General features: G+C 61.7%; 61 protein-coding genes (2 of these 61 cut by a window edge). 37 read left to right on the top strand and 24 right to left on the bottom strand.

Annotated features, from left to right (window positions below; translation table 11 throughout):
- Nucleotides 1-2,682, bottom strand: the 5' portion of a protein-coding gene (locus J5J10_RS13590; protein ID WP_349252069.1) for an EAL domain-containing protein. Its footprint begins 474 nt before the window's first position; only the first 2,682 of its 3,156 coding nucleotides appear in the window; the start codon lies at nt 2,680-2,682; its stop codon lies beyond the left edge, outside the window.
- A 279-nt stretch (nt 2,683-2,961) separates the two neighbouring features.
- Here J5J10_RS13590 and J5J10_RS13585 point away from each other — a divergent pair, with 279 nt between their 5' ends.
- Complete coding sequence (locus tag J5J10_RS13585; RefSeq protein ID WP_208548621.1) at nt 2,962-3,222, top strand: DUF1344 domain-containing protein; 261 nt, start codon at nt 2,962-2,964, stop codon at nt 3,220-3,222.
- A gap of 20 nt (nt 3,223-3,242) precedes the next feature.
- Here the strand turns inward: J5J10_RS13585 and J5J10_RS13580 are convergent, their stop codons facing one another.
- From J5J10_RS13580 to J5J10_RS13565, 4 genes are all read right to left on the bottom strand, one after another.
- Nucleotides 3,243-3,833 carry a histidine phosphatase family protein gene (locus J5J10_RS13580; RefSeq protein WP_211930285.1) on the bottom strand — a complete coding sequence of 197 codons (591 nt, stop codon included), beginning with the start codon at nt 3,831-3,833 and terminating at the stop codon, nt 3,243-3,245.
- A gap of 16 nt (nt 3,834-3,849) precedes the next feature.
- Complete coding sequence (gene fabI / locus J5J10_RS13575) at nt 3,850-4,668, bottom strand: enoyl-ACP reductase FabI (RefSeq protein ID WP_208548623.1); 819 nt, start codon at nt 4,666-4,668, stop codon at nt 3,850-3,852.
- A gap of 121 nt (nt 4,669-4,789) precedes the next feature.
- Nucleotides 4,790-5,998 carry a DnaJ C-terminal domain-containing protein gene (locus tag J5J10_RS13570; protein ID WP_211930284.1) on the bottom strand — a complete coding sequence of 403 codons (1,209 nt, stop codon included), beginning with the start codon at nt 5,996-5,998 and terminating at the stop codon, nt 4,790-4,792.
- Nucleotides 5,999-6,187: 189 nt separating this feature from the next.
- A complete protein-coding gene (locus J5J10_RS13565; protein WP_208548625.1) occupies nt 6,188-6,640 on the bottom strand; it encodes an RT0821/Lpp0805 family surface protein in 453 nt (150 codons plus the stop codon).
- 64 nt (nt 6,641-6,704) lie between these two features.
- On the opposite strand from J5J10_RS13565, the gene pdxH reads away from it, so the two are divergent.
- Nucleotides 6,705-7,325: a pyridoxamine 5'-phosphate oxidase gene (pdxH, locus tag J5J10_RS13560; RefSeq protein WP_211930283.1), complete on the top strand. Its 621-nt coding sequence runs from the start codon at nt 6,705-6,707 to the stop codon at nt 7,323-7,325.
- 9 nt (nt 7,326-7,334) lie between these two features.
- On the opposite strand, the gene J5J10_RS13555 is transcribed toward pdxH, so the two are convergent.
- Nucleotides 7,335-8,372: a polysaccharide deacetylase family protein gene (locus J5J10_RS13555; protein WP_211930282.1), complete on the bottom strand. Its 1,038-nt coding sequence runs from the start codon at nt 8,370-8,372 to the stop codon at nt 7,335-7,337.
- Nucleotides 8,373-8,485: 113 nt separating this feature from the next.
- Entirely contained in the window at nt 8,486-9,934 is a 1,449-nt protein-coding gene (locus tag J5J10_RS13550) for an MFS transporter (protein ID WP_211930281.1), read from the bottom strand.
- 337 nt (nt 9,935-10,271) lie between these two features.
- On the opposite strand from J5J10_RS13550, the gene J5J10_RS13545 reads away from it, so the two are divergent.
- Nucleotides 10,272-11,546 carry a D-alanyl-D-alanine carboxypeptidase gene (locus J5J10_RS13545; RefSeq protein WP_211930280.1) on the top strand — a complete coding sequence of 425 codons (1,275 nt, stop codon included), beginning with the start codon at nt 10,272-10,274 and terminating at the stop codon, nt 11,544-11,546.
- Between the two features lie 47 nt (nt 11,547-11,593).
- Here the strand turns inward: J5J10_RS13545 and J5J10_RS13540 are convergent, their stop codons facing one another.
- The 3 genes from J5J10_RS13540 to J5J10_RS13530 are packed head-to-tail and all read right to left on the bottom strand — an operon-like array spanning nt 11,594 to nt 14,020.
- Nucleotides 11,594-12,028 (bottom strand): VOC family protein, encoded by a 435-nt coding sequence (locus tag J5J10_RS13540; RefSeq protein ID WP_211930279.1) that lies wholly within the window; start codon nt 12,026-12,028, stop codon nt 11,594-11,596.
- Nucleotides 12,025-13,440 (bottom strand): metalloprotease TldD, encoded by a 1,416-nt coding sequence (gene tldD, locus J5J10_RS13535; protein WP_211930278.1) that lies wholly within the window; start codon nt 13,438-13,440, stop codon nt 12,025-12,027. The genes J5J10_RS13540 and tldD overlap by 4 nt, the downstream gene beginning before the upstream one ends.
- Nucleotides 13,441-13,498: 58 nt before the next feature.
- Nucleotides 13,499-14,020 carry an invasion associated locus B family protein gene (locus J5J10_RS13530; RefSeq protein WP_211930277.1) on the bottom strand — a complete coding sequence of 174 codons (522 nt, stop codon included), beginning with the start codon at nt 14,018-14,020 and terminating at the stop codon, nt 13,499-13,501.
- Nucleotides 14,021-14,337: 317 nt separating this feature from the next.
- Here J5J10_RS13530 and coxB point away from each other — a divergent pair, with 317 nt between their 5' ends.
- The 15 genes from coxB (at nt 14,338) to J5J10_RS13455 (ending at nt 24,983) form a co-directional block, all read left to right on the top strand.
- Entirely contained in the window at nt 14,338-15,225 is an 888-nt protein-coding gene (gene coxB / locus J5J10_RS13525; protein WP_211930276.1) for a cytochrome c oxidase subunit II, read from the top strand.
- A gap of 13 nt (nt 15,226-15,238) precedes the next feature.
- Nucleotides 15,239-16,915, top strand: coding sequence for a cytochrome c oxidase subunit I (gene ctaD / locus J5J10_RS13520; protein ID WP_211930275.1), 1,677 nt, complete (start codon nt 15,239-15,241; stop codon nt 16,913-16,915).
- A gap of 73 nt (nt 16,916-16,988) precedes the next feature.
- A complete protein-coding gene (locus J5J10_RS13515; RefSeq protein WP_208548635.1) occupies nt 16,989-17,942 on the top strand; it encodes a heme o synthase in 954 nt (317 codons plus the stop codon).
- Nucleotides 17,942-18,079 (top strand): hypothetical protein, encoded by a 138-nt coding sequence (locus J5J10_RS13510; RefSeq protein ID WP_208548636.1) that lies wholly within the window; start codon nt 17,942-17,944, stop codon nt 18,077-18,079. Before J5J10_RS13515 ends, J5J10_RS13510 begins: the two co-directional genes overlap by 1 nt.
- A gap of 8 nt (nt 18,080-18,087) precedes the next feature.
- Nucleotides 18,088-18,696: a cytochrome c oxidase assembly protein gene (locus tag J5J10_RS13505; RefSeq protein ID WP_211930274.1), complete on the top strand. Its 609-nt coding sequence runs from the start codon at nt 18,088-18,090 to the stop codon at nt 18,694-18,696.
- Nucleotides 18,697-18,752: 56 nt separating this feature from the next.
- A complete protein-coding gene (locus J5J10_RS13500) occupies nt 18,753-19,628 on the top strand; it encodes a cytochrome c oxidase subunit 3 (protein WP_211930273.1) in 876 nt (291 codons plus the stop codon).
- Nucleotides 19,629-19,793: 165 nt separating this feature from the next.
- Entirely contained in the window at nt 19,794-20,177 is a 384-nt protein-coding gene (locus tag J5J10_RS13495) for a DUF983 domain-containing protein (RefSeq protein ID WP_211930272.1), read from the top strand.
- Nucleotides 20,170-20,928, top strand: coding sequence for an SURF1 family protein (locus J5J10_RS13490; RefSeq protein WP_349252068.1), 759 nt, complete (start codon nt 20,170-20,172; stop codon nt 20,926-20,928). Before J5J10_RS13495 ends, J5J10_RS13490 begins: the two co-directional genes overlap by 8 nt.
- Nucleotides 20,929-20,951: 23 nt before the next feature.
- Nucleotides 20,952-21,320, top strand: coding sequence for a DUF1304 domain-containing protein (locus J5J10_RS13485; RefSeq protein ID WP_211930271.1), 369 nt, complete (start codon nt 20,952-20,954; stop codon nt 21,318-21,320).
- Complete coding sequence (gene ispH / locus J5J10_RS13480; protein ID WP_211930270.1) at nt 21,320-22,324, top strand: 4-hydroxy-3-methylbut-2-enyl diphosphate reductase; 1,005 nt, start codon at nt 21,320-21,322, stop codon at nt 22,322-22,324. Before J5J10_RS13485 ends, ispH begins: the two co-directional genes overlap by 1 nt.
- A gap of 58 nt (nt 22,325-22,382) precedes the next feature.
- Complete coding sequence (locus tag J5J10_RS13475; RefSeq protein WP_211930269.1) at nt 22,383-22,571, top strand: type II toxin-antitoxin system HicA family toxin; 189 nt, start codon at nt 22,383-22,385, stop codon at nt 22,569-22,571.
- Nucleotides 22,572-22,575: 4 nt separating this feature from the next.
- A complete protein-coding gene (locus J5J10_RS13470; protein WP_211930268.1) occupies nt 22,576-23,010 on the top strand; it encodes a type II toxin-antitoxin system HicB family antitoxin in 435 nt (144 codons plus the stop codon).
- 143 nt (nt 23,011-23,153) lie between these two features.
- Nucleotides 23,154-24,119: a homoserine kinase gene (locus J5J10_RS13465; RefSeq protein WP_211930267.1), complete on the top strand. Its 966-nt coding sequence runs from the start codon at nt 23,154-23,156 to the stop codon at nt 24,117-24,119.
- On the top strand, nt 24,116-24,586 hold the full coding sequence (gene rnhA / locus J5J10_RS13460) for a ribonuclease HI (protein WP_208548645.1): 471 nt from the start codon (nt 24,116-24,118) through the stop codon (nt 24,584-24,586). The genes J5J10_RS13465 and rnhA overlap by 4 nt, the downstream gene beginning before the upstream one ends.
- Before the next feature lie 88 nt (nt 24,587-24,674).
- A complete protein-coding gene (locus J5J10_RS13455) occupies nt 24,675-24,983 on the top strand; it encodes a Dabb family protein (RefSeq protein ID WP_211930266.1) in 309 nt (102 codons plus the stop codon).
- A 48-nt stretch (nt 24,984-25,031) separates the two neighbouring features.
- Here J5J10_RS13455 and J5J10_RS13450 read toward each other — a convergent pair whose 3' ends face one another.
- Nucleotides 25,032-25,523 (bottom strand): peroxiredoxin, encoded by a 492-nt coding sequence (locus tag J5J10_RS13450; RefSeq protein ID WP_208548647.1) that lies wholly within the window; start codon nt 25,521-25,523, stop codon nt 25,032-25,034.
- A 61-nt stretch (nt 25,524-25,584) separates the two neighbouring features.
- A complete protein-coding gene (locus J5J10_RS13445) occupies nt 25,585-26,385 on the bottom strand; it encodes a protein-disulfide reductase DsbD domain-containing protein (protein WP_211930265.1) in 801 nt (266 codons plus the stop codon).
- A gap of 185 nt (nt 26,386-26,570) precedes the next feature.
- Between J5J10_RS13445 and J5J10_RS13440 the strand changes: the two genes are divergently transcribed.
- Nucleotides 26,571-27,176 carry a YqgE/AlgH family protein gene (locus tag J5J10_RS13440; RefSeq protein ID WP_208553117.1) on the top strand — a complete coding sequence of 202 codons (606 nt, stop codon included), beginning with the start codon at nt 26,571-26,573 and terminating at the stop codon, nt 27,174-27,176.
- Nucleotides 27,177-27,193: 17 nt separating this feature from the next.
- On the opposite strand, the gene J5J10_RS13435 is transcribed toward J5J10_RS13440, so the two are convergent.
- The 4 genes from J5J10_RS13435 to thrC all read right to left on the bottom strand — a co-directional run bounded on the left by J5J10_RS13435 (nt 27,194) and on the right by thrC (nt 33,498).
- Nucleotides 27,194-30,055: an EAL domain-containing protein gene (locus J5J10_RS13435; RefSeq protein ID WP_249116904.1), complete on the bottom strand. Its 2,862-nt coding sequence runs from the start codon at nt 30,053-30,055 to the stop codon at nt 27,194-27,196.
- A gap of 50 nt (nt 30,056-30,105) precedes the next feature.
- Nucleotides 30,106-30,714, bottom strand: coding sequence for a GNAT family protein (locus tag J5J10_RS13430; RefSeq protein WP_208548650.1), 609 nt, complete (start codon nt 30,712-30,714; stop codon nt 30,106-30,108).
- Nucleotides 30,715-30,778: 64 nt separating this feature from the next.
- Nucleotides 30,779-32,080, bottom strand: a complete 1,302-nt coding sequence (locus J5J10_RS13425; RefSeq protein ID WP_211930263.1) for a pitrilysin family protein — start codon at nt 32,078-32,080, stop codon at nt 30,779-30,781.
- Between the two features lie 20 nt (nt 32,081-32,100).
- On the bottom strand, nt 32,101-33,498 hold the full coding sequence (gene thrC / locus J5J10_RS13420) for a threonine synthase (protein ID WP_211930262.1): 1,398 nt from the start codon (nt 33,496-33,498) through the stop codon (nt 32,101-32,103).
- A 321-nt stretch (nt 33,499-33,819) separates the two neighbouring features.
- Here thrC and J5J10_RS13415 point away from each other — a divergent pair, with 321 nt between their 5' ends.
- Together J5J10_RS13415 and J5J10_RS22705 are read left to right on the top strand one after the other, a co-directional pair.
- Nucleotides 33,820-34,371, top strand: coding sequence for a hypothetical protein (locus tag J5J10_RS13415; RefSeq protein WP_208548653.1), 552 nt, complete (start codon nt 33,820-33,822; stop codon nt 34,369-34,371).
- Nucleotides 34,372-34,431: 60 nt separating this feature from the next.
- A complete protein-coding gene (locus tag J5J10_RS22705) occupies nt 34,432-35,340 on the top strand; it encodes a diacylglycerol kinase family protein (RefSeq protein ID WP_208548654.1) in 909 nt (302 codons plus the stop codon).
- 3 nt (nt 35,341-35,343) lie between these two features.
- On the opposite strand, the gene J5J10_RS13405 is transcribed toward J5J10_RS22705, so the two are convergent.
- Together J5J10_RS13405 and J5J10_RS13400 are read right to left on the bottom strand one after the other, a co-directional pair.
- Nucleotides 35,344-36,033, bottom strand: coding sequence for an HAD family hydrolase (locus J5J10_RS13405; protein ID WP_208548655.1), 690 nt, complete (start codon nt 36,031-36,033; stop codon nt 35,344-35,346).
- 87 nt (nt 36,034-36,120) lie between these two features.
- The gene (locus J5J10_RS13400; RefSeq protein WP_211930261.1) at nt 36,121-36,807 is read right to left on the bottom strand and encodes a winged helix-turn-helix domain-containing protein; all 687 of its coding nucleotides are present in this window, start codon (nt 36,805-36,807) and stop codon (nt 36,121-36,123) included.
- Nucleotides 36,808-36,939: 132 nt separating this feature from the next.
- Between J5J10_RS13400 and J5J10_RS13395 the strand changes: the two genes are divergently transcribed.
- The 10 genes from J5J10_RS13395 to J5J10_RS13350 all read left to right on the top strand — a co-directional run bounded on the left by J5J10_RS13395 (nt 36,940) and on the right by J5J10_RS13350 (nt 42,480).
- Entirely contained in the window at nt 36,940-37,269 is a 330-nt protein-coding gene (locus J5J10_RS13395; protein ID WP_211930260.1) for an NIPSNAP family protein, read from the top strand.
- A complete protein-coding gene (locus J5J10_RS13390) occupies nt 37,266-37,610 on the top strand; it encodes an antibiotic biosynthesis monooxygenase (RefSeq protein WP_208548658.1) in 345 nt (114 codons plus the stop codon). Before J5J10_RS13395 ends, J5J10_RS13390 begins: the two co-directional genes overlap by 4 nt.
- Nucleotides 37,611-37,698: 88 nt before the next feature.
- Complete coding sequence (locus J5J10_RS13385) at nt 37,699-38,367, top strand: GntR family transcriptional regulator (protein ID WP_208548659.1); 669 nt, start codon at nt 37,699-37,701, stop codon at nt 38,365-38,367.
- A gap of 187 nt (nt 38,368-38,554) precedes the next feature.
- A complete protein-coding gene (locus tag J5J10_RS13380) occupies nt 38,555-39,133 on the top strand; it encodes a biotin transporter BioY (RefSeq protein WP_208548660.1) in 579 nt (192 codons plus the stop codon).
- The gene (locus tag J5J10_RS13375) at nt 39,130-39,561 is read left to right on the top strand and encodes a DUF1284 domain-containing protein (protein WP_211930259.1); all 432 of its coding nucleotides are present in this window, start codon (nt 39,130-39,132) and stop codon (nt 39,559-39,561) included. The genes J5J10_RS13380 and J5J10_RS13375 overlap by 4 nt, the downstream gene beginning before the upstream one ends.
- A 97-nt stretch (nt 39,562-39,658) precedes the next feature.
- On the top strand, nt 39,659-40,060 hold the full coding sequence (locus tag J5J10_RS13370) for an MAPEG family protein (RefSeq protein WP_208548662.1): 402 nt from the start codon (nt 39,659-39,661) through the stop codon (nt 40,058-40,060).
- A gap of 17 nt (nt 40,061-40,077) precedes the next feature.
- The gene (locus J5J10_RS13365) at nt 40,078-40,428 is read left to right on the top strand and encodes a YciI family protein (protein WP_208553119.1); all 351 of its coding nucleotides are present in this window, start codon (nt 40,078-40,080) and stop codon (nt 40,426-40,428) included.
- A 9-nt stretch (nt 40,429-40,437) separates the two neighbouring features.
- A complete protein-coding gene (locus J5J10_RS13360; RefSeq protein WP_208548663.1) occupies nt 40,438-40,803 on the top strand; it encodes a YciI family protein in 366 nt (121 codons plus the stop codon).
- Nucleotides 40,800-42,071, top strand: coding sequence for a DUF6596 domain-containing protein (locus J5J10_RS13355; protein WP_208548664.1), 1,272 nt, complete (start codon nt 40,800-40,802; stop codon nt 42,069-42,071). The genes J5J10_RS13360 and J5J10_RS13355 overlap by 4 nt, the downstream gene beginning before the upstream one ends.
- A 40-nt stretch (nt 42,072-42,111) precedes the next feature.
- The gene (locus J5J10_RS13350) at nt 42,112-42,480 is read left to right on the top strand and encodes an MmcQ/YjbR family DNA-binding protein (RefSeq protein ID WP_211930258.1); all 369 of its coding nucleotides are present in this window, start codon (nt 42,112-42,114) and stop codon (nt 42,478-42,480) included.
- Here J5J10_RS13350 and J5J10_RS13345 read toward each other — a convergent pair.
- Nucleotides 42,474-42,770 carry a type II toxin-antitoxin system RelE/ParE family toxin gene (locus J5J10_RS13345; protein ID WP_211930257.1) on the bottom strand — a complete coding sequence of 99 codons (297 nt, stop codon included), beginning with the start codon at nt 42,768-42,770 and terminating at the stop codon, nt 42,474-42,476. The genes J5J10_RS13350 and J5J10_RS13345 overlap by 7 nt on opposite strands.
- A complete protein-coding gene (locus tag J5J10_RS13340; protein ID WP_208548666.1) occupies nt 42,767-43,015 on the bottom strand; it encodes a type II toxin-antitoxin system ParD family antitoxin in 249 nt (82 codons plus the stop codon). Before J5J10_RS13340 ends, J5J10_RS13345 begins: the two co-directional genes overlap by 4 nt.
- A 204-nt stretch (nt 43,016-43,219) precedes the next feature.
- Here J5J10_RS13340 and J5J10_RS13335 point away from each other — a divergent pair, with 204 nt between their 5' ends.
- Entirely contained in the window at nt 43,220-44,350 is a 1,131-nt protein-coding gene (locus J5J10_RS13335; protein ID WP_208548667.1) for a site-specific DNA-methyltransferase, read from the top strand.
- A gap of 203 nt (nt 44,351-44,553) precedes the next feature.
- Nucleotides 44,554-46,392 carry a hypothetical protein gene (locus J5J10_RS13330; RefSeq protein WP_211930256.1) on the top strand — a complete coding sequence of 613 codons (1,839 nt, stop codon included), beginning with the start codon at nt 44,554-44,556 and terminating at the stop codon, nt 46,390-46,392.
- 21 nt (nt 46,393-46,413) lie between these two features.
- On the opposite strand, the gene J5J10_RS13325 is transcribed toward J5J10_RS13330, so the two are convergent.
- The gene (locus tag J5J10_RS13325; RefSeq protein WP_211930255.1) at nt 46,414-47,028 is read right to left on the bottom strand and encodes an HAD family phosphatase; all 615 of its coding nucleotides are present in this window, start codon (nt 47,026-47,028) and stop codon (nt 46,414-46,416) included.
- 3 nt (nt 47,029-47,031) lie between these two features.
- Entirely contained in the window at nt 47,032-48,120 is a 1,089-nt protein-coding gene (mutY, locus tag J5J10_RS13320) for an A/G-specific adenine glycosylase (RefSeq protein WP_211930254.1), read from the bottom strand.
- 87 nt (nt 48,121-48,207) lie between these two features.
- On the opposite strand from mutY, the gene J5J10_RS13315 reads away from it, so the two are divergent.
- Nucleotides 48,208-48,699, top strand: a complete 492-nt coding sequence (locus J5J10_RS13315) for a DUF721 domain-containing protein (protein ID WP_211930253.1) — start codon at nt 48,208-48,210, stop codon at nt 48,697-48,699.
- Nucleotides 48,700-48,705: 6 nt separating this feature from the next.
- Here J5J10_RS13315 and J5J10_RS13310 read toward each other — a convergent pair whose 3' ends face one another.
- Nucleotides 48,706-49,527 carry a hypothetical protein gene (locus J5J10_RS13310; RefSeq protein WP_211930252.1) on the bottom strand — a complete coding sequence of 274 codons (822 nt, stop codon included), beginning with the start codon at nt 49,525-49,527 and terminating at the stop codon, nt 48,706-48,708.
- Nucleotides 49,528-49,754: 227 nt separating this feature from the next.
- Here J5J10_RS13310 and J5J10_RS13305 point away from each other — a divergent pair, with 227 nt between their 5' ends.
- Nucleotides 49,755-50,531 carry a DsbA family protein gene (locus J5J10_RS13305; protein ID WP_211930251.1) on the top strand — a complete coding sequence of 259 codons (777 nt, stop codon included), beginning with the start codon at nt 49,755-49,757 and terminating at the stop codon, nt 50,529-50,531.
- A gap of 81 nt (nt 50,532-50,612) precedes the next feature.
- Nucleotides 50,613-54,080 (top strand): chromosome segregation SMC family protein, encoded by a 3,468-nt coding sequence (locus tag J5J10_RS13300; protein WP_211930250.1) that lies wholly within the window; start codon nt 50,613-50,615, stop codon nt 54,078-54,080.
- A gap of 20 nt (nt 54,081-54,100) precedes the next feature.
- Here the strand turns inward: J5J10_RS13300 and J5J10_RS13295 are convergent, their stop codons facing one another.
- Nucleotides 54,101-55,006 (bottom strand): sensor domain-containing diguanylate cyclase, encoded by a 906-nt coding sequence (locus J5J10_RS13295; protein ID WP_211930249.1) that lies wholly within the window; start codon nt 55,004-55,006, stop codon nt 54,101-54,103.
- A gap of 142 nt (nt 55,007-55,148) precedes the next feature.
- Between J5J10_RS13295 and J5J10_RS13290 the strand changes: the two genes are divergently transcribed.
- Nucleotides 55,149-55,358, top strand: partial view of an Ivy family c-type lysozyme inhibitor gene (locus J5J10_RS13290; RefSeq protein WP_211930248.1) — the 5' portion only. 195 nt of this gene lie beyond the right edge of the window; only the first 210 of its 405 coding nucleotides appear in the window; its start codon is at nt 55,149-55,151; its stop codon lies off the right edge, out of view.

Here is a 55,358-nt window from a genome sequence, read left to right as displayed (position 1 = left end):
GCGCTTGGATGACACGTTGACGGAGATCTTCGGTAGCATGATGCCGCGTGCTGTCAGACGCATCTTGTCCCGGAGGGCAAGTTCCAGCACGAGCTGATCGATGCGTGCCATGACGTTGAGTTCTTCGGCCGTCTTCAGGAACGCGCCAGAGGGCAGCACACCGCGTTCCGGGTGATTCCACCGAACCAAAGCCTCCGCTCCGGTCATATGCATCGTGCTGGCGTCATATTGCGGCTGATACCAGACGGTGAATTCGTCGCGCTCCAGTCCCGCCAGCATTTCATCGGCCATGCGCTTGCTGTTGACGATGTTCGCTTGCAGTTCGTGGGTGAAGAACTGGAAGCCGTTTCGGCCCTTTTCCTTTGCCTGGTAAAGCGCGATGTCGGCGTTCACGAGGATCTTTCGCGCGTCGATATGCGTGCCGTGAGCCTGGGCGATGCCGATCGAGACGCCGCAGCGGCATTGGAAACCCTCGAAATCGATCGGGCGGCTCATTTCCTCGATGATGCGCGAAGAGAGTGCGGCAAGCGCGTCCGGGCCTGATGTCTCCGTCGCCAGGATGACGAATTCGTCGCCGCCGATCCGCGCGACGATGTCTCCCCGCCTGACGTGGCGCATTAGAACTTGCGACGCGTGCACCAGCATCGCATCGCCTGCGGCATGTCCCAGGGTGTCGTTGATCGTCTTGAACCGGTCGAGGTCGAGATGCAGGATCGCGAACTTGATGCGGCGCGATTGGCTTTCTCGTGACAGGGCATCAAGCTCCATGTCGATCTTGCGGCGATTGCCAAGTGAGGTCAGAGGGTCGTGCAGCGAGTTGTACTCGATGCGCGCCTTCGTCAGCTCCAGTTCAATATTGCGGGCGTCGGCCTCCTCCTTGGCAACCTTCAATTCCTCCGTCAGGAGCACGTCGGCAGTCACATCGAAGGCTATCCCGATGATTTTCTGGTTTCCGTCGCGACCCGTGTGCACCTGGCCGACGGACCGGACGTAGCGGAAATCCCCATCGGGCAGCAGGATGCGCTGGATGCTCTGCAGGGTGGTATGGCGGCGGATCGCCTGGTTGGTCGTATCAAGCACGGATCGGCGGTCGTCCGGATGGATGCAGCCCAGCCACTGCTCTTCCGTCACGCGCTCGGCGCTGAAGGGGAGACCGTACAACTGATGCATGCGCTCGTCCCAGATGGCACCGCCATTGGTCAGGTCCGCTTCCCAGATGCCGCAATTATAGGAGGCGAGGGCGAGATCGAACTTGTGCGACAGCTCGGCCAGCTCATGTTCCCGGCTCGACAGTTCGTCCAGCGCCAGCTCAAGCTCGGCGTTCTTGATGTCGCTGGTTTCCTTGGCGTTCTGCAGGTCACGGTTCATCAGCACGTCTGATGTCACGTCCCAGACGATGCCGGTAAACTTCGTCTTGAAATCGGGGGTGGTCGAGCAGGAACTGACGAGCCGGAGATGGCGGATCGAGCCGTCTTCCAGCCTCACCCGGTAGATGATGTCCAGAATCTGGTTCTCTCCGGCCTTGCGGAGAAAGCGGAAGGAATCGTCGACGAATTTCATGTCGTCCGGATGGACTGCCTGTTGCCAGTCCGAGATACGGTTGACACTTTCCTTGTCACAAGGAGCGCAGCCGTGAAGTTGCGAGCTGCGGTCGTCCCAGTATAGTCTGTGTTCCGGCTCCCACGCTTCCCAGACGCCGATACTTGCGGCGTTCATGGCGAGGTCGAACCGCTGCGACAGCTCGACCAGCTTCTCTTCGCGCGTGCGCAGCGTGGCGATGTTGCGGTTCCGCTCTCCGAGAAGCAGCGTTGCGAAGAAGATCGGCACGATCAGCATCAGCGAGGTTGCCGCTACAAAAACGCGGAAGGATATTTTTGCCGGATTTTGGACGTCCCAGCCGCCGGCGGGGACGGCAATGATCTGCCATTTACCCCCCGGAACAGGAATCTCGCGAACCACCGGCGCGAGGGATTGAGGCACATCCGGACCATGGATCATCGTCACCTTGCCATCGTCGGCGATCTGCCGGATCGTCAGCACGAGATCGACACCATCCGCCGCCGACCGCTCTGCAAGGGAAGTCAGGCCAACGGCCTTCATCAAATCATCCTTGTGCAGCGTCAGAGCGAGCGCGCCCCAGTCCTGCTTGGACGTGCTGTCGCCCACGGTCATGGGGACGGCAAGAGAGAGAAAGCCGGTCGGATCATACTTCATCGATGCTGAGGTCGATCCGTTGTCGCGAGCCGCTTTCAGTTCATCGATGTGTTGGCGGGTCAGCGCGCGGGTGTCGCCCTTGAGATCGGGAGCCGGTCTCACCGAGTGCAACCCGTACCCGGGCGCAAGTCCCACCGAGGCGATGTGATCGTGCCGCTCCATCAGCCGGTCGGCCATTTCGCTCAGGTCATCGAGGCTCGTGTCCGCGCGTGTGCGCAAGGTGTCTCTCAGCTGTTCGGCGGCTGCAAGGTCGGCCGACAATCGATGTTCGACCGCCGCGGCAACCATGGTCACATCCTTGCCGATCATATCGATAAGCGTGGCGCGGTTCGCATCGCTGTTTTTCTGATCGAGATGAAAGGCCGCGCCGATGATGGCAAGCGCGGCAAGAACGGCGCCGGTGAACATCACCAGCGAACGGGCGCGCGTGCCCGGAGCTTGATCTTTTCCCGATAGTGTCAGTCTCACTCGTGATCGCCCCCGATGCCCTTGTATTTCAGAGGTAATTCTTCGCGGTTAATTTATGATTGAATGGACTGGCAACGGGTCAGGCAGCGCCTCCAAAAAGGCATTATCCGGGGAAAAACAGCCGTGCCCTGCTGCCCGTCTTCGCGTCCGGCTTGATTGCGAGGCGTAATCCGGTCATCAATCTCGGAACTGTCATGTTTGCGAGCAACTTTCGCCGTATTTGGGAGGATAGTTTTGTTGAGCCGTTCATTTCTCTCGATAACTGCCAGGGTTGTTCACATGCGACTGATGATTTCCGTGCTTCTGGCAATTGCCGGTCTTCTTTCCCCGCTGCACGCCAACGCCGAAAGCGCGGACGTGGAGGCCCGGATCAGGAATGTCGACGTCAATGGCCTCAGCCTGACGCTTGAAGATGGCAAGACCTACGCTGTCCCCGAAGAATTCAACTTCGAAGGCCTGGAAGCCGGTGTGAACGTCATCGTGTTCTATACCGAGGTCGACGGAAAGCGCGTGGTCGATGATCTGGAGATCATCCAGTAACGACAGTGTCTACCGGCCTGTCACAGCCAGCTGGTGATGCCGTCGTCGCGGTCTATTTTCAGAATACGATCCTGCGGAATATTCATCTCGCAGGCGTCGTCGGCGGGTCGACCATCGACGAGTTTCATGACGGTGCGCATGACCCCGCCATGGGCAACGCAGATGGTCGGCTGGGACACCTCGCCAAGCCAAGCGCCTACGCGCCATGACAGGATTTCGTAGCTCTCCGCGTCCGTTCCAGGCGGAATGAAGTCCCATTTACCTGCGGCCCGCGCAGCGATCTTGTCTGGAAACTCCAGTGCCAGCTCGTGGAAGGTATGGCCTTCCCAGTCGCCAAAGCTGATTTCCTTCAGCCGGCCGTCGGTTCGGTAGGCAAGGGGACGCAGGCCCATTGCCGACCGTAACAATTCCATGGTCTCGCGTGTCCGCGACAGAGGCGATGCCACGAAATCATAGTCGGCTGCCGCGTCCCCGATCAGCGACGCGAGCATTTCACCATTGCCGGTCGCCTGACCGCGACCGGTGTCGTTGAGCGGGATGTCGTGCTGCCCTTGGAAGCGCCCCTCGGCGTTCCAGTCGGTTTGCCCGTGGCGGATCATATAGATGAGCACGGGACCTCCGGGCCACTCACTCCTTGACGACGGAGATGTCAGGCGCGTCCACCGCCTTCATGCCGACCGTGTGATAGCCGGAATCGACATGGTGCACTTCGCCGGTGACCCCGGTGGAAAGATCGGACAAAAGATAGACGCCCGACTTGCCGACTTCCTCGATCGACACCGTGCGCTTCAGCGGTGCGTTGTATTCGTTCCACTTGAGGATATAGCGGAAATCGCCGATGCCGGAGGCGGCCAGCGTCTTGATCGGGCCGGCCGAGATCGCGTTGACGCGAATGCCGCGTCCACCCATGTCGACGGCGAGGTAACGCACCGACGCCTCGAGCGCCGCCTTGGCGACACCCATGACGTTGTAGTGCGGCATGACCTTTTCGGCGCCGTAATAGGTGAGCGTCAGCAGCGAACCGCCGTCATTCATGATCGCTTCGGCGCGATTTGCAACGGCCGTGAAGGAGTAGACCGAGATATCCATCGACTTCGCGAAGTTTTCGCGGCTGGTGTCGATGTAGCGGCCTGTGAGCTCGTCCTTGTCGGAAAAGGCGATGGCATGCACGACGAAGTCGATCTTGCCCCATGCCTTCTCGACGTTCGCGAAGACCTCGTCAATCGTCGCCAGGTCGGTAACGTCGCAATGGCCGGCCATAAGCGCGTCCAGTTCCTGCGCCAGCGGCTCGACGCGCTTCTTCAGAGCATCGCCCTGCCAGGTCAGCGCAATTTCCGCGCCCGCTTCGCGACAGGCCTTTGCAATCCCCCATGCGATGGAACGATTGTTGGCAACACCCATGATGACGCCGCGCTTGCCTGCCATCAGACCAGAACTCTGGGCCATTCCATGCTCCTTGATGCTTTTAATCAAGTCTGCCTATGGCATAGCCGGCACGGGCGTTCAAGCTACCGCGGATCATCTACTGTTTGGTGGCGTAACAAAGGGTGTATCTGTCATCAAACCGTTATAAAAACAGGCCTTCACGCATCAGGCGCATGAGATCGGTGACCTTTTCGTCGGGCTTTTCCCACAGGAGGACCCTGACCTCCACCAACAGGTTGCCGCGTCCGCCTTGGCCGTCCGGCAAGCCCTTGCCCTCGATGGTCAGTATCTGGTCCGATCCGGACCAGGCGGGCACTGTCAGCTCAATCGGACCTTCGGGACCCTCAACCGACGTTTCGCATCCGAGAACCGCATTTTCGAGTGTCACGGGCAGAACGGTACGGATATCAAGCCCATCGGCGCGGAATTTCTCCGACTTCAAGACCTTAAGCGTGACGACGACATCGCCGCGCTGCATGCCGTTGAGCTTGAGCCCTTGACCCTTGACGCGGACGGTATCGCCATCGGTGAGGCCCCCGTCGAGCGGCACGCGAATGTCGCGGCCATCCGCAAGGGTCGCGGTGATGGAGACGGTGTTGATCAGGTCATCGATCGCGACGGTCGCATCAATGAAAAGATCTGGCGCCTTCTCCGGCGGCGGCTGAACCCCGCGCAGCCTGCGCACAAGCGAGGTAATCAGTTCGAACGGGCCGAGCGTGCGGCCGGAATTCTCCGCCGTTCCTTCGCCCTCTGCCGCGTCCTGCGTTCCCTCGCCATCGCGGCGCATATTTTCCGCGGCGGCTTGCGCCTCCGGCGATGCGCCAAAAATCCGGGACACCACGTCTTCCGGGCTTTCGGACTTTTCAGCCTGCGGCGCCTCGGGTTTGGGTGCAGAGGGCTTTGCCTGAGCCTGGGGCTGAGGCTTCTGCCCCCCATTCGACTGGGGCGATTGGGTAGACGACTGAGCGGCCTGCATGGCAGCCTGCGTCGCCTTTTCAGCCTTGGCCTTCTCCGCTTCGGCTTTTGCCAATTCGGCAAGGATGCGCTCGGCGTTGGCCTTGGCGACCTTTGCCCGTTCGGCGGCTTCGCGTGCGGCTTCGCGCTGCTGCATGATCGTCTGTTCGCGTGCCCGCGCTTCGGCCATCAAACGCTGCTTGTCGTAGCGACTGCGCTTGCTTGGGTCCTTCAACACCTCGTAGGCCCTCCCGACCTCGGCGAACCGTTGGGTTGCGTGCGGGTCGTCCCGGTTCTGGTCCGGGTGAACGGATTTGGCCTTGGCGCGCCAGGCCGCCTTGATTTCCTCGGCGTCTGCATCCCGCTTTACGCCGAGGATAGAATAAGGATCACGCATCAAAGATCACCGACTGAAAACATGACTGGCGTGCAGGATCATCTGCCGCGCCCGATCTTGAACCCACTGCGCCGCTCGCCATCCGCGGACGTCCCATTCCGCGGATCATGACAACAACTTGCTAATTAGAGGTTACGGCCGTTGTCGCCGCTCGGGCGGCTTTGACCCGTTTTGCGACAGCACCGGCGATCAGCGTTCGCGATCGAAGGCGAGCAGGTTCCACTTGCCGTCGCCGGTCATGCAAGTCTTGCCGTCGAACCTTGCTATGCCGTCATAGGCGTGACGGGTCGTGGTGAATTCGCGGCAAACCGTCGTCCCATCACGATTCTCGCGGATCACGCTGATGACGCCCGCGCTGCCCGTCGCGGCGTTGGCCCATGGAAGCGGATTCGCGCCGACCTTCTCGAGGTCCGCCGAGGAAACGGCATTCTGTACCGTAATCTCATCCGTGCTTCCGCCCGGGCGGCCTTTGGCGACAGTGCTAGTGGAGATCGACCGGTCGACCTTCTCGCCCCCGAAAAGATCAAGCCCCCCGCCGACACAGCCGCTCAGGGACAGGCCGATGGCGGCTAAGGCAGGTAGGACGCGAAGCCGCATCTTGAACCCCTTTGTGTCGTCATTCGACTTTGCTATGTCTTCCAAGGCATCCAGTCCAGTCGTACGAGGCCGGGCATCCAGAATGTCGTTCAGGAGCAATTGAATCAATATGTCGGACTCATTGTTAACAACTGGTGACTTTACGGAAGAGAACGAGCCTTTCGCCCTCTTCGGGGCCTGGTTGAAGGATGCCGAAGCCTCGGAACCAAACGATCCCAATGCGGTGGCGGTTGCAACCGTCGACGAAAACGGCCTTCCGAACGTCAGGATGGTTCTGCTCAAGGGCTTTGATGCCAGGGGCTTCGTCTTCTACACCAATTTCGAAAGCCAGAAGGGACGTGAAATCCTTGGCCAGAAGAAGGCGGCCATGTGTTTTCACTGGAAATCGCTGCGCCGCCAGGTGCGTCTGCGCGGCGACGTGGAGGTTGTGAGCGACGCTGAAGCCGACGAGTACTTTCGCTCCCGGCCGGTCGGCAGCCGTATCGGCGCCTGGGCCTCGAAACAGTCGCGCCCGCTCGAAGGCCGTTTTGCGCTCGAAAAGGCCGTGGCAGAATACACCGCTCGCTACGCTATCGGCGATATTCCGAGGCCTCCGCATTGGTCGGGCTTCCGAATCAAGCCTGTGTCGATCGAGTTCTGGCATGATCGCAAGTTCAGGCTGCATGACCGGATCGAATTCCGCCGGGACACGCCGGATGGCGACTGGAACAAGGTACGCATGTACCCCTGAGGGTGTCGCTCAGCCGCCCGTCAGTTTGAACGGAATGCCGCTTGCAAGCGCCGAGACATAGCGTGCCTTCTGGAAATGGCCGTTGAGAGAAATCCGCGGCAGTGCGATGGCCCGATTGACGTCAGTTGCACTCAGCGTTCCGGGCCGGGTGGTGACCGCCACGTCAAAGCCGCATCCGCCCACGGCCGCGATCGTTGTGTCGCTGACGCTGCGGCCATCACCATAGGGATAAGCGAAGGTGGTCGGGCGTGTGCCTGTGATGGATGCGACGTAGTCCGCCGAGTCTGCAAGCTCGGACGTCACCTCGTTTTCCCCAAGGACGGCAAGCGCGCGGTGACTGACGGTATGTGCGCCCAAGCTCGCGAGCGGTTCTGCCGCCAGGGCTCGAAGCTCGTTTCCATCCATCACCAGGTTCTTCGTCAGCGCTGGGGCATCGATCCCACGTTCCGTTGCCAGGGAAACCAGTCTTGCGGTCGCATCCGCCTCGTCCTTGCTGGTGATCGCCTGACCGATCGCGGCAGCCGCTGCATATCGTTCGTCGCGCGTTCCCAGAGGATACCGGCGCATGCCGTCGCCACTGTCGAATTCCAGCGGTTCATCCTGGTTGACGAGCTTTTCGAGGATTTCCCACCACAAGACATGGGTACGTTCGGAAAAGCCCTTGCAGACGAAGACGGTGAACGGCACGCCGTGGCGCTGGAAGACGGGGAGGGCATGCTCGGCATTGTCGCGAAACCCGTCATCCAGCGTGAAGACCGCGAACGGAGCATCGCTGCTGCCGGACATCAGGATTTGCGGAACGTCCTCAAGCCGCACGAACCTGTATCCGTCGGCCTTAAGACTTCGGATCGCAGTGTCCAGGAATTCGGGTGTGATTTCGAGATGGGCGTTGATCGGCGCCTGCCGAGGCATGTATGGCCGCACGTGATGGAGCGTGAAGATGGCGCCGCGTCCGCGCGCGCCTGAGAGAAGGCGGAGGCTTTGCAATATGTAGGCGGCCTCCAGTCCACCCGTGATGATGGCGCGCTTGACCTGGTTTTTCAGCATGGCTGTCGTTCCCCGTTGGCCGCATCCTTCGCGCGCGGCTGCCTCGTTCGTCGCGCGGAACGATAGTCGCGAGCCGTTAAGCGACGCTGAATCCTATCCTTCACGCGGAAGCGTCAGGATCGAGACGAGGATCGCCTCATGGCACGCCATCCGGCAGCGACTGCGGGAATGGCCCAGGCAACGGCCGCTAGAAACGCAAAGGTCAGCGGCTGACGAACGGCGTCACCGCTCGACTGCTCGGCAAGGCCGCCGGCATTCGCCGCGAACCCGCACAGCGCCCCGCCGATCGCGAAGCCCGTGGATTGCAGCGTCGGCAAGAGCGCCGAGGTCTTGTCGCGCTCCGTCGCCGGGGTCGCCATCATCGATGTCTGGCTGATGAAGGCCCAACTGATACCGAAGCCGCTGCCGATGAAAATCTGTCCGGCGATGATCGCCGCCAGCCATCCGCCGGAGATACCGATCAGGATGCAGATCAATCCGACGACCTGAAGCATCGGCCCGGCCCAGAGGGTCTGCCGCTGCTGGCCGACGCCTGAAACGTGGGCGACGAGGATGGCCGACACGCTCCAGCAGATCGCCATCAACGCTCCGATCGCTCCGGCCAGCGTGGGTGAGAAACCGAAAAGGTTCTGCAGGGCGAACACCAGATAAACGCTGCTTGTCGCCTGCGCCACGGCCATCAGGAAGACGATCCAGAGGGTGAGGCCGGGCAGGCCGCTTGTGGAGAAGGCGGCGGTTGGAAGTATGGAGGAAGCACCGGAGCGCCGGTCGATCCGGATGAGCAGGAGGATGGCCAGTGCCGATGCGATGATCAGTGCCGCCGACGCGCTGATCGTGCCGGCAATCGCGGCAAGCATCACTGCACCAAGAGCGAATGACAGAATGATGAGGCGCAACCCCGGCAGCCGGAGTGGTCGCGGCGCGGCGCCGGTTTCTCTTTTCGGCGCAATCAACACCGCCAGCGCGAGAAACAGCAGTATAATCGGCAGGTTGACGTGGAATGCCATGCGCCAGGAAACGTGTTCGGTCAGCAGACCGGCAGCAACCGGTCCTCCGAAGGCCGCCGCCGCCCAGACGCCGGCCTCCACCCCGAACACCTTGGGGACGAGGCGTTCAGGAAACATATCCGGTATGAGTGCATAGCAAAGGGCGGCCACCAGACCTTCCCCGAAGCCTTGCAACAATCGTCCACCCAGCATGGTCGGCATGTCGGACGCCGTTCCGGCGATCAGGGTTCCGCCGAGAAAGATGATCGCCGCGCCGACAAGCGTCGCTCTCGCGCCATACCGCATCTTGAGGAGCGCGGCGCATGCGCCGGCAACGATCGAGGCAGCCAGATAGAGGCTGAGCGACCAGGAAATGAGGGAGGCGCCATCGAGTTCCGCAACTGCGCTTGGCAGCACGGTCGAGACGAGGAAACCATTGAAGGCATAGAGAGCCACGCCGATGCAGAGCATCAAGGTTGTCAGAGCGTACCGCGGTTCCAGGAGTTCCGCCCAGCCTGCCCGCAACTCGTCACCGGCTGTTGCCGCCGCTGCCTGTTCACTCCGTTGATCCATCATGTCATTCCTCTGCACTGATGGCGGACGCTACAACCTCGAGTGCCGTTGAGGTAAAGCGCTTTTTTTCCGGAGCGCGGAAATCTTCACCGCCGAAGATTTTGGCCATCGCGAAACGGCTGCGATGGTGCAGCGATTAGGACTTTCGTCCGATTGTATCGGCCACAGTCTTCGCGCAAGGATATTTACGCATTTTTAACCGTAACAATTTGAGACCGCGTTTCCGTGCGATTGTTGCCCCATTTTGGCACTACTGCACCCCGCATGCCCATTTTGGCCGGTAGGCCGGCTCGCCGGCGATCGCCGGCCACAATCGATATTTTCCGGATTGAGGGGACGTATGAAGAAGCTGTTGATCGCCGTATCCTGCCTTGCTGCATTGGTTCTTGCACCCCAGTTGGCTTTGGCAGGCAGCGCCCAACTTCTGCTCGATGCTCGAACCGGTCGTGTTCTTGCCTCGGAAAATCCCGATGAGCTCAATCACCCGGCCTCCCTAACGAAGATGATGACGCTTTACATGACCTATGACGCGATCCGCCGCGGCAAGTTGTCTTGGAGCAGCAAGGTCCCGTTTTCGAAACACGCGTCCGCCCGGCCGCCAACCAAGCTGTGGGTGAAACCCGGCGATTCCATCACCGTCCGCGAGGCCGTCATGGCCTTGATCGTCGTCTCCGCGAACGATGCCGCGGCCGCGCTGGCGGAAAAGCTCGGCGGCACCGAAAGCCAGTTTGCGGAAATGATGACGGAGCGGGCGAGGGCGCTTGGAATGACGCGCACCGTGTTCCGCAACGCCTCCGGTCTTCCCGACAAGCGGCAGGTAACGACGGCTCGCGATATGTCCACGCTGGGTGTAGCGCTGCTTCGGGATTTTCCGGAGGAATACAAGCTCTTCAACACCAAGAGCTTCGCCTTCCGGGGCAAAACAATCCGTGGTCACAACAATCTCATGTATCGCTATCGCGGTATGGACGGCATCAAGACCGGCTACACCAATGCCTCTGGCTTCAATCTGGTGAGCGCGGTTAGCAAGGGCGATCGTCGTGTGATCGGGGTCGTGATGGGTGGCCGCACGGCAAAGAGCCGCGACAAGATCATGGAGAACCTGATCGACGGCTATATCGGGCAAGCGTCGGGAGGCTCGCGCCTCGTAGCGAGTTCCGGCTCGGCGTCGGCCGTGCTCGCCCGTCTTGGTGACAACGTGCCCGTTCCGACGCCGCGCCACGACAGAATCGCTGCCGTCATTGGCATGGCCGAGGCGAATGCGCCCGTCCCGACCGCCCGCATCGAGACAGCCTATGCCGGAGAGGCCGCAGCTTCTGCGACGCTGTCGCGGCAGACGGCCACCGAAGCGGTGCTATCACCGCCCGCCGGTGGCTGGCAGATCCAGATCGCGGCGGCGGAAACGAAGCAGGCTGCGCTCGACCTTTTAAGCCGCGTCCAGTCCGAAGTCGGCGGTCCCCTTTCGGGACTGCAGACCTACACCGAGGCGGTCGATACCGGCGGCAAAACCCTCTACCGAGCCCGTTTCGTCGGTTTTTCCGACAAGGACGACGCATGGGCCGCATGTGCGACGCTCAAGAAGCGTTCGATGGCGTGCCTCGCTGTGCAGGGGTGACCTAGCCCTTACGAAACGCCCTATCAATAAGCTGAAGGCCCACGCTTTTAGAAGCGATCCGTCAAGGGTCGCTCGCCCAGATCCTCGAACAGCCGCAGCAGATAGCCATCCGGATCGGCAACGACGAACTGCCGGTTGCCGACCTCGGCATCATCGCGGCGATACCATCGTTCTTCGAGTGGTATGTAAAGCGAGATCCCGGCTGAGCTCAGCCGATCGATAATCACCCACACATCCGGCACCCGTATCTGGACGTTCAGGCCTCGACCCAAAGGTTTTTCAAGAGGAGCTTCCAAAAGCTCGAAGGTGCGACCGGCGCCAATCTGGTCGATCATGAGTTGTGCATCGCCCAGTCGAAGGAAGCAGAAGCCTTCCTCCGGTCGCTCATAGGCGACGGTAAAGCCGATCACATCCACGTAGAACGACCGGCTGGCTTTCCAGTCGGTTACGGCAAATTCGGGAACGAGGGCGTTTTCTCTCAAGCCTTCGTGCCGCCCACCGTCACCTGATCCATCCGCAGATGCGGTTGGCCGACGCCAACGGGGACCCATTGGCCGGCCTTGCCGCAATTGCCGATGCCGCGGTCAAGCGACATGTCGTTGCCGATCATGGAAATCCGCTTCATGGCGTCGGGACCGTTGCCGATCAACATCGCACCCTTCACCGGCGCGCCGATCTTGCCGTTCTCGATCAGGTAGGCCTCCGTGCAGCCGAACACGAACTTTCCCGAGGTGATATCCACCTGGCCGCCGCCGAACGACACGGCATAGATTCCCTTCTTCACGGAGGAAATGATCTCCTCGGGCGTCTTGTCGCCCGAAAGCATGTAGGTGTTCGTCATGCGCGGCATCGGCTGGTGCGAATAGCCCTGACGACGTCCGTTGCCGGTCGGCTTCATTCCCATGAGGCGGGCATTCTGTCGGTCCTGCATATAGCCGACGAGGCGACCGTTCTCGATCAGCACGTTGTAGGCCGACGGTGTGCCTTCGTCGTCGACGGTGATGGAGCCGCGCCGGCTGTCGATCGTGCCGTCATCGACAACGGTCACGCCGGGCGAGGCGACCATCTCACCCATGAGGTCCGCAAATGCGGAGGTCTTCTTGCGATTGAAGTCGCCTTCCAGTCCATGGCCGACCGCTTCGTGCAGCATGACGCCCGGCCAGCCGGCGCCGAGAACGACGTCCATGGTGCCGGCGGGGGCGTCGACTGCTTCAAGGTTGACCAGCGCCTGGCGCAAGGCTTCGTCGGCCCCGAGCCTCCAGCTTTCCTCGGTCAGGAAATCGGAAAACGCGACACGTCCGCCAGTCCCGTAGGATCCGCTTTCCTGACGATCACCGTCGCCGGCAACGACGGAGACGTTGATCCGGGTCATCGGCCGTATATCCCGCACCCGGTGACCATCCGCCCGAAGAATTTCGACGACCTGCCAGCTGGCTGCGATCGAGGCGCTGACCTGTCGCACCTTCGGATCCTTGTCCCGAAGGTAGGCATCGATCTCGGCAAGCAGCTTCGCTTTCTCCTCGAAGCTCGGAGAACCGATCGGGTTTTCATCGGTATAGAGTTTTGTGTTCGTCCGCTGCGGAGCGGCTGCATAGGAGCCGGAATAGCCGCGCGTTACCGCGCCCACCGCATCGGCCGCGCGGCTGAGCGCTGCGACTGAAAGATCGCCGGCATGCGCATAGCCGACGGCTTCACCCGCGACGGCACGCAAGCCAAAGCCCTGGTCCGTGTTGAAGCTGCCGCCCTTCATGCGACCGTTGTCGAAGGTCAGCGATTCCGATTGGGCGTGCTCTACAAACAGTTCGCCATCGTCGGCTCCGTCTAGCGCTTCGGCGACCCGTCGGGTGAGGGTGGTCTCGTCGCAATCAAACAGAGTAAGAAGGTCGCTCGTCATCATCGTCTCCTGGGTTGAGACCCATGTAGGCGCGATGAACCCCAGGGGCAAGGCATGGTCAGGGCAGGATATCGTAACCTTCGGCGAAGCCGACGAGTTCGATCGGTATGCCGACGCGATCCTGATCGGCCGACTCGCGGAGCGCGAAGACCGCGCTTTTGCCGGCCCGAAGAATCTTCATCAACTCCTCGTCGATCTCCACTTCGACGTAGCAGCCTTCGGAGAAGCAGCGGGTGAAATAGGCGCGGCCGATGTTGTTGCCGTCGACATAGAGCTCCATTCCGTCCTTCAGCAGCACGCCGAGAGGCGCCAGGATGCGCAGGATCCGAGCCTTGCGGTCGGCTGTCTTCAGCACCACGACCGAAAGGCCGACCTCCGGACGATCCTCGGCGATGACGTTCTGCATCAGCGCGCACTGCTCGACGGTCGAGCCGGCAGGAGTATCGCAGATCACGGACCATGCACCATGGTTCGAGCGAATCGTCCCCGGCTGCGCTTGCTGAGCCGCGGCCGGCGCCAGGCCAAACGACGCGGCCAGGGCAATCGCGACGCCGCGCCGTGCCAATCCGGTCAAAAACATGGGAACCTCTGGAAAACGAATCATCGGCCGTATTCTTGTCGCCGGGGCGGCGCGTTGAAAAGCCCCGAGCCCCCTTTTCCAGCCGATCACGGCATAATTGGGACGTCGCCGGGATCGAATTTGGTGATTGTGAGTTGCGGGAGAGGCAATTTGACGCACTTGGCTGGGCCGGATTTGACCGATTGCAAGTTTGGCGAAGATGGGCCGCCGGCGGTATATTGCGATTGGAGCCAAACTATGATTTGAAACGACGAACCTAGCATGGAATTCGCGTTTCCATTTGATATGGATCAAACGCACGTGGGGAGTGAATTAAAGTGACGAACAGGGCCCTTGCAGCGTTTACCACGCTGATCTGTCTGTTTTTTGCATCCGGCGCGAATGCCGACCAGCCATACCCGTGGCAGATGGGTCTTCAGCCCGCCGCGACCGCGATCATGGAGCAGATTCGTTGGTTCGAACAGTATACGCTCTGGTTCATCGTACCGATCACGATCTTCGTGCTCGTGCTTTTGATCGTCGTGGTGATGCGCTTCCGCGCTGCGGCCAACCCGGTCCCGTCGAAGACGAGCCACAATACGATGATCGAGATCGTCTGGACCGTTGGCCCGGTTCTCGTTCTTCTGTTTTTCGCGATCCCGTCTTTTAACCTGCTGACCGCGCAGCTGACGATCCCGAGCAATCCGGACATCACGGTCAAGGCGACCGCCACCCAATGGCTCTGGAGCTACGAGTATGAAGGCGAAAATGCCGTTTCGTTCGACAGCTACCTGCTGAAGGACGAAGACCGCGCCGCGGCAGGCAAGGTTGATGTCGCAACCTATCCTCGGCTGCTGGCCGTGGACAATGAGCTGGTTCTGCCGGTCGGCAAGACTGTTCGTCTTCTTGTGACCGCAGCGCCCACCGACGTCATCCATGCGTTCGCCATGCCGTCCTTCGGCGTGAAGATCGACGCGGTTCCGGGTCGTCTGAACGAAACCTGGTTCAAGGCTGAGCGCGAGGGTCTCTTCTACGGCCAGTGTTCGGAGCTTTGCGGCAAGGACCATGCGTTCATGCCGATCGCGATCCGTATCGTGTCGGAAGACCAGTACAGCGCCTGGCTCCAGGCTGCCGCCGGCAACCTCGGTGAGGCCAACAAGGCCCTGATGGCCGCCGTGGACGGCACCGATGCGTCGGTGCAGGTCGCAGACAACGTTTCGAACTGAGGGAGTGAGGACAATGGCCGGACCTGTTGCCCACGACGAACACGCGCACCATGCGCATGACGATCACCATGATCACAAGCCGGGTTTCTTCACCCGTTGGTTCTTTTCCACGAACCACAAGGATATCGGGACTCTCTACCTGATCTTCGCAATCACCGCCGGCATCATCGGCGCGCTCCTGTCGATCGCGATGCGTGCGGAACTGCAGGACCCGGGTATCCAGATCTTCCACGGCCTGGCCGCCATGGTTTATGGCTTTGAGGGTGATGCTGCCATCGATGGCGGCAAGCACATGTACAACGTGTTCACCACGGCGCACGCGCTCGTCATGATCTTCTTCATGGTCATGCCCGCGCTGATCGGCGGTTTCGCCAACTGGATGATCCCGATCATGATCGGCGCGCCTGACATGGCTTTCCCGCGCCTGAACAACATCTCGTTCTGGCTCACCGTCCCGGCCTTCATCCTGCTGCTTCTGTCGATGTTCGTCGAAGGTCCGGCCGGCGCCTATGGTGTCGGTGGCGGCTGGACGCTTTATCCGCCCCTGGCGACCTCGGGTCAGCCGGGACCGGCGGTCGATCTCGCCATCTTCGCGCTTCACGTCGCGGGTGCCGCGTCGATCCTCGGTGCGATCAACTTCATCACGACGATCCTCAACATGCGCGCTCCGGGCATGACCATCCACAAGATGCCGCTGTTCGCATGGGCCGTTCTGGTCACCGCGTTCCTGCTGCTTCTGTCGCTTCCCGTGCTTGCCGGTGGCATCACGATGCTGCTCACCGACCGTAACTTCGGCACGGCATTCTTCTCGCCGGAAGGCGGTGGTGACCCGATCCTGTTCCAGCACCTGTTCTGGTTCTTCGGTCACCCGGAAGTGTACATCCTGATCCTGCCCGGCTTCGGCATCGTCAGCCACATCATCGCCACCTTCTCGAAGAAGCCGGTGTTCGGCTACCTCGGCATGGCCTACGCCATGGTCGCGATCGGCGCCGTCGGCTTCGTAGTGTGGGCGCACCATATGTACACCGTCGGCCTGTCGCTCGCCGCGCAGCGCTACTTCCTCTTCGCAACCATGGTGATCGCGGTTCCGACCGGCATCAAGATCTTCTCGTGGATCGCGACGATGTGGGGCGGCTCGCTGACCTTCCGCACTCCGATGGTCTGGGCGATCGGCTTCATCTTCCTGTTCACCGTCGGTGGTGTCACGGGCGTTCAGCTCGCCAACGCCGGTCTCGACCGCTCGCTGCACGACACCTACTACGTTGTGGCCCACTTCCATTACGTTCTGTCGCTGGGCGCCGTCTTCGCCATCTTTGCGGGCTGGTACTACTGGTTCCCGAAGATGACCGGCTACATGTACAACGAGTTCCTCGGCAAGCTGCACTTCTGGGTCATGTTCATCGGCGTGAACATGGTCTTCTTCCCGCAGCACTTCCTGGGGCTGGCCGGTATGCCGCGCCGCTACATCGACTACCCGGATGCCTTCGCCGGCTGGAACTACGTGTCCTCGATCGGCTCCTATATCTCGGGTGTCGGCGTGTTGATCTTCCTCGCCTGCGTCTTCGAGGCCTTTGCCAAGAAGCGTGTCGCCGGCGACAATCCGTGGGGCGAAGGTGCGACCACGCTGGAATGGCAGCTGTCATCGCCGCCGCCGTTCCACCAGTGGGAACAGCTTCCCCGGATCAAGTAAGACCGAATAAGCCGCCGCCGCACTCTTTACGAGATGCGGCGGCGTCCTCCGGCAAAGCGTATTGGAATTCTGAATGACGGTCATCGACGATTGCGAAGTGCTGGGCGGACAGGGCGATCTGCGCCTGTCGGAAGCCGGTGCGCGAGATTTCATCGAGCTTCTCAAGCCGAGGGTCATGTCGCTGGTCGTGTTTACCGCGTTCGCGGGCCTCGTTCTCGCGCCTGGCAGCCTCCATCCGGTTTTGGCGGCGATTGCGATCGTCTGCATCGCGGTTGGCGCAGGTGCATCCGGCGCGCTCAATATGTGGTACGATGCCGATATCGATGCGGTGATGACCCGTACCGCGCGTCGCCCGATCCCCGCGGGTCGCATCGAGCCGCGTGAGGCGCTCGCATTCGGCTTGATCCTCTCGGGTTTTTCCGTTGCCATCCTCGGTCTGGCGGTTAACTGGATCTCGGCCGGACTGCTCGCCTTCACCATCTTTTTCTACGCCGTCGTCTACTCGATGTGGCTGAAGCGTTCCACGTCGCAGAATATCGTCATCGGCGGTGCGGCAGGCGCTTTCCCGCCAATGATCGGCTGGGCCTGCGTTACGGGCGGCGTGTCGATCGACAGCATCGTCCTGTTCCTCATCATCTTCTTCTGGACACCCGCGCATTTCTGGGCGCTCGCCCTGTTCAAGATGCGCGACTATGGCGCCGTCGGCGTTCCTATGCTGCCAAACGTCGCCGGTGAGGCTGCGACGAAGACGCAGATATTCATCTACGCCGTCTTGACGGCCGCCCTCGCGGTGGTTCCTTCCTTTACCGGGCTTTCGAGCATCGGCTATGGTATTTTTGCTGCGGCGCTTGGTGTCGGTCTCGTGCTCTGTTCCATCGCCGTCTGGCGGATGCCGGACGGCGACGAGAAGATGATCCCGGCAAAGAAGCTGTTCGGCTTCTCGATCCTCTATCTCTTCGCAATCTTCTCCGGCCTTCTGGTCGATCACTACGTCGTGTCGCTCATCGCGATGCTCGGAGGTGCATGATGGAAACCGTTGAACTCAATGAACGTCAGAAGAAGTCCCGTCGCGGGCGCAACATCGCGCTCGGCATCGTGCTTGGGGCTCTGGTCGTAGCGTTCTATCTCATCACGCTGGTCAAGATCGGCAACATGGGACAGTGAGGCAAAAAATGACCGATGCTCCCGCGAATACAGCAAAGCAAAAACGCAGCAACACCACGGTGATGCTGTGCTGCGTGGCGTTCGTTGGCGGCATGGTCGGAATGAGCTATGCAGCGGTTCCGCTTTACCGGCTGTTCTGTCAGGTGACGGGCTATAATGGCACGACGCAGCGGGTCGAGCAGGCATCGGGCGTGATCCTCGACAAGACCATCAAGGTCACCTTTGATGCGAATGTATCCAACGGCCTGAACTGGGAGTTCAAGCCGGTCCAGCGGTCGATCGAGCCGCGGATCGGCGAGACGGTGGAAGTGATGTACACAGCCACCAACAAATCCAGCGAACCGGTGACGGGGCAGGCGATCTTCAACGTCACGCCGATGGAAGCCGCCGCCTACTTCAACAAGATTCAGTGCTTCTGTTTCACCGAGACGACGTTGCAGCCGGGCGAGACGATGGAGATGCCGGTCCTGTTCTTCGTGGATCCCGATATCGCATCGACTCCGGAAACCAAGAGCATAGGGACGATAACGCTGTCCTATACATTCTATCCGCATGAAACGGAGAAGCCGGTAGCTGCCTTGCCGGTGGACCAGGCCGGTGATACCGGAAAACTTTAAATGAGATGGGGCCCGGCTTGCCGGGTCTGGAGAGAGACACTTCGGGGATTGCTGACATGGCCGACGCGCATCAGAAAAATCACGACTACCACATTATCGACCCGAGCCCCTGGCCGCTGCTTGGCTCGCTTGGCGCCTTCCTTTTGACCTTCGGTGGCGTCGGCTACATGCGCTACCTTCATGGCGGGTCATTCAAGCTGTTCGGCCTGGAAATGGCCAACCCGTGGGTGTTCTTCATCGGCCTCGCTCTGGTGCTCTACACCATGATCGGCTGGTGGACGGATACGGTGAAGGAAGCCCATGAAGGCGCCCATACCCGTGTCGTGTCGCTGCACCTGCGCTACGGCATGATCATGTTCATCGCGTCGGAAGTGATGTTCTTCGCGGCCTGGTTCTGGGCTTTCTTCGATGCGAGCATCTATGCCAACGAAGCCATCCAGGCGAGCCGCGTCGAGTTTACCGGCGGTCAGTGGCCGCCCGTCGGTATCGAGGTTCTCGATCCCTGGCATCTGCCCCTCTACAACACGGTCATCCTGCTTCTGTCCGGCACGACCGTTACCTGGGCGCACCATGCGCTGCTGCATAACGACCGCAAGGGCCTCGTCTATGGCCTCGTTCTGACGGTGCTCCTTGGTGTCCTGTTCTCGTTCGTTCAGATCTACGAATACATGCACGCCCCGTTCGATTTCAAAAACTCGATCTACGGCGCCACCTTCTTCATGGCCACGGGCTTCCACGGCTTCCACGTGTTCGTCGGTACCGTCTGCCTTCTGGTTTGCCTCTTCCGCGCACTCGCCGGCCACTTTACGCCGACGCAGCACTTCGGTTTCGAAGCGTCGGCCTGGTACTGGCACTTCGTCGACGTGGTCTGGCTGTTCCTCTTCTTCTCCATTTACATCTGGGGTGGTTGGGGTGCTCCGCTCGCCCACTGAGGCACGGATAACGAAACAGAAAGCGGCGCCTGCGGGCGCCGTTTCCATTTCCGTCGCTCTGACGGGATCGGAACATGCTGTCGCATTTGCGGTTTGGCTGGCGGAGCGTATAACCGTTACGGCAAACGCCAAGCGCTCCTCGGGAGCCGGATACGGATAGAAGATATGCATGACGACAACGCACATTTCGCACCGGTCGACCCGGTCCGCGCCGGGCTCTCGGCGAGCTGCCCCCGCTGCGGCAACGGCAAGCTCTTCGACGGTCTCACGAAGTTGAAGCCGCGTTGCGCCAATTGCGGCCTCGACTATTCCTTCATCGATTCAGGCGACGGCCCAGCGATCTTCGTCATTCTTCTCGCTGACCTGCTTGTCGTCGGTCTCGCGGTCTGGACGGAGCTGACCTTCCAGCCGCCTGTGTGGGTGCATTTCGTCGTGTTCGGACCGCTGGCGATCATCGTTTCGCTCTGGCTTCTACGGACCATCAAGGCATTGCTGGTGGCGATGCAGTACAAACACAACGCGAGCCAAGGAACGATCGATCGTGGATGATGCTGTCGAAGGGCAGGCGAGCCGGCGCCCGCGTTTGCGCCTCTGGCTGGCCGTTATCCTGCTCCCGCTCGCGATGGCGATCCTACTGTCGCTCGGCACGTGGCAGGTGCAGCGCCTGCACTGGAAGGAGAGGCTGGTTGCCGATATCGAGGCGCGGCGAACCGCGCCGCCGGTCGATGTCACCGAGATAGAGCGTCTTGTCGCTGCGGGCGAGGATATCGATTACAGGGCGATGCTGGCATCCGGCCTTTTCCTGCATGATCGGGAGCGGCATTTTCTCGCCACATACAATGGCCAAGCCGGCTATTACGTCTATACGCCGCTGCAACTTGCTGACGGCCGCTATCTGTTCGTCAATCGCGGTTTCGTGCCGTATGACAACAAGCCTCCCGAAACCCGCGAGGCTGGCCTGGTTGGGGGGGAGCAAAGGATTGCCGGGCTGGCACGCAGCCGCCTCGCGGAAAAACCTGGTTTCCTCGTGCCTGATAACGACCCGGCAAAGAACATCTTCTACTGGAAGGATCTGGGGCAGATGGCCGTATCGGTCGGCCTCTCCGAGGAGAGCGTCCTGCCGTTTTTCCTGGATGCCGACGATACGCCGGTTCCGGGCGGCCTGCCGATCGGGGGCGTGACGCAGATCGACCTGCCCAACAATCATCTCCAATACGCGATCACCTGGTACGGGCTTGCCTTCGCGCTGGCACTCGTGGCTACGGTCTCTTTCGTCCGGCGCCGAAAGCATGACGTTTGATTTGAGAATAATGGGGGAATTTCATGGATATCGTTGCAGCCATTCTGGTGGCACTTATAGCGCTTGAGCACGTCTACATTCTCGTTCTCGAGATGTTTCTCTGGACCAAGCCGGCCGGCTTGAAAGCGTTCGGCATGAAGCCGCTCCAGGCCGAGGCGACACGCACGCTTGCAGCCAACCAGGGGCTATATAACGGCTTCCTCGCCGCCGGTCTCTTCTGGTCGCTCCTTCATCCGTCGCCGGATTTCGCATTTCAGCTCAAGCTGTTTTTTCTTGGATGTGTCGTGGTTGCGGGCCTATATGGAAGCGCGACGGCATCGAGGAAGATCCTCTACATCCAGGCTCTCCCAGCGTTTGTCGCCCTTCTTTCCGTGCTGCTGGCAGGCCTTTGATGAATGTGAACGTAACACGACCGAAACTGACGATCCGTCTCTGCGGCCCTCGCGGGTTTTGCGCCGGCGTCGACCGCGCAATCCAGATCGTCGTTCTCGCGCTCAAGGGATATGGGGCGCCTGTCTATGTCCGTCACGAAATCGTCCACAATCGCTATGTCGTCGAGGGGCTGGAGGCCAAGGGTGCGATCTTCGTCGAGGAACTCGACGAGATCCCCGAGGAGCATCGCAACCAGCCGGTCGTGTTTTCCGCCCACGGCGTGCCGAAATCGGTGCCGGAAGATGCCAAGGCGCGGAATCTGTTTTATCTCGACGCCACCTGTCCGCTGGTCTCCAAGGTCCACAAGCAGGCCATGCGCCACCAGCGTCTTGGCCGCCATGTCGTCCTGATCGGCCATGCCGGGCATCCGGAGGTGATCGGCACCATGGGGCAGTTGCCGGAAGGTACCGTCTCGCTCGTCGAGACCGTTGAGGATGCGGATGTCTATGAACCCGTCGATCCCGACAATCTCGGTTTTGTTACGCAAACGACGCTCTCCGTCGATGACACGGCAGGCGTCATAGCAAGGCTGCAGGAGCGGTTTCCGAACCTGCAGGCGCCGTCCGCCGACAGCATTTGTTACGCCACCACCAACCGCCAGGAGGCGGTGAAGCAGGCGGCGCCCGGCTGCGATCTGTTCCTGATCGTCGGAGCGCCGAACTCCTCCAACTCGAAGCGCCTCGTCGAGGTCGCCTTGCGGGCCGGCGCGAAGCAGTCGCTTCTCGTCCAGCGCGCCGCCGAGATCGATTGGGATGCGATTGGCACGGTTGCCACGCTCGGCCTTTCCGCCGGCGCCTCTGCGCCCGAGGTGATCGTCAACGAGATCATCGAAGCCTTCAAGGCGCGCTATGATTCCACCATCGAACTGGCCGAGTTCTCGATCGAGAACGAGCACTTCCTCGTGAACCGCGAACTGCGAGATCTGGAACTGACTCACGAAGACATGGCCTGGGTGAACGGGTGATTTTGTCTCCGGCCTAATCTGGATTGAAACGATACACACTTATGTGTATAGATGTGGAATGAAGAGTTCTGCCGTGATCTCTGCATTAAAGGCCGATGGCTGGTACGAGGTGGCGACCAGAGGCAGCCATGTCCAGTTCAAGCATGCTTCCAAGCTAGGACGGGTAACGGTGCCACATCCGAAGCGAGACATACCGATCGGCACGCTCCGCAGTATCGAGAAACAGTCCGGACTTAAGCTGAGGTGAGCAAATGCGAAACTATATCGGGCTGATCCGCAAGGAAGCCGACAGTGACTATGGCGTATCCTTTCCCGATTTCCCGGGCGTCGTGACGGCGGGTACAGATCTCGACGATGCGCGCCGCATGGCGGAAGAGGCCCTTGGCCTTCATGTCGATGGAATGATCGAGGATGGCGAGGCCATTCCTGAACCGTCCTCTCTTGAGGCAGTTATGGCGGATCCTGTCCATAAAGACGCGGTTGCCGTGCTGATTTCGTTGAAGACGGAAGCGAAGAAAGCCGTTCGGCTGAATATCACCCTCCCTGAGGATGTCCTGAAGCAGATCGATGCCTACGCGGAAGCGAATGGGCTGACCCGATCTGGCTTCCTGGCGCAGGCAGCCATACGTCAGGTCCGGAACGACGAGAATGATGGGAATGGCCGCGGGTACGCGCGTTCTGCGTAGACCTATCACGCGGCGTCTTTCGTGAACCCCAATCCATTTCCTGTGCCTCTTGTCGCTGAAAGGCTGGCACTCATCCATCCCCGTGTGTATGGCTTCAGCTATTATACCGGCGGCAGGAAACGGACAGCGGGAATTTCGATCACGTGGCAGTTTACACCGACATCACCGAAACCGATCTCAAGGCCTTTCTGGCGGAGTATGACACTGGCGATCTCTTGTCCTACAAGGGCATCGCCGAAGGCGTCGAGAACTCGAATTTCCTGCTGCACACGACCAAGGGACCACTCATCCTGACGCTTTACGAAAAGCGTGTAGAGAAGAACGATCTGCCATTTTTTCTCGGGTTGATGCACCATCTCGCCGATCGCGGCCTGAACTGCCCGCTGCCCTTGCCGCGCCATGACGGGCAGTTGCTGGGCGAGCTCTCCGGCCGTCCGGCGGCGCTGATCTCTTTCCTCGAAGGCATGTGGCTCAGAAAGCCGGAGGCAAGGCACTGCCGCGAGGTCGGCATTGCGCTGGCCAAAATGCATGTCGCCGGCGAGGGCTTCCCTCTGACACGGCCAAACGCCCTCTCGCTTGACGGCTGGAAAAGCTTGTGGGCGAAATCGAGGGATCGGGCCGACGAGGTTGAGCAGGGGCTGGAAGAGGAGATCGGCGCAGAGATCGCCTTCCTGGCAGCGAAATGGCCGCGGGATCTGCCGGCCGGGGTGATCCATGCCGATCTGTTCCCGGACAACGTCTTCTTCCTGGGCGACGATCTTTCTGGTCTCATCGACTTCTATTTCGCCTGCAACGACTTCCTCGTCTATGACCTGTCGATCTGCATCAATGCCTGGTGCTTCGAAAAGGATGGCGCCTACAACATCACCAAAGGCATGGCGATGATCGAGGGTTACCAATCGGTCCGACCTTTGTCTGAGGCGGAAGTCACGGCCCTTCCCATCCTGTCGCGCGGATCGGCGCTTCGGTTCTTCCTCACGCGCCTCTATGACTGGCTGACGACGCCGGCGGGCGCATTGGTCGTGAAGAAGGACCCGCTCGAATATCTCCGGAAACTCCGCTTTCATCGCCAGATTGCCTCGAGCGCAGAATACGGACTGACATCATGAAGCACGTCGATATCTTCACCGATGGAGCATGCTCGGGCAATCCCGGCCCTGGCGGCTGGGGTGCGGTGCTGCGTTATGGCGAGGTCGAAAAGGAACTCTCCGGCGGCGAGGCGCAGACCACCAACAACCGCATGGAGCTGCTCGCCACCATCACCGCGCTGAATGCGCTGAAGGACGCTTGCGAGGTCGATCTTTATACAGACAGCAAGTATGTAATGGACGGCATCTCCAAGTGGATCTTCGGATGGAAGAAGAACGGCTGGAAAACCGCCGACAAGAAGCCGGTCAAGAATGGCGAACTCTGGCAGGCTTTGGACGCCGCCAACCAGCGCCACAAGGTCAAGTGGCACTGGGTCAAGGGCCATGCCGGTCATCCGGAAAACGAGCGGGCTGACGAGCTTGCCCGCAAGGGCATGGAACCGTTCAAGAAACCCAATCTCGGCCGGGCTCTGCTCCAGGGCAAATAGTGCTTGTCGTCATGCCGCCCATTTGGCGCCTTGCCATCCTGATCTTTCTCCCTATCCTGCCGCCAACAACAAGGCGAGGGAGACATCCATGATTCAGCATTGCGTATTCCTGCGGTTCAAAGCCGCCGTGTCCGACGCCGAGAAACAGTCGTTATACGATGGCATCGCGGCCTTGCGGGACGATATCCCCGGCATTGTCGACTTCCGCTACGGCGCCAACGTCTCGCCCGAGGGATTGAGTAGCGGCTACGACGATGGGTTCATCGTGACATTTGAGGACGCAAAGGTCCGCGACTATTATCTGACGCATCCGAAACATCAGGCTGTCGGCGATCGCATCGTAAGCGCCACCGATGGCGGACTGTCGGGTATTCTGGTCTTCGACATGGAACTATAAAAAAGGCGGCGGATTTTCCGCCGCCGCAACTTCTTTTGTCTCTGGCTCCTACTTGGCGAGCTGCTCAAGCATCGCGGCAGCGGCCGAAACGGTCGCCTGACCAGGGCTGTCCTCGATCGACAGCGACGTCACGACGCCATCGTCGACCAGCATGGAATAACGCTTGGAGCGGACGCCGAGCCCACCCGCGGACAGATCGATATCCAGGCCGATGGCCTTCGTGAACGTTCCGTTTCCGTCGGCGAGGAAATGGATCTTGCCCATACCGCCCGAGTGCTGAGACCACGCGCCCATGACATGAACGTCGTTGACGGACACGACCGCGATGTCGTCCACGCCGCGCGCCAGGATCGCGTCGCGGTTTTCGAGATAGCCAGGCAGGTGGTTGAGAGAGCAGGTCGGCGTGAAGGCGCCGGGTACGGCGAAGAGCACGACGCGCTTGCCCTTGAAGAGCTGTTCGGTCGTGACATCGACCGTACCGTCCGCTGTCTTCTCCTTGAATGTGGCTTCCGGCAGCCGATCGCCTATTGCAATGGTCATATGTGTCTCCCCAGGAATGAATGGCGCGGTGTTTGCGCCTGCCGGCGAATATAGAAAGGCCTCACTCGAAGGCAAGCGGGCTTTCCATCGAGCGGTCGCCGGCTATGGCAAGCACTCGCCATATCTTCCCTTCGGGATCGCCGTGCTCGGGGAGAGTTGTGATGGGCACGAAGAGCACCGCCGTGCCGTCGCTTCGGTCCTCGACCCGCGAGTCCATGGTGACGATGCCGGCGCCGCCGGTCACATACAGCACCGGCGCTTGCTCTGAATTCGGCAGTGTCATCGCTATCAGGAGGCCGCTTCCGTCATCGGCGCGCCGCACGGCGTCGATGCCGAACTCATCCGAGGGAGCCTCCGGAAGCGTCTGGCGTGCCTGCGCGACCTGGATAGCGTCCATCGCTTCGGCAGCAACAGGCAGTTCGATCCGGAACTCGGCCTGGAACGGAATGCAGATATTCTGGCAGATACCGACAAACGCCTGTGCGGTCACCAGTTGACCGGCGGCGGCCTTGGGCGCTTCCAGCTGGAAGGGCAGGGATACGGCTTGATCGTAACCCAGATCACGGACCGGCCCATTGTCGATACGCTTGGGAGCCGGAAAGCGCATCTCGGTGACGCGCACGCCGCTTTGCTCATCGAACGTTAGCTCGGGCGGTATCCCGCTGTCGCCCGGCTCCCGCCAATATGTCATCCAGCCGGGCTTCGGCTCGATCTGCAACATGCCGTCATAGCGCCCCGGCTGGTCTGTGGCGGTGATCACTAGCCGCATTCGCCCGCCTTCATTCTTGGCCCAGTCGCTGCTGGCAGCGATCGTAGCCGACGGCGCGACGATCGGTCCGATAAAGAGCGCGGCGATCAGCATGAAGGAATTTTGGAACGTGTTCATGGGCAAAGCATTTAGAGGAAGGGACCCCGCGCAGCCAATCACGGATTGTCGAATTGTTTCATTTTCGGTTGATTGATCCACGCGGATGCCTCATCCTCTTTTGAACGGCGGCTACGATGGATTTCTCGATCAACGAACAGCGCAAACAGGCTGGAGGTACGATGGCATTCTCCACGTTTAAGAGGGATCGCGAACGGGGCCTCTTGGACGGTCAGTTTCTGATCGCCATGCCTGGGATGACAGACAGCAATTTCGCCCGTGCGGTCGTTTATGTCTGCGCCCACTCTCCCGCCGGTGCCATGGGCTTTATCATCAATCACCCGCAATCGGTGACTTTTCCCGATGTTGTGTCGCATCTCAATCTTCTGCCGCGTGAAGACTTGATCATGCTTCCGAACGAAGCGCGCAGCTTTCCGGTGCAAACCGGCGGGCCGGTGGAATCGGGGCGCGGTTTCGTGCTGCATTCGGACGACTATCTGAGCGAATCCTCCATCCCCGTGTCTGACGATATTTCCCTGACGGCGACGCTAGACATCGTGCGTGCGATTTCCGATGGGCGCGGCCCGAACCGGGCGGTCATGCTGCTCGGCTATGCCGGCTGGGGTCCGGGGCAACTGGAGTTCGAGATTGCCAACAACGGCTGGCTCACATGTGCGGCAACCGAGGATTTGATCTTCGACCGGAGCCTCGATGGAAAATACGAACGCGCCCTTGCGCTTCTCGGCGTTCATCCCGCGATGCTGTCGACCGAGGCCGGCCACGCCTGAGAGGGGCCGAGCCGACCTCAGGCACGCTTCATGAGCGGGAAGCGTTCCTTCAGCAGGCGAAGAATGGAATCGGCGCCGACGGGCGCGCCGAACAGATAGCTCTGGCCGTAGGCACAGCCCATCTTCATCAACTCCTCGCCATCTTCCTCGCTCTCGATACCCTCCGCGATGACATCCATCTCCATGCCGGATGCCATGGCAATGATCGAGCGCAGCAAAACCGCCCGCTTGGGGCTGGGGTCGTTGACGAGCGCCTTGTCGAGCTTGATCGTGTCGAAGGAGAAACGCGTCAGGTAGGAGAGGGATGAGACGCCGGTGCCGAAATCATCCAGCGCAAGACTGATACCGGTGCTTTTCAGTTTGTCGAGAACGAGCCGCGCCTGCTCCGGATTTTCCATGACGACCGACTCGGTGAGCTCCAGCCTGATCCGCTTCGGGTCGCACTGGGTCTTTGCCAGCATCGCCCTCACATCATTGTAGAGGTCCGTGCTGATGAGCTGCGCGCTCGACAGGTTGACGGAGACGAAGATCGGCGCATCCCCTACCGCCTTCTCCCACTCCGAAAGGTCGGCGGTCGCTCGCTCCAGGGCAAACATTCCGAGCGGTTCGATAAGGTCCGACATCTCCGCGATCGGCACGAATTCCGTTGGAGGAATACTGCCGCGGCGAGGATGGTCCCAGCGCATCAGTGCCTCGAAACCGGCGATCTCGCCGTCGGAAAGCCGAACGATCGGCTGGTAGGCCATCGACAGCTCCCGACGCTCGATGGCGCGGCGCAGGTCGGTCTCGATCTGGAGACGGTCGGTGCCCGCGGTGCGGAAGGCCGGGCGGAAGGGTTCGACGCGGTTGCCCCCGGCGCGCTTGGCGCGATACATGGCAAGTTCCGCATCGTTCAACAGGCTCGACGCGCTCTCCTGTTGGTCGACCCAGGACACGAGGCCGATCGACGCCGTCAGCACGATCTCCCGATTGCCGAAATTGATCGGCACCATAATAGCTTTTGAAATCGCATCGGCGAAGTCGGCCACCTTCGCGGGATCCCGCTCGGACAGGAGGATCAGGCCGAACTGGTCGCCAGTCAGCCGGGCGAGCGTGTCCTGTGGCTTCAGAAGACGCCGCAAGCGGCGCGTCAGCGCGATCAGGATGTTATCACCGGCAGCGATGCCGAGGCTGTCGTTCACCTGCTTGTATCGGTCGATGTCGATCGCCATCACGGTCGGACGCACGACATCGCCACCGGGCGCAAGCGCCAGAGCTGACTGCAGGCGGTCGAGAAACACCTCGCGGTTCGGCAAGCCGGTGAGGTTGTCATGGATCGCGTCCGCCAGAAGACGGTCGATGGAATTCTTCTGCTCGGTCGTGTCGATGATCGTCCCGACGCAGCGGATCACTTCGCCGTTGGAGCCGATCACGGGCCGGGCGCGGATTTTCAGCCAGTGGAAGTGACCGTCCTCCGCGCGAATCCGGAATTCGTGGCTCAGTCGTCCCTTGCGGTGCTCCAGCAAGACATCGAGCGTGGCGCGAAACCGATCGCGATCGTCGGGGTGGAGACGAGGTAGCCAATTGCGGGCCGGTCCGTGCATCGAGCCGGGAGCAAGACCGAGCGCGACCGAGACGTCCGGACTCGTCACCACCCGGTCACGCGCAACGTCCCAATCCCAGACCGTGTCGCCGGAGCCGGTAAGCGCCAGCGATTGCCGTTCGAGATCCGAGAACAGCCCCTGCTGATAGGCGCCGCCCGCAAACGCGTGTTGCATCACCGTGAAGCCGATCAGCAGGACGATCAGGACAAGGCCGCCACCCAGCGCCGGCTGGATGATGTCGTTGTCGAGCTGGCCGGTGACGGCCAGCCAGCTGCCGAACAGCCAGACGAGGATCAGGGCCCATGTCGGCACCAGAAGGATCGCGCGGTCGTACCGGTTGAAGCCGAGATAGACGATCAGGATGATACCGGCCGTTGCGGTGAGCGCGAAGGAGAGACGCGCGATGCCGGAGGCGATCGACGGGTCGTATATGGCCACGCCGAAGAGCAGACCGAGGCCGAGCACCCAGGCGAAGGTCGCGTAGCCCAGGTTCACGTGCCAGCGATTGAGGTTCAGATAGGTGAACAGGAAAATGACGAGGCTGGACGCCAGCGCCACTTCGGCGCCCGCTCGCCATATCCTTTGATCCGAGGCGGTGATCGTGATCAGTTTCTCGATGAAGCCGAAGTCGACGCAGATATAGGCGAGCACCGCCCACGCAAGCGCCGCCGCCGCCGGCAGCATCGATGTCCCCTTGACCACGAACAGGATCGTCAGGAACACCGCCAGAAGACCGGCGATGCCGAGCACGATGCCGCGATAGAGCGTGAAGGCGTTGACGGTGTCCTTGTAGACGTCCGGTTCCCAGAGATAGATCTGAGGCAGGTTGGGCGTGGCAAGCTCCGCCACGAAGGTGATCACTGAACCCGGGTTCAGCGTGATCCGGAAAACGTCGGCGTCGGGGCTCGACACACGGTCGAGCGCAAAGCCTTCGGACGGCGTGATGGCGATAATGCGCTGCGACCCGAGGTCCGGCCAGAACATCCGCGAGCCCGCGAGCCTGAAATGCGGTGCGACGATGACGCGCTCCAGCTGTTCTTCCGACACATTCGCGAGCGCAAACACCGCCCAGTCGCCCTGATGCGTCGGCGAACTCGCGCGCACCTCGATGCGGCGTCTTATGCCGTCTGCGCCGGCGGCTGTGGACACCTGAAAGGCCTCGTCCTCATTGGTGTAGATTTCGGTGGTCGCGGTCAGGTCGAGCGCCGTGTCGTCGCGGGCGATCTTCACCGGTTCGGCGGCATGGGTCGTCGCTGGAACAAGGCCGCACAGCGCCGCCATGACGACGAGGAGCATCTGGACCAGTCGCCGGAGCGGCGCCGAAGGCGGTATGAATTGGACTGTCATCAGGTCTGCTTGTTCCCGTTCCCCTCGGCGTCCGCGAGCATGGCGTAGAGCGCGTGATCGCGCCACTGTCCGTTGATCTTCAGGTATTGCCGCAACAGGCCTTCCCGTTGGAAACCGGCACGTTCGAGCAGACGAATGCTCTTGTCGTTGTCCGGAATACAGGCTGCTTCGATCCGGTGCAACTCAAGCCCCTTGAAGATGTAGGGAATAGCGATCCGAAGTGCGGCAAACATATGACCTTGGCCGGAATGTCGTTCGCCCATCCAGTATCCGATCATGCAGGCCTGGGCCGCACCGCGCCGGATCAGTCCTATCGTCAATCCACCTAACAGTTCTTCGTTCGGCATGGCGAATATCAGCAGGGGCACAGCCAGCCCGGAATGAAACTCCTGCTCGCTACGGATAACGCGGGTCCGGAAACTGCGGCGCGTCAGTTCGTCGGCTCGCCATGTCGGTTCCCATGGCTGAAGAAAGCGACGGCTGCCACTGCGAAGGCTGTGCCATTGGTCGAAATCGCCGATGCGGGGCAGCCGCAAAAGATACTTTCCGTCAGTCAGTTCCGGCGTATCCGGCTGGCGGGACAGAAACCGAAAGACCGAACGTGCCATACAAAACCCCACGCGCCCGGCATTCGCGCCGGACGGCAAACCCCATCTGCCCCCGAGGCTGCCCTTAGCCGGCCGCCTTGATCTTCTTGCTGCCGCCGCCGGAGCCGAGAGCCCCCAATATCTCGTCCATCGGCGCAAGCTGTTCGAGCGGTCCAATGGCCGAAAGGGTAGGGACCGTATCGAAGAACAGGCGGCCTGAAAGATCCGTCAGCCGTTCGACCGTGATCCCTTCGAGCCGCTCCATCATCTCCTGGTTGGAGATCGGGCGCCCGTAGAGCATCATCTGTCGCGCGATTTGCCCCGCACGCGCCGCCGGGCTTTCCTGGCCCATCAGCAACTGCGCACGAATCTGCGCCCGCGATCGATCGATCTCCTGCTGGTCAATGGATTCCGAGGCCTTGCGCAATTCCTCGATGATCACAGGCATCAGTTCCGGCAGGTTTTCTCCTCCGGTGGCGGCATGGATGCCGAATACGCCCGTGTCTGAAAAACCCCAGTGGAAGGCATAGACCGAATAGCAAAGGCCACGCGTCTCGCGCACTTCCTGGAAGAGGCGCGACGACATTCCGCCGCCAAGAATGTTGGCGAGGATCTGGGAGCAATAGAAATCGCGCATGTGATAGGCGCGACCTTCGAAACCGAGCAGCAGCTGCGCATCCATGAGGTCGCGCGTTTCGCGGACCTCCCCGCCCGTATAACGGGCCGGCGCGACGGTCGGAGCGACCTCCGGTTTCGTCTGCAAGGTGGCGTAACGTTCCTCGACCTGCCGAACGAACTTATCGTGGTCGACGGCGCCCGCCGCCACGACAAACATCCTGTCTGTCGTATAATTGCGGGAGAGGTAGGCGCGGATCTGGTCGCTCGTAAAGCCGTTCACGGTTTCTGGCGTCCCGAGGATGGCGCGGCCGACCGTCTGGCCTGAAAAAGCGGTCTCGGAGAAACGGTCGAAGACCACGTCGTCCGGCGTGTCGTTCGCAGCGCCGATCTCCTGCAGAATGACGTGCTTCTCGCGCATCAACTCGTCTTCATCAAAGACGGAGTCCGTCAGGATGTCGGCGAGGATGTCGACGGCCAGCGGCACGTCGTCCTTAAGGACGCGCGCATAGTAAGCCGTCGTCTCCGTCGACGTGGCGGCATTGAGCTCGCCGCCGACATTCTCGATCTGCTCGGCAATCTCGCGAGCGGTACGGCTCTTGGTGCCCTTGAAGGCCATATGCTCGAGGAGGTGAGCGATGCCATGCTCCGCCTCCGTCTCGTCGCGGGCGCCGGATTTGATCCACGTTCCCAATGCCACGCTTTCGAGGTGCGGCATGGTTTCCGTTACGACCGTCAACCCGGACGGCAGCCGGGTGCACTCAACCTTCATGTTCCGTCTTTCTGCGTCTCTCACGATCGGACGCGGGCATGTTCACCGACAAAGGTTTCGACGGCTTTAAGCTCCGCATCCAGGACTGTGAAACGCTCCTCCCTGTCCATAAGATCCCCGAGCCACGTCGGAAGCGCCGGGTCGATCCCGCTTGCGGTCTTAACCGCCTTGGGGAATTTGGCCGGGTGCGCCGTGGCCAGGATGACCATCGGAGTATTGGGCTTTTCGTGCTTCTTGGCAACATGCACGCCGCAGGCCGTGTGCGGGTCGAGCAGATAGCCCGTTTCCGATAGTGTCTCGCGGATGGTCTCTGCGACCTGCTTTTCCGTGGCGCGACCCGCCCGGAAGTCCTTCTTGATCGCCTTCAGGGCATGATCCTTGATCTCAAAACCACCGGACTGCTTGAGGCTCTCCATCGCCGCCCGGACCGCTGCGGGCTCCCGGTCATAGGCCTCGAACAACAGGCGTTCGAAGTTCGATGAGATCTGGATGTCCATCGATGGGGACGTCGTCGCTTTCACGCCCTTCATCTCGTAGCGTCCGGTCTTCAGCGTACGCGCCAGAATGTCGTTGTCGTTGGTCGCGATCACGAGCTTGTCGATCGGCAGGCCCATCTGCTTGGCGACGTAGCCTGCGAAGATATCGCCGAAGTTACCCGTCGGCACGGTGAAGGACACCTTCCGATCCGGGCTTCCAAGCGAGATGGCGGCGGTGAAATAGTAGACCACCTGCGCCATGATGCGGGCCCAGTTGATCGAGTTTACGCCGGAAATCTTCATCGAGTCGCGGAACGCCACGTCGTTGAACATGGCCTTCACCAGGTTCTGGCAGTCATCGAAATTGCCCTTCAGCGCAAGCGCATGCACGTTCTCCGCCTTGGAGGTCGTCATCTGCCGCTGCTGGACCGGCGATACCTTCTCGTGCGGAAAGAGAATGAAGACATCGGTGCTTTGCCGGCCCGCGAAGGCGTCAATCGCCGCGCCGCCCGTGTCGCCGGAGGTCGCTCCGACGATGGTCGCCCGTTCGCCGCGCTCGGCAAGCACATGGTCCATCAGTCGCGCCAGCAACTGCATCGCCACATCCTTGAACGCGAGCGTCGTGCCGTGGAACAGCTCCAGCACGAAAGTGTTCGCGCCGGTCTGGACCAGCGGCGCGATGGCCGGATGCCGGAAGGTGGCATAGGCCTCGTCGATCATCCGCCGGAAATCCGCTTTCTCGATCTCGCCGCCGGTGAAGGGATAAAGCACCTCGAAGGCGATTTCCTGATAGCTCTTTCCACGAAGCGCCCGGATGTCCTTCTTCTTCAGGTGCGGCCACTGCTTTGGAAGATAAAGGCCGCCGTCGCGCGCAAGCCCGGCGAGCAAGGCGTCGCAGAAACCGAGGCTCGGGGCTTCACCCCGGGTGGAGATGTATTCCATGGCGGTTATCCTTGGTCTTTGAGGGCGGTCTCGTTCGGTAGGGCCAAGCTTAACGTCGCAGTGCGCCGCCCGGTTGCCTTTTTGCGCCTGTGGCGACCGTCTGCCTTCGTTTCGGGCAAAGTCACCCGTCGCTTGTCGAGGGACGGGTTGCTGCGCTTGTGGCTGCGGTGTGCTGAAAATTCTGCCAAAACGCGGGGAACCCAATCGATTTTTGAATGCGCCGCTGATATAGACCATCGACAATGGTCATGAAAAGGCCTCTGTCGACGCGGATGTGAAGTATGCGCGGCAGTGTGGCGGAATGCGGAAGGTTGAGTAGTCGTGTTGGTCAAAGTGACGCGTGGACTGTTTGTCGTTTCCCTCGTGGCGGGCCTTTCCGCCTGCAACACGAGCAATCCAACAAGTGGCCTCGACGTTGCGGGAACTCAACAGCAACCCGCCGCAGCTCCTGTCGTACAGGGCGTGTGCCCCTCGATCGCGCTGCGTGATGGTACAGCCTCGTTCCGCACCTATGCCAAGGGCGGCAAGGATGATCCGTCGAAGGTCGTCTACCAGGCTTCACTCGCCGAAACCACGCGAGCCTGCACGCGCAATGACGCTGGCCAGCTCAGCATCAAGGTCATGGTGCAGGGCCGCCTCGTCGCGGGGCCGCAGGGCAAGGCCGGATCGCTGTCGATGCCGATCCGCGTCGCGGTCGTCGACAGCGGCAATGTTCTCTATTCCGAACTGACCAAGTTCGAGGCCTCGCTAACCGATCCGGCGACACCCGCCCAATTCGTCTTCACCAAGGACGTCACCGGTATATCCGGTGAGGTCAGTGGTCTCACGCAGGTCTTCGTCGGCTTCGACGAAGGCCCCTACAATACCAAGTAAGCAGTCGCCCGGCCGGTAACGGCCGGGTTCAGTTGAAATGAACGCGGTGCGGGGGCCTGCGTGAAAATTGCAATCATCCGGAATCCGGCTGCCGGCGGACGCGGCGGTCGGACCCTATTCACATCTTTCGTTCAAGCTTTTCGGACTCTTTATTCCGACGTCGACGTCTTTGAGACGGCAGTTGACGCAGGTCCGGCGCTGTTGGCTCGGCGGCTCGCCGACAAGGGCACGGACCTCGTGATAGCCGCTGGCGGCGACGGAACGGTCAACGGGGTCATCGAGGGGGTGCTGACGTCGTCGCGTCCCCAAACCCAGATTTCGGTTATGCCGCTCGGCAGCGGGTGTGACTATATCCGCAATTTCAAGACGGTTGACGGACCGCTCGCCCTGGCATCCGCGATCGCCGCGGCGCCTGTGCGGAAGGTCGATGCAGGGCGTCTGGTTCTCGACGACGGAACGGTCCGGCATTTCGCGAACGTCGCAAGCGCCGGCGTGTCCGCGATGGTCGCGCACTCCGTCAACGGCCCGGCAACACGTCGCTTCATGCCAAAAGCACTGAGATTCCCCTTCCATTCGGTGCGGGAGATCCTGCGATACCGTCCGCAATCTTTCCGGGTGACCGTGGATGGCGAGGCGATCCACGACGGGCCTGTCACTGCGGCAGCCATCGCCAACGGTGGCTGGTTTGGAGGCGGCATGCATCTGATGCCTGCAGCCGATCTGTCAGATGGCTGGCTCGACGTCGCGATACTGCGCGCCGGCTCACGTCTTGATGTGCTGGAGATTTTGAAGCGGCTCTATTCAGGAACGCACATCGATCATCCGCTGGTCCAGACTGCCCGCGGCAGGAGCATCCACATCAAGGCAATCGAAGGGAACCCGTTGCCGGTGGAGATCGACGGCGAGACGCAGACGTTCCGATCGATGCGAGCAGAGCTTTTGCCAGGTGCGCTGAATATCAGGCTCTAGCGGTCAGAGCGCACCTTCCCACTGGCCGAGTGCGGCGATCACCGCCGGCAGGTCCACCATGCGGGAGATGACGGTGTCGGCCCCTGCGTCAGTCAGGCGATCGGCATGGGAAGGGTAAGTGTGCGAGGCGCCGGTAAAGCCGATCACACGCATGCCTGCGGCCCGCGCGGCGTGCACGCCATGCACGGAGTCCTCAACCACGATGCACTTCTCCGGCTTGACGCCGAACTGGGCGGCACCGTGCAGGAAGATGTCGGGTTTCGGCTTGACGCGATCGGCGCCGAGGTCCTTGGCGGAATAGATATGCGGCGCGAACGCGTTATAGAGACCAACCTTGTTTAGCATCATCTCCAGCCGATGCGCGCTGGAATTCGAGCAGATGCAGCGCGGCCCCGGAATGCGCGAGAGCGCATAGACGACGCCCTCGATGATCTTCACATCGCGAGCAAGCCGCTGGTCGAGAATGGTTTCCGACTTGTCGATCAGCGAGGCCGAGAGCGGGATGTCGATCTCGCGCTCGATGGTGAGCAGGATGTTCTTCCAAGTCATACCGGCGAAGCGCTCGCCCATCTCTTCGACCGAAATCGGATAGCCGGCATCCGTCAGGAGTTTCGATTCCACCTTCGCCGCGATGATCTCGGAATCGACGAGCACGCCGTCGCAATCGAAGAGTGTCAGTTCGAAACCGCTCATGGGGGAGTGTCCTGTCGGAAGTCGCTGGAAAGGCCGCTCCACTACACCAAGGTGACGTAGAGGACAACCCGAAGGCCCGGTTGGCTGCTATTCCGGCAGCGGAAAGCTCAGGATAAACCGCCGCTCACCCTCGGGCGTGAACTCGATAATCCTGCTTTCCGGCAGGCGCCGCGCCTGTCCGGTTTCGATGAGATGGTCAAGCAGCGCCTTTCCGACTGTACCCGCGAGATGGACGCGACGCTCGCTCCAGTCCAGGCAGGCGCGGCAAAGGGGCCGTCGGGATGCTTTTAATGCGCCGACGTCGATGCCGAATGCGGCAAGGCGGCGTTCTCCGGTGTCCGTCAGGATGGGGTGATCCTCATCGCCTGCCACGGCGCCATCCGCTCTCAGACTGTCGAGCATCCGCACACCGTAGTCTCCGGCCAGGTGATCGTAGCAGATCCTGGCTTTTCTCAGCGCCGGTTCACGCGGGCCGGTGCGATGGCGCAAATGGCCTCGACTCGCCGCGAAGCAGATCAGGCTCTCGATCATCGCGCCCACCGTCTCGTCCGCGTAGGAAAAATAGCGATGCCGACCCTGGCTGCGCTGTCGGATCAGGCCGCCGGCCTCGAGCTTGGAGAGATGCGAACTCGCCGTCTGCGCTGTGATCCCGGCCGCCGTGGCGAGTTCCGTCGCCGTCAGCGCACGACCGCTCATCAGCGCCAGCAGCATGTTGGCGCGGGCGGGGTCGCCGATCAGCGAGGCGATGCGGGCTATGTCTGGTCCTTCTGCCATGCGTGAAGCCTAGTCGAAGAGGGCGTACGAAACAACGAAAGCATGCCATCGATGCTTCGATCCCGGTCGAAGCATTTGGGTCGATCCGCATGGCACAAACCGGCTCGCACAGACCCGACGAGGAGATATCCCATGATGACCTGTATTATCCGCTACGAAATCGATCCGTTCGCAAAGGACAAGTTCGCTAACTATGCCCGCAACTGGGGCGAGGCCATTCCGCGTTGCGGCGCCGATCTCGTCGGCTGTTTCGGCCCGCACGAAGGCTCGGCCACGACCGCCTACGGCATCTATCATATCGAGAGCCTCACGGCCTACGAAGCCTATCGCGCGCGCCTCGCCGCCGATCCGCTGGGCCGCGCCAATTATGAATATGCCCGCCGCGAGAAGTTTATCATCCGCGAAGACCGGTTGTTTCTCAAATGCGTCTCCCAGCCGCACGCGGCGCTGGTGAAACCATGATCGCCGTCATCTTCGAGGTCGTTCCCGCCGACGGCATGCGAACATCCTATCTCGCCCGCGCGCAGATGCTCCGGCCTCTGTTGCAGGATGTCGACGGCTTCCTGTCGATCGAGCGTTTCGAGAGCCTTTCCGAGCCGGGAAAGATCCTCTCGCTGTCCTTCTGGCGGGACGAGGCGGCCGTAACGGCCTGGCGCAGGACGGAAGAGCACCGGCAGGCTCAGGAGTCGGGTCGCAGCGGCATCTTCGCCGATTACCGGCTCCGGGTCGCGCATGTCATGCGCGACTACGGCCTGGGTCCGCGCGATCAGGCGCCGAAAGACAGCCGCGAGCTTCATGGCTGATCAAGCAGTCGTGGACAGGCGCCGCCACGACCGCTCCGGATCGTTGCCCATTCTCGACAAGCGCCGCACTGGCCTCTAAGCATGGGCCATGCCAAGGGAACAGGACGATACCATCGCTGGCCGCATCAGCCGCGCACTCGCGGAGCGGATCATCCATGGCGAACTGGTCCCCGGCTCCCGCCTCGCGCAGGACCACGTCGCCGAGGAGTTCGGCGCGAGCCATGTGCCGGTCCGCGAGGCCTTTCGCCGCCTGGAAGCGCAGGGTCTCGTTGTCAGCCTGCCGCGTCGCGGCGTGCGCGTCGCCTCCTTCGACCTGAAACAGGTTCGCGAGGTCGCCGAAATGCGAGCCGCCCTCGAGGTCCTGGCGCTGCGCCATGCCGCCCCGCACCTGACGACCGGCGTTCTCGATGAGGCTGAGGCCGCCGCGACCGACGCCGACAACGCCCGCGATGTGCGGACCTGGGAGGAGGCGAACCGCCGCTTCCACCGCCTGATCGTGTCCACCTGCGGCATGCCGCGGCTGCTGGCGGTGATCGATGACCTCCATGCCGTCAGCGCCCGCTTCCTGTTCGTCGCCTGGCGTCAGGGCTGGGAGGCACGGACCGACAAGGACCACCGCGCCATTCTTGTCGCTCTGCGGCAGGGCAGGGTAGGGGATGCCTGTGCACTGCTCGAAAAGCACGTCCAGTGGATCGGACGGGCGCCGATGCCAGCGTCGGGACGCGCTGATGAAACCGGCTTTGCCATCGTCGGTTAAAAATTATCTATAAAAAATTCGCGCCTAAAACAGCTGGAAATCCGGCGATTCCAGATGATATTCCCATCTTGTTATGCCGTTGAAGGCGCGCGGCGGCCTTCCTTGTCGCCGGCTGCGCTTGCTCGCTCCTAGAATCATAGATAAAAATGATTCCGCTTCTAAGATTATCTATAAAATGGAGTTCGGCATGAGTTTCTCTTCCATCCGCCAGCATCGTTATGATCCGCTCGGGCTTTCGAACCGCTCACTGGCGGCCAAGACCGCGCTCGTTCTGTTCGGCACAGGCGTTCTCGCGCTCGCCTCGCAAATCTCTGTCCCGATGGTGCCGGTTCCCGTCACCATGCAGACTTTCGCCATCACCGTGATCGGCGTGCTCTATGGCTGGCGCCTGGGGGCGCTTACTGTTCTGGCCTGGTTGGGCGAGGCCATGCTTGGCCTGCCGGTGCTCGCCAATGGCAGCGGCGGTCTTGCGCCCTTCGCTGGCCCGACTGCCGGCTACCTCGCGGCGTTTCCGCTCGTTGCCGCGCTCACCGGCTGGCTCGCAGAAAAGGGGTGGGCGGCCGAGCGAGTGTTCCTGAGCTTCTCCGCCCATCTTGTGGCCAACGTCTTGTGCCTCGTCATCGGCGGCGCATGGCTCGCGTCGCTGATCGGTTTTGAAAAGGCGCTGATGCTCGGCGTCGCGCCGTTCCTGATCGGCGCCGTCCTGAAGTCCGCGCTCGCCGCTGCCCTGCTGATGGCGCTTGCTCGCCGGATTTCGACCCGTTGACCGTCAGGCTGAGGGCTCACCACCTGCTCTGCATGCTGACCTATGTCGGCAAGGGCTACTCGCCGCGTTTCGTGGAAAACTACGAGACAATCGCGCAGAGGCTCTCGGCGGGTGAGGAGATCGAGATCGTCGAGGGGCCGGACGATATCTGCCGGCCCCTTCTTGTCGATGCCGAGCCGCATTGCCTCGGAGAAAGCGTTGTCGCGCGTGACCTCGAGGCTGCGCGCACGATCTCCATGACACTCCGAATATCGGTTGCGACCGGCAGTCTTATCCGGCTCGACGCTGATCTCCTGTCACGTCTGCAGAACGGATTTTCAGGCAATACCCTTCGCTCCGCCTGTCGCCACTGCGAATGGTCGGCACTGTGCGACGTCGTTGCGGCAAGCGACTTCGCGCTCGCAAAAATCCAGCCGGCCGGCGGGTGAGGGACTCCGTTTTCAGAAAAAAATCGTGACGATGTCGAAAAACGCGGATGACCGGCGTCCTTGGAGTATCGAAACTCCACTGTGAAAGGAAATGCCCGTGGTTTTCACCGTTACTCCCCTCTATGCCCTGCCGGTGGCAGCGATCTATTTGATCCTGTGGGTTAGGGTCTCCGCAATGCGCTCCGCTACACACGTGTCGTTTGGCGATGGTGGCAATATCGATCTGTTGCGACGCATCCGCCAGCACGGCAATTGCGCCGAATGGACGACGTTCGTCCTGATCCTGATGATACTCGCCGAGGGCATCGGATCGTCCTCCCTCTGGTTGCATATTTGCGGTACTTTGCTCTTGATCGGGCGGGCGGCCCATCCCTTCGGCATGCTGGCCGACAACGCCGGCGATCCGCTTCGGTATGTCGGCAACGGCACGAACATGCTGGCCGCGATCATCGCGATGGTGTGTATTGGTGCGGCAGTTCCCGCGATGCTCAACGGCTGACGAGAGAGGGTCGTATGATGAAGTACATGCTTCTGCTTTACGCCGCACCCGGTACGGATCCGGTTCCCGGCACGCCCGAATGCGATGACATGATGGCCGAGTTCTTCAGCCTTGATGAGAGGATGAAGGATCGTGCGACGGTGCTTGCCGGCGAAGGCCTTCTGCCGGCCACCACCGCCACGACGCTCAGGACACGCGATGGCAAGGTCGAGATGCTGGACGGACCATTTGCCGAGACCCGCGAGCATCTGGGAGGGTTTTACCTGATCGAGGCTGCGACGCTCGATGATGCCCTTGCCTTTGCCGCCGCTGTGCCGGTGGCGCGCTACGGTTCGGTCGAGGTCCGGCCAGTCGAGATATTTTCGTAGGGGAAGACAATGCAATACATGCTGTTGATCTACAACGACCCGGCCCGGCAGCCTTCCTATGGTACCGCGGCTTTTCAGGACATGATGGCGGGTTACTTTGCCACCAATGAGCGAATGAAAGCCGATGGTGTTCTGCGCGGCGGCGATGGTCTTCAGGGTGTGGAAACAGCCACATCCCTTCGCATCGCATCCGGGCGCGTGGAAACCATGGACGGCCCGTTTGCCGAGACCCGTGAGCATCTGGGCGGTTATTATCTGATCGAGGTGCCTGACCTCGACGCGGCCCTGACCTATGCGGCTCTCATCCCTTCGGCCCACTTCGGAACCATCGAGATACGACCGGTGATGAATTACAATCCGGCAGGGCCGCTATGAACGAAGCCGCCCCCGGTTCCACATCGCGTGCGGTTGCGGTATCGAGGGAACTCGACCGCGTCATGCGGGCGGACCGGGGGCGGCTGGTCGCCATATTGGCAAAAGGCCTGAAGGATTTGTCTCTCGCCGAAGACGCCCTTCAGGAGGCGGCACTGTCCGCGATGAAGCATTGGGGTCGCTCCGGCTTGCCGACGTCTCCGCAGGGTTGGCTTTTGCAGGCGGCCCGTCGAAAGGCCATCGATCGATTGCGTGGCGCGACGCGGGATGCGCGCAAGGCTGAGGCGCTGGCGCAGCTCTCGGCAGACGAGGCCGCACCCGAACCGCAAACCATTCCCGACGAGCGTCTTCGCCTGATCTTCGCGTGCTGCCATCCGGCGCTGGAGATGAAATCGCGCGTGGCGCTGACCCTGCGGACGGTCTGCGGCCTGACGACGGCTGAGATCGCCCGGGCGTTTCTGGACGCGGAACCGACGATGGGACAGCGCATCAGCCGAGCGAAGGCGAAGATCGCGGCGGCAGGAATTCCGTTCGAGATTCCGGATGCGGATGACTGGTCCGCGCGCCTCGATGCCGTGCTGACGAGCATCTACCTGATCTTTACCACCGGCTATACCGCCCCGGTGGCGGAGCGTCATGACCTTTGTGGCGAGGCGGAATATCTGATGCGGCTTGTCGACGGGCTGCGACCGGAGGACCCCGAAATAGAGGGTGCATTGGCAATGATGTTGCTGACAGCCGCCCGGCGCCCCGCGCGGACTGGTGCGGATGGTGCAACCTTGCCTCCGGCGGAACAGGACAGGAAGCTTTGGGATGCCGGCAAGATCGCCGAAGGCCGCGCAATCCTTGTCTCGGCGATGGAGAAACGTCGCCCTGGACCATTCCAGATCAAGGCGGCGATTGCCGATTGCCAGATGGCAGACGAGGGACCGGACTGGCCTCAGATCGCGGCTCTCTATGCCGCACTGTGGCGCTTCGAGCCGACGCCCATCGTCTCGTTGAACGCGGCAGTGGCGCTCGCCGAGGCAGGAGCACCGGCGCGCGCCCTGGAGATCGTCGAGGGCCTGGAGACGGATCTGGCGCACTACCAGCCGTGGCATGCGGCACGGGCGGCGTTGCTCGTCATGGCGGGTCGTGGAAACGAGGCGGCCGCTGCGTACCGGCAGGCGATCGATATGTCCGAGAACCAAGCCGAAGCATTGTTCCTGCAGGCAAGGCTTGCGAAACTGGAGGTGGCGGGCCATCTTTCGACAGGTCAGGGCGAGGCGTGACTGACAGATCGCGCGATGGCCAGGAAACGAGGAGGTGACCATGATAACGCTCGACAGGCTGCGCGAGATCGTGCTGTCCTTTCCGGACACCGAGGAGACGACCTCCTGGGATGCCGTTTCCTTCAAGGTCAACAAGAAGGCGATCCTGTTCTGGAATCCGACCCATGACTGCCCGGTCTTCAAGGTGCCGTACGAGGAGCGCGATCACCTGATCGAGATGGACCCGGAAACCTTCTTCACCACCGACCACCACCGCCCCCATCCTATGGTGCTCGCCCGGCCTCAGCAGGTCGACGAGGAATGGGTCCGTGTGACCGTGGAGCGGACGTGGAGAGCACAGGTGAAGAAGGCGACGCTCAAGGCTTGGGATGGTACGCGAAACGAGCGTGCCGGCGCTGGCGTTCAATAACCAGCTAGGTTGCGATTGGCGTCCTGGCGTTGATGGAGGATGCGAATGATTTCGACGCGGTCGGATGAACTGCGGAAATAGATCATGTGCGATCCAACCGCGTGTTTCAGATATCCGGTCCTAATGTCCGCCGGTCGGCCCCGGATGGTTCCAAAGCATAAACGCTCGCACCCATCGCGGATGTCGTCGATGTAGCGATCAGCGCGGTCAACGCCCCACGCGGCCGCGCTATAGTCCCAGATTTCGTTCAAATCCGCCTCGGCCGCCGGTGAAAGCGCCAGCGCCTTCATTTGCTTTGGAACTCGGCCCGTTTGCGTGCCTTGAAGGCATCAAAATCGAAGGGTTGTGGTTCTCCCGATTGCTCGCCTTCGACAAGCGCATCCTGTAGTGCCTTTACCTTAGCCTCGTGCTCTTGGAGCAGCCGCAGGCCAGCTCGCACCACATCTGTTGCGGACTCGTAGTGTCCGCCTTCCACCTGTTCGTTGACGAAGCTTGTGGAGTGATCGTCAAGCGTGACTGACGTGTTGCGTGTCATTGGCAAATCCAGCTTTCAACAATAGCCGAATTTAGTGCGCGTGACCGTCTCGGGCAACCGCCGTTTTATAGAGGCGCCTCAAGATGTCCGGGGCGTAACGCGTTTCGGCTCACGCACTTTTCCGCACACCCTTCAGCCTTTGGTAACCAACTTCGGTAACCATAAGGCCATTGAAGTACTGCGTCAGCGTAAAGTGAGTATCAGATGGCATCCGTGTTTCCGCTCGCCGATCTTCGCCGTTCCAGCGATCCGTTTTCCTTTGTCGACACCATCATCAAGGGCGATTGCGTCGCCGCGCTCGAAGCTCTGCCGGACAAATCCGTGGATGCCATCTTCGCTGACCCCCCATACAATCTGCAACTCGGCGGTGCGCTGCATCGTCCCGACCAGTCTGTCGTCGATGCCTGCGACGACGAATGGGACCAGTTCGCCTCGTTCGAAGCCTATGACGCCTTCACCCGCGCCTGGTTGCTCGCCTGCCGTCGCGTATTGAAGCCGACCGGCACGATCTGGGTGATCGGTTCCTATCACAACATCTTCCGCGTCGGCGCGACCCTGCAGGATCTCAATTTCTGGATCCTCAACGACATCGTCTGGCGCAAGACAAACCCGATGCCGAACTTCAAGGGCCGTCGCTTCCAGAACGCCCACGAGACGATGATCTGGGCTTCGCCCGATCCGAAGGCCAAGGGCTACACCTTCAACTACGATGCGATGAAGGCGGCTAACGACGACGTCCAGATGCGCTCCGACTGGCTGTTCCCGATCTGCTCGGGTGGCGAGCGGCTGAAGGGTGAGGACGGCAAGAAGGTTCATCCGACCCAGAAGCCGGAAGCGCTGCTTGCCCGCGTCATCATGGCTTCCACCAAGCCGGGCGATATCGTGCTTGACCCGTTCTTCGGTTCCGGCACCACGGGGGCCGTCGCCAAGCGTCTCGGCCGCCATTTCGTCGGTATCGAGCGCGAACAGGATTACATCGATGCGGCGTCTGCCCGTATCGCCGCCGTCGAGCCGCTGGGCAAGGCGGAACTCACCGTACTGACCGGCAAGAAGGCCGAGCCTCGCGTGGCCTTCAACACCCTGGTCGAAAGCGGTCTCGTCAAGCCCGGACAGGTGCTGACCGATGCGAAACGGCGTCATTCCGCCATCATTCGCGCCGACGGTACGCTCGCGGCTGGCGGAGAGGCCGGATCCATTCATCGTCTTGGAGCAAAGGTCCAAGGCCTTGATGCGTGCAACGGGTGGACCTTCTGGCATTTCGAGGATGGGCAGTCCCTGCGTCCCATCGACGATCTGCGGTCGATCATCCGCAATGGGCTGGCGAAGCTGGACTAACGGTCCACCCGGTTTCGCCAGCTCCATTCATCCTCCGGACGGTTTAGTGCCTTCAGTCCCGCCCGGAGAACATGGGCGCCCGGATCTTCATCGATCCGGGCGTCATCTTTTTGTCTCGTCACGTTCTGTCCGTTCCAGCCTGAGGCAAGTTCTTCTCCCTAAGAGGCTTGCGGGGGCAAAAACAACGGGACACGAAGCGGCCGATGAGCGTCAAGCTCCAACAGGCAAAGCGCCATTTCAGCGACGGACAGATGCAGCTTGCGCTCGCCGCGGGTCTCGAAGCCTTCGTCGCCGATCGCAAGAGCGCGGATGCGATGTTGCTTCTCGCGGCTGTGCAGGAGCGGCTCGGCGACCGTGCCGCCGCGGCCACCTTCTACGCCGGCGCAGTCGATTTCACCGAACGCCATCGCCGCGAGGCGGCCTTTCGCGCGGCAACGCATTTTCTTGCCGTTGATGATCCCGTGAGCGCCCGCGCAGCGCTTCTTAAGCTCGAGCGTTTTCTACCCGACGACCGCGAACTCAACCACTCGCTTTGCTCGCTTTATCGCGAGGCCGGCGATTATGCCCACGCCTTGCCCTATGCCCGACGACTGGCGCAGACGGCCACATCCACCGGCAATTTCCTGAATGCCGGCATCGTGCTCTCCGGCCTCGATCTGTTCGAGGAAGCGATCGGCCCATTGAGCGCCGCCTACGAGCAGGAACCGGACAGCCGGCTCGCGCTGTCGGAGCTTTTCTGGTGCGCCGCCAACCTTGGCATGCTCGATATCGTCCAGGAGTTACAGGAGAAGCTGGAGGCGGGTTATGCGGCCGAAGGCGAGGCGATCGATACCCGCGAGAATGCCTTCCGCGCCGTCGTCTGGTCCGGCGACGAGGACTATATCCTGCGCTCGTCGAGGCTGACCGCGAGCCATCTCCTGCCGCCGGTCACCGAAGAACGGCCGGCACCAAGGCCGACCCGCGAGAAAATCCGTATCGGATATGTTTCCGCCGATTTCTGCGACCATGCGACCATGGCACTGTTCGGCGGCGTCCTCAAACACCACGATCGGGGCAGGTTCGACGTCTACGGCATCTGCCACACGCCGGCGCGCTTCCGCAGCGGGCCGATGCGCCAGCGTTTTCTCGATGCCGTCGATCGCTATGTCGACATCCTGGAGATCGACGACGAGGCCGCCGCGGCCCAAATCCGCGCGCTTGACCTCGACATTCTCGTCGATCTCAAGGGCTATACCCACGGCAACCGTCTTGGCATTTTCTGCCGTCGTCCGGCTCCGGTGCAGATCACCTATCTCGGCTTTCCCGGCCCGGTGTCCGGTGCCGGCATTGACTATGCAATCACCGACGCCATCGTGACGCCGCCCTCCAGCGATCCCTTCTACGATGAAAAGCTGCTGCGGATCGCGCCGAGCTACCAGTGCAACGACGCAACCCGGCCCGAAGTGGAGCGGCAAGGCCGCGCCGCCCACGGGCTGCCGGAAACAGGCGTCGTCTTCTGCTCCTTCAATCAGGTCCAGAAAATCCGCCCGGCGATGTTCGCGGCCTGGATGGACATCCTGAAGGCGGTCGAAGGCTCGGTGCTCTGGCTTGCCGATCTGCCGGAAACCGTACGCGAAAACCTGCGCCGCGCCGCCGTCGCTCATGGCGTGGATGGCGAGCGACTTATCTTCGCGTCGCGCCTTGCGATCCCCGATCACCTGGCGCGACTGTGCGAGGCCGATATCGCCCTCGACACGACGCCCTATAACGGCCATACCACCACGTCCGACGCGCTGTGGTGCGGCGTCCCGGTTGTGACGGTCAGGGGAACGGCCTTTGCCGGGCGCGTCACGGAAAGCCTTCTCGGCGCCGTCGGTCTGCCCGATCTGGTTGCCAACGATATTCCAGAATTCGTCCGCCTGGCGGTCGAACTGGCGCAGGATGGGTCCCGCCAGACCCGCCTGCGCCAGCATCTCATCTCGGCGCGCAAGACAGCGCCGCTCTTCGATACGCTTGGGTTCACCCGCCGGCTGGAAGAGAAATACGAGGGGGTCTGCGGCTGACGCGGCGGACCTCTTAACTCATCAGACGGTCACGCCGTAGCTTTCCAGATCAGCCTTCAGCTTCTCCGCCCCGGTGAAATGCACCGCCTGCCAGCCGGCTTTCTTCGCGCCTTCGACATTGGGCATCGAGTCGTCGATGAAGATCGTCCGCGCCGGCTCTAGACCGAAACTCTTCACGTGCGTCTCGTAGATCGCCACATCCGGCTTGATCAGTCCGACTTCGCCCGAAACCGTCACGCCGCGCGGCACCGTCAGGAACGGATACATCTCCTGCGCTTCCTTGAAGGTGTCGGCGGCGAAGTTGGTCAGCATGGTGACATCGCGTCCGGCCTCGATCAGCGAGAGCATGATCGCCACGCTATCCTCGTAGGCGTGCGGCACCATTTCTCGCCAGGTCTGCCGGAAAGCGCGAATGTGCTCGGCGCGGTCGGCATACTGGGCGATCAGCAGCGCTTCCGCGTCGGCCCATGTGCGGCCGCGGTCCTGTTCGATGTTCCAGTCGTGGGTGCAGACATTCTCGAAGAACCACTGGCGCTCGGCGGCATCCGGGATGATCCGGGAAAAGGGCAGGTTGGGATCGTAATGGATCAGCACCTTGCCGATGTCGAAGACGATGTGGTCGATCTGCGCGGTCATGAATTATCCTCTGTTTTTTCGAAAGGCGTCGGGAATAGCCTGTTCGATTACCTTTTTCATGACGGTCGGCAGCGCCTGCGCATCAAGATTTGCGACGGGCTCCCACCATCCGTTATCGGCCGGCGCCTCGACATCGGTCGCATGGAAGACGGAAAGCTTGAGTTCGAAATGGGTGAAGACGTGGGTGACGACACCTTTCGGCTGCCAGTTGGCATCGAACGGCGCATGATCTTCCGTATCGCCGCCATCGAGCCGCGCCGTCCATCCTGTCGTCGGCACTTCTGTCATGCCGCCAAGAAGGCCGGTCTCAACCCGTCGTCGCAACAGCACGCGGTTGTTGCTATCGACCGCGACGAAGGCGGCGCCGATCCTCACCGGCTTTTCTTTCTTGGCCGCCTTCACCGGGAAACGCTCCGGATCGTCGGTTGCGAGCGCCAGACAGTCGTCACGGAAGGGACAGAGCACGCAGCTCGGCCGCTTCGGTGTACAGATGGTTGCGCCGAGATCCATCATCGCCTGCGCAAAGTCGCCCGGCCGTTCGCTGGGCGTCATCGCCGCGACCCTGGCCTTCATCTCCGGCTTCGATCCGGGCAGCGGCGCGTCAATGGCATAAAGGCGGGAGATCACGCGCTCGACATTGCCGTCCATCACCGCCGCCGGGCGATCGAACGCGATGGCCGCTATGGCGGCGGATGTGTAATCGCCGATGCCGGGTAGGGACCGCAGACCGTCATCCGTATCAGGAAAGATGCCTCCGTGATCCGTCGCGACCGCATCGGCACATTTCTTGAGGTTGCGGGCTCGCGCGTAGTAACCGAGCCCTGCCCAAGCCGCCATCACGTCCTCGACCGGTGCCGCCGCGAGATCGTTGACGGTTGGCCACAATGCCAGGAACTTCGCGAAATAGGCCTTCACCGCCTGCACCGTGGTCTGCTGCAGCATCACCTCCGATAGCCAGACGTGATACGGATCGGCTTTGATGCCGCGCCGCGCCATGGGAGGGCTGACCCGCCAGGGCAGGTCGCGATGGTGGCGGTCGTACCACGACAAGAGTGTCGCGGCACGCCGGTTATCGGGGGGAAGCTGGTTCATTCTGTATCGCTGGCCGGAAATGACGTATAAGTGGACAAATCACCCCGCCGGATCAAGGCGGCCCTGCGGTATTGAAGCGTTGTCCCCATGAACCAGCCGAAAAGAGGTATCCGGCAGATTTCCGAGATTGCCAACGGCATCATCGACCCGGTGCTGGCACGTCGTGCCGGCATCAACACCGCTCTCCTTGGTTCGTGGGACGAGATCGCCGGCGAGAGCTTCGCAGACTGTACGCGGCCAGAAAAGATTTCCTGGCCACGCCGAGGTTCCGAGGACGGGGAAGGTGGTTATCGCCCGGGCATCCTGACTGTGGCCTGCGAAGGCGCACGGGCTCTGTTCCTCACCCATTCCCAGGGAGAGCTGATCGCCAGGATCAACGGCTTCTTCGGTTATCCGGCGATCGCGCAGATCCGCATCGTCCAGAAACCGGTTCTGCCTGTCACACGGGCCAAACGGGTGAAGCCTCTCGACGGCGTCAAGGCGAAGCGGCTCGAGGGCATGCTTGACGGCATCGAGAGCGAAAACCTCCGCAACGCCATTCGTCGCCTGGGGACTGGCGTTCTCGGCAAGAAACGCTGAACTCTCTCAGAGCTGGGGAATGTCGAGAATGCGTCGGCGCTCGCGGACATGCTCGTCGAGATGCGCTTCCAGCCGCTTGCGCAGCATGGTCTCGTCCTCGTCGAGTGCATAGGCGAGTGCATAGTTGCTGTAGGCGTTGAAGCTCACGCGCTCGACGAAATTCTGGTCGTCCGTCTTCACCTTGACCGAGAGGTAGGCGTTGCACACTGCACTTTCGGCTTTTTCGATCTGGGCCCGGTCATCAAGGCTGTAACGCGTGATGTATTCGCCGTTGCTGAGCGTTTCGCTGCAACCCTGGTTGAGTTCGACGCGGGAGCCGTCGCGCTTGAAGTACCAGATGTGGCTGATTTCCTCGCCCGGCTGCGGTGGGGTAGGTGCCACGGCATAGGAGGTGCTGCCCCACTTCCTGTTGATGCCGGCCATCAGGTCTGTGGCGCGCGGGCGTGCCAGTTTGTCAGGATACTCGAGCGTCCGCTCGATCTTGTAGAGGATGCGCGACCGGTTGTTCGGCGCGGAGCCGTAGAGCACATAGGTTTCGGTGTAGTCGCCCTTCTTGCGCTTCATGACGATCTTGCTGGCGAAGCTCTCGGTCTGGACGGAATAGGTCTTGTCGTAGTCGCTGTTGGACAGCACGAGCCGGTCTATGGTGCGCTCGACCTTCCAGCCCTCGCGCTCCTGCGTCATCAGAGCTTCTTCGCCTGAAGCAAGGCGGGCGATGCCGAACTGGCCGAGGACAAGCGGGTTGCTGTTTGCGCCCTGCGCAAAGGAAACGGGCGCCGGCTGGAGGCAGAGAAGGGACGACAGGAGCAGCAGTCTGGTGAGCTTCATCGAAACGGCTCTACGGGTCGGTCACGGTTCACAAGTTTGAACGAAAGGTAAGCGATAATGGTAAGCAAAGGGTTAGTGGTGCGCGCCTGTATCCATGCCGTCGCTCACGTAAAAGGCGGCATACGTCACAATTCTTTGATGCTTCCGCCCTCACCATGCCTTGTTTGAAGGCGATTGGCGCTGTAACGAATGGCAAAATTTCAACGTCCCAGTGCACGGATGTCACCATGACAAAGATCGACCTCACCCCGACCCGCCGCATTCTCCTCTCCGGTATCGCCCTTGGCGCTCTGTCGATGACGCTCACCGCCTGCAGCGATGAAAAGTCCGAACCGGCAGCCCAGGCACCGGCGGAAACCTCGACACCCGCAACGACGACAGCGCAGGCTGAGACGCCCGCGGAGACGACAACCGCGCCGGCAGCCAATGTCGAGTTGCCCAAGGCGGACCGCGATGTCGACATGGCGGAAGTGATGAAGCCGGGCCCGCTGCCGGAACTCGCTTACGGCGATCCGAACGCGCCGGTGAAGGTGGTCGAATACATGTCGATGACCTGCCCGCACTGCGCGCATTTCCATGCGACGACCCTGGACCCGATCAAGCAGAAATACGTCGACAGCGGCAAGGTTTACTTCGTCGTTCGCGAATTCCCGTTCGATCCGGCGGCCACGGCAGCCTTCATGCTCGCTCGCTGCGCGCCGGAAGGTCAGCAATTGCCGTTCATCTCCATGTTCCTGAAGCAGCAGCGTGCCTGGGCGGCTCCGTCGGACGGAGACGTACGCGGCGCGATGCTCCAGAACGCCAAACTGGCTGGTTTTACACAGGAGAGCTTCGAAGCGTGCTTGACGAACCAGCAGCTAGCCGCTGATGTGTCGGCAGTGCGTGACCGCGGCGCCAAGGAATTCGGTGTCCAGTCGACCCCGACCTTCCTGATCAACGGCAAGGCGTATTCTGGAGACATGTCGGTTGACACCATGTCGGCCCTTATCGACAGCTTCCTTTGATCGACGCGTCTTCGTGACGACGGGCGACGGGGAAACCCGTGCGCCCGTTTTTTCTTTGGTGATGACCGGGAGGGTGAGCCCATGAAGTTCACCAAGCTCCGCCTTCTCGGCTTCAAGACCTTCGTCGAGCCGTCCGAGTTCATCATCGAACGGGGCCTTACCGGCGTGGTGGGGCCGAACGGTTGCGGCAAGTCCAATCTCGTCGAGGCCCTGCGTTGGGTCATGGGCGAGAATTCCTACAAGAACATGCGCGCCTCCGGCATGGATGACGTCATTTTCTCCGGGTCTGGCAATCGTCCTGCGCGGAACTCCGCCGAGGTCGGTCTCTATCTCGACAATTCCGACCGCACCGCGCCCGCCGCCTTCAACGATCAGGACGAAATCCAGGTCACCCGCCGCATCGAGCGCGAGCAGGGGTCCGTCTATCGGATTAACGGCAAGGAAGCCCGCGCCAAGGACGTACAACTGCTGTTCGCCGACGCCTCCACAGGTGCCCGTTCGCCCTCCATGGTCGGGCAGGGGCGTATCGGCGAGCTGATCCAGGCCAAGCCGCAGGCAAGGCGCCAGTTGCTGGAAGAGGCGGCCGGCATTTCGGGCCTCCATTCGCGCCGCCACGAGGCCGAACTGCGCCTGCGCGCCGCCGAAACCAATCTGGAGCGCCTGGAAGACATCACCGTCCAGCTGGAAACCCAGATCGAAAGCCTCAAGCGACAGGCCCGCCAGGCGAACCGCTTCAAGGCGCTGTCCGCCGATATTCGCGCCCGTGATGCCATGTTGCTCTACATCCGCTGGGTCCAGGCCAAGGAGGCGGAGGCGGAAGCCGACAGCGCCCTGAACCAGGCCACCTCTCTGGTGGCCGAGAAGGCACAGATCCAGATGGAAGCGGCGAAGGCGCAGGGGATCGCCAGCCTCAAGATGCCGGAATTGCGCGAAGCGGAAGCCGCCGCGGCTGCCGCTTTGCAGAGGCTTCAGATCGCCCGAACGCAGCTCGACGAGGAAGCATCGCGCCTCTTGCGGCGGCGTGAGGAACTGACGCGTCGCCTGGCCCAACTGGGTGAGGACATCCGCCGCGAAGAGCGACTGGTTGCCGACAACGCCGAAGTTCTGGAGCGCCTTGCGTCTGAAGAGGCAGAGTTGCAGGAGTTCTTGGCGGACTCCGACCGGCAGGCCGAGGAAACCCGGACTGCGTTCGAAGCCGCCGCCGCGGATCTCGCTGACGCGGAGCGGGTGTTCGCCGCATTGACGGCTGAGCGAGCCGAGGCCGCCGCCGGCCGCAACCAGCTTGAAAAGGCGATCCGCGACCTTGCCGAGCGCCGCCAGCGTCTGGACCGGCAGGCTGGCGAGGCGAGGGGGGAGATCGAGACGATCGCCGCCCGTATCGCCGAACTCCCCGATCCGGGGGAGAAGCAGGAACTGGTCGAGGCGGCCGAAGCCCTGATCGAGGAATGCGAGACACGGGTCGCGGAAGCGGACGAGGCCGTCGCCAAGGCCCGTCGTGAGGAAGCGGAGGCCAGGCAGCCGGTGGAAGCCGCCCGCGGGCGCCTCAATGCGCTTGAAACCGAAGCCCGCACCATTGCAAAGATGCTCACCAGTTCCGCCGCGGCTGGCGATTTTCCGCCGGTGGCTGATGAGCTGGACGTCGATCGTGGTTTCGAAACCGCCCTTGGTGCCGCGCTGGGCGACGACCTTGAATCTCCCACCGATCCGCGCGCCCCGGCGCATTGGCTTGGCAACGGGGAGGGTGCTTCCGACCCTCCCTTGCCCGAGGGTGCCGTGCCGCTGATCGGTCATGTCCGCGCTCCAGCCGCACTCTATAGAAGCCTCCGCCAGATCGGCGTCGTCGCCGAGAGCGAGGCGCGTCACTTGATGCACCGCCTGGCGCCTGGCCAGCGGCTGGTCACTCGCGACGGGGCGGTCTATCGCTGGGACGGTCATATCAGGGGATCCGAAGCCCCGAGCGCCGCCGCGCTGCGGCTGGCCCAGAAGAACCGGCTGGCTGAACTGGAAGAGGAAACGGAAGAAGCTCGAGAAATGCTGGCCGAAGCCATGGAGCGTCAGGGCGCCGCCCACGAGGCGATCGGGCTTGCCGAGGAATGGCTGACCGAGGCCCGCGAGCGCCAGCGGCTCGCCGTGCGCCAGCTTGCCGAGGCGCGCGAGGCTCTTGCCGCCGCCGAGCGAGCGTCCGGCGATCTGATCCGCCGCCGAGACGTCGTGGAGGAAGCGCTGAGCAGCCTGACCGCCCAGATCGAGGAAGTGGTCGAGCAGGAGGAAGAAGCCCGCATCGCCATGGATGACGTGCCTGACCTCGCCGACATCGATGCCCGTCTGCGGGACCAGCAGACGACGGTTGCCACCGGGCGTGCCGTGCTGGCCGAGGCACGCGCCGTCCACGAAGGCCTGAACCGGGAAAACGACCAGCGGCGCCGCCGCATCCTGACGATAGGCCAGGAGCGTGCTACCTGGCAGGAACGGGCCGCAAGCGCCGAGCAGCATATCGCCACGCTTCGTGATCGCGAGGAGGAGGCTCGCGAGGAGATGACCTCGCTGGACCTCGCCCCGGAAGAGTTCGACGACAAGCGCCGGGCGCTGCTGGATGAACTGCAGAAGGCCGAGAGCAATCGCAAGGCCGCCGCCGATCGCCTGGTCGAGGCCGAAACCCTGCAGCGCGCCGCCGACCAGAAGGCTGCGACAGCGCTCTCGGAACTGGCCGAAAGCCGTGAGCGTCGCGGTCGCGCCGAAGAGCGGCTGGTCTCCGCCCGCGAACGGCGTAAGGAAACCGAGCAACGTATCGGCGAAGCACTGAACGTCCAGCCGGCCGGCGCATTTCAATTGACGGGTCTTAAGGACCCGTCGGATATCCCGGACCTGCGGGAGGTCGAGCGTGAACTCGACCGGCTGAAGATGGAGCGCGAGCGGCTCGGTGCCGTCAATCTCCGCGCCGACGAGGAACAGAAGGAACTCTCCGAACGTCTAGCCGCGCTGATCAAGGAGCGCGACGACATCATCGATGCGATCCGCAAGCTGCGCGGAGCGATCCAGAGCCTGAACCGCGAGGGCCGGGAACGGCTGCTCGCCGCCTTCGACGTCGTCAATGTCCAGTTCCAGCGCCTCTTCACCCACCTCTTCAACGGCGGCACAGCGGAACTCCAATTGATCGAGAGCGAGGACCCGCTCGAGGCTGGACTCGAAATCCTAGCCCGACCGCCAGGCAAGAAGCCGCAGACCATGACGCTGTTGTCCGGCGGTGAGCAGGCGCTGACGGCGATGGCTCTCATCTTCGCGGTGTTTCTCACCAATCCGGCGCCGATCTGCGTGCTGGATGAGGTTGACGCGCCGCTCGATGACCACAATGTCGAGCGCTTCTGCAACCTGATGGACGAGATGGCGATGTCGACGGACACGCGCTTCCTGATCATCACCCACAACCCGATCACCATGGCACGCATGAACCGCCTGTTCGGTGTCACGATGGCGGAGCAGGGCGTTTCACAACTCGTGTCGGTCGACCTTCAGACCGCGGAGGCCATGCGGGAGCGGGAAGCGGTATAGGTCTCGCACCCGAACGAGGGTCAGGCGGCGATCATCAGGCGGTCGCGGCCGCCGCGTTTTGCAGCATAAAGCGCCTTGTCCACCCTTGCATACAGGGACTCCAGGGTGTCGTCGGGGAGGACAACGGCCAGTCCCGCCGAAGATGTATAGCCAAAGCCGAGATCACCGTTCAGAGGGCGCCGCCCCCGCACCGAGCCGAGAATGCGGTCGACGATATTCTGTGCCTGCTCGGGAGAGGTATCCGGCAGCACCAGCATGAATTCCTCGCCGCCGATGCGCCCGAAACCGTCCCGAAGGCGAATTCCGGCCTGCACGGTTCGGGCGAAGTCGATGAGTACCTCGTCTCCCGCCAGGTGTCCGAAGCGGTCGTTCACGCCTTTGAAAAAGTCGATGTCGAAGAGCGCAACGCATCCGCTGCGTGCCGGGCCGCCATGTCGCCCGTTGAGCAGATCTTCCAGCATGGACATCATGTAACGGCGGTTCGCCACGCCTGTCAGATCGTCGGTCTGGGACGCGCGACGGGCGAAATCCCGATGCTGCCGGAGTTCCCGTTCGTCGGTCCTCAGTTCGGTGATGTCTACGGCGATGGCAAGCATCCAGCCATCCTGCTGCATGGTTTCCGTCATCAGGAACCATCGTCCATCGAGAAGGTCGACCTCGAACGACCGTTGCGTCTGCTTGCCTCGTCGTGCGATCGCTGACGCAAGCCAGGCCTCGAAATCGTCCGTCCGGATGACGGCGCCGCGGGTCAGGTGGTGATTTCGCCGCATGATATCGGCCCACAGCGGCGTTTCGCCCGCCGCGACACAGTAGGCTTGCCGGTAGGCCGAATTCGAGTATGCCAGCCGGTCTTTCGGATCGAACACGGCAATCAATGCCGGACTGTTCTCCTGCAATTCCGTTAGCTGTGGAAAAATCGGGGTCATACGTGTCCGGTCTTAAGCCGACGACCTTCGGTTATCGGGTGCTTATATTCGAAAAGTTTGAAATGTTTGTAAGCATGACGATTAAACTTTGAAGCAGTCGGCGACGTTTGCTGTCGCTGCCGCTTGGGGTAAGGTTGCGGCCATGAAACGCGCATCGCTCATCCTTGCGGCGCTTCTGTGCGCCAGTCCGCAACCCGTCTTGTCAGGCGAATCCGGACGTTTCCTTCCCCGCGTCGTGGCAGAATCCGAGATGCATCGGGAAAGCCTGTCCGCGCTCGTGAAAGGCCGGCGGGATATTCCGATCTGGGTGCGATCCATGATCTCGCGCGATACCTATGTCGCATTGGCTTCA

Source organism: Ciceribacter sp. L1K23 (assembly GCF_018122705.1).
Taxonomy (GTDB): Bacteria; Pseudomonadota; Alphaproteobacteria; order Rhizobiales; family Rhizobiaceae; genus Allorhizobium.
This window is presented reverse-complemented; position numbering and strand designations above follow the sequence as displayed.

Bases quoted from the DNA above. Each gene is read 5' to 3' on its own strand.
- J5J10_RS13585 (WP_208548621.1), top strand. From the start codon at position 2,962: ATGCGACTGATGATTTCCGTGCTTCTGGCAATTGCCGGTCTTCTTTCC.
- fabI (WP_208548623.1), bottom strand. From the start codon at position 4,668: ATGGCCCAGAGTTCTGGTCTGATGGCAGGCAAGCGCGGCGTCATCATG.
- J5J10_RS13570 (WP_211930284.1), bottom strand. From the start codon at position 5,998: ATGCGTGATCCTTATTCTATCCTCGGCGTAAAGCGGGATGCAGACGCC.
- pdxH (WP_211930283.1), top strand. From the start codon at position 6,705: ATGTCGGACTCATTGTTAACAACTGGTGACTTTACGGAAGAGAACGAG.
- J5J10_RS13555 (WP_211930282.1), bottom strand. From the start codon at position 8,372: ATGCTGAAAAACCAGGTCAAGCGCGCCATCATCACGGGTGGACTGGAG.
- J5J10_RS13550 (WP_211930281.1), bottom strand. From the start codon at position 9,934: ATGATGGATCAACGGAGTGAACAGGCAGCGGCGGCAACAGCCGGTGAC.
- J5J10_RS13545 (WP_211930280.1), top strand. From the start codon at position 10,272: ATGAAGAAGCTGTTGATCGCCGTATCCTGCCTTGCTGCATTGGTTCTT.
- tldD (WP_211930278.1), bottom strand. From the start codon at position 13,440: ATGACGAGCGACCTTCTTACTCTGTTTGATTGCGACGAGACCACCCTC.
- J5J10_RS13530 (WP_211930277.1), bottom strand. From the start codon at position 14,020: ATGTTTTTGACCGGATTGGCACGGCGCGGCGTCGCGATTGCCCTGGCC.
- ctaD (WP_211930275.1), top strand. From the start codon at position 15,239: ATGGCCGGACCTGTTGCCCACGACGAACACGCGCACCATGCGCATGAC.
- J5J10_RS13515 (WP_208548635.1), top strand. From the start codon at position 16,989: ATGACGGTCATCGACGATTGCGAAGTGCTGGGCGGACAGGGCGATCTG.
- J5J10_RS13510 (WP_208548636.1), top strand. From the start codon at position 17,942: ATGGAAACCGTTGAACTCAATGAACGTCAGAAGAAGTCCCGTCGCGGG.
- J5J10_RS13505 (WP_211930274.1), top strand. From the start codon at position 18,088: ATGACCGATGCTCCCGCGAATACAGCAAAGCAAAAACGCAGCAACACC.
- J5J10_RS13500 (WP_211930273.1), top strand. From the start codon at position 18,753: ATGGCCGACGCGCATCAGAAAAATCACGACTACCACATTATCGACCCG.
- J5J10_RS13495 (WP_211930272.1), top strand. From the start codon at position 19,794: ATGCATGACGACAACGCACATTTCGCACCGGTCGACCCGGTCCGCGCC.
- J5J10_RS13485 (WP_211930271.1), top strand. From the start codon at position 20,952: ATGGATATCGTTGCAGCCATTCTGGTGGCACTTATAGCGCTTGAGCAC.
- ispH (WP_211930270.1), top strand. From the start codon at position 21,320: ATGAATGTGAACGTAACACGACCGAAACTGACGATCCGTCTCTGCGGC.
- J5J10_RS13475 (WP_211930269.1), top strand. From the start codon at position 22,383: ATGAAGAGTTCTGCCGTGATCTCTGCATTAAAGGCCGATGGCTGGTAC.
- J5J10_RS13470 (WP_211930268.1), top strand. From the start codon at position 22,576: ATGCGAAACTATATCGGGCTGATCCGCAAGGAAGCCGACAGTGACTAT.
- rnhA (WP_208548645.1), top strand. From the start codon at position 24,116: ATGAAGCACGTCGATATCTTCACCGATGGAGCATGCTCGGGCAATCCC.
- J5J10_RS13455 (WP_211930266.1), top strand. From the start codon at position 24,675: ATGATTCAGCATTGCGTATTCCTGCGGTTCAAAGCCGCCGTGTCCGAC.
- J5J10_RS13450 (WP_208548647.1), bottom strand. From the start codon at position 25,523: ATGACCATTGCAATAGGCGATCGGCTGCCGGAAGCCACATTCAAGGAG.
- J5J10_RS13445 (WP_211930265.1), bottom strand. From the start codon at position 26,385: ATGCTGATCGCCGCGCTCTTTATCGGACCGATCGTCGCGCCGTCGGCT.
- J5J10_RS13440 (WP_208553117.1), top strand. From the start codon at position 26,571: ATGGCATTCTCCACGTTTAAGAGGGATCGCGAACGGGGCCTCTTGGAC.
- J5J10_RS13435 (WP_249116904.1), bottom strand. From the start codon at position 30,055: ATGCTCCTCGTCGTCATGGCGGCGCTGTGCGGCCTTGTTCCAGCGACG.
- J5J10_RS13430 (WP_208548650.1), bottom strand. From the start codon at position 30,714: ATGGCACGTTCGGTCTTTCGGTTTCTGTCCCGCCAGCCGGATACGCCG.
- J5J10_RS13425 (WP_211930263.1), bottom strand. From the start codon at position 32,080: ATGAAGGTTGAGTGCACCCGGCTGCCGTCCGGGTTGACGGTCGTAACG.
- thrC (WP_211930262.1), bottom strand. From the start codon at position 33,498: ATGGAATACATCTCCACCCGGGGTGAAGCCCCGAGCCTCGGTTTCTGC.
- J5J10_RS13405 (WP_208548655.1), bottom strand. From the start codon at position 36,033: ATGAGCGGTTTCGAACTGACACTCTTCGATTGCGACGGCGTGCTCGTC.
- J5J10_RS13400 (WP_211930261.1), bottom strand. From the start codon at position 36,807: ATGGCAGAAGGACCAGACATAGCCCGCATCGCCTCGCTGATCGGCGAC.
- J5J10_RS13395 (WP_211930260.1), top strand. From the start codon at position 36,940: ATGATGACCTGTATTATCCGCTACGAAATCGATCCGTTCGCAAAGGAC.
- J5J10_RS13390 (WP_208548658.1), top strand. From the start codon at position 37,266: ATGATCGCCGTCATCTTCGAGGTCGTTCCCGCCGACGGCATGCGAACA.
- J5J10_RS13385 (WP_208548659.1), top strand. From the start codon at position 37,699: ATGCCAAGGGAACAGGACGATACCATCGCTGGCCGCATCAGCCGCGCA.
- J5J10_RS13380 (WP_208548660.1), top strand. From the start codon at position 38,555: ATGAGTTTCTCTTCCATCCGCCAGCATCGTTATGATCCGCTCGGGCTT.
- J5J10_RS13365 (WP_208553119.1), top strand. From the start codon at position 40,078: ATGAAGTACATGCTTCTGCTTTACGCCGCACCCGGTACGGATCCGGTT.
- J5J10_RS13360 (WP_208548663.1), top strand. From the start codon at position 40,438: ATGCAATACATGCTGTTGATCTACAACGACCCGGCCCGGCAGCCTTCC.
- J5J10_RS13355 (WP_208548664.1), top strand. From the start codon at position 40,800: ATGAACGAAGCCGCCCCCGGTTCCACATCGCGTGCGGTTGCGGTATCG.
- J5J10_RS13350 (WP_211930258.1), top strand. From the start codon at position 42,112: ATGATAACGCTCGACAGGCTGCGCGAGATCGTGCTGTCCTTTCCGGAC.
- J5J10_RS13345 (WP_211930257.1), bottom strand. From the start codon at position 42,770: ATGAAGGCGCTGGCGCTTTCACCGGCGGCCGAGGCGGATTTGAACGAA.
- J5J10_RS13340 (WP_208548666.1), bottom strand. From the start codon at position 43,015: ATGACACGCAACACGTCAGTCACGCTTGACGATCACTCCACAAGCTTC.
- J5J10_RS13335 (WP_208548667.1), top strand. From the start codon at position 43,220: ATGGCATCCGTGTTTCCGCTCGCCGATCTTCGCCGTTCCAGCGATCCG.
- J5J10_RS13330 (WP_211930256.1), top strand. From the start codon at position 44,554: ATGAGCGTCAAGCTCCAACAGGCAAAGCGCCATTTCAGCGACGGACAG.
- J5J10_RS13325 (WP_211930255.1), bottom strand. From the start codon at position 47,028: ATGACCGCGCAGATCGACCACATCGTCTTCGACATCGGCAAGGTGCTG.
- mutY (WP_211930254.1), bottom strand. From the start codon at position 48,120: ATGAACCAGCTTCCCCCCGATAACCGGCGTGCCGCGACACTCTTGTCG.
- J5J10_RS13315 (WP_211930253.1), top strand. From the start codon at position 48,208: ATGAACCAGCCGAAAAGAGGTATCCGGCAGATTTCCGAGATTGCCAAC.
- J5J10_RS13310 (WP_211930252.1), bottom strand. From the start codon at position 49,527: ATGAAGCTCACCAGACTGCTGCTCCTGTCGTCCCTTCTCTGCCTCCAG.
- J5J10_RS13305 (WP_211930251.1), top strand. From the start codon at position 49,755: ATGACAAAGATCGACCTCACCCCGACCCGCCGCATTCTCCTCTCCGGT.
- J5J10_RS13300 (WP_211930250.1), top strand. From the start codon at position 50,613: ATGAAGTTCACCAAGCTCCGCCTTCTCGGCTTCAAGACCTTCGTCGAG.
- J5J10_RS13295 (WP_211930249.1), bottom strand. From the start codon at position 55,006: ATGACCCCGATTTTTCCACAGCTAACGGAATTGCAGGAGAACAGTCCG.